Below are 54,637 nucleotides of genomic sequence, written 5' to 3'. Positions count from 1 at the left end.
CGCTTTAGAGCGCCGCGCGTCCTTTTTGACGCGTAAACGAAACCCTAACAGTTTGAAGCTATGCCGCGTCACTCACACGCATTTACATTCGCCGGCCGGCAGCCTATTTCGCAGATGAATAAAAAGCAGGCCCCAGCACCAGTGAACGCAAAGCTCCATACGCCACTTCTCGACAAGGTCCGCATCCCGGCCGACCTCAGGACGCTTGACGAACGTGCTCTGCCGCAATTGGCATCGGAGCTTCGCACCGAGTTGATCGACGCCGTGTCCCACACCGGCGGACATCTCGGTGCTGGCCTTGGCGTGGTCGAACTGACGGTGGCGTTGCACTATGTCTTCAACACGCCAGACGACCGGCTGATCTGGGATGTCGGTCACCAGGCCTATCCGCACAAGATCCTGACCGGCCGCCGCGACCGTATCCGCACGCTGCGGCAAGAGGGCGGCCTGTCCGGTTTCACCCAGCGCGCCGAGAGCGAATACGATCCGTTCGGCGCCGCCCACTCCTCGACCTCGATTTCCGCCGGCCTCGGCATGGCAATGGCACGCGATCTCTCCGGGGGCCGCAACAATGTCATTGCCGTCATCGGCGACGGCGCCATGTCGGCCGGCATGGCCTATGAGGCGATGAACAATGCCGGCGCGCTCGATGCCCGGCTGATCGTCATCCTCAACGACAACGACATGTCGATCGCTCCGCCGACCGGGGCGATGAGCGCCTATCTGGCCCGCCTGGCGTCGGGCAAGGCCTATCTGGGCTTGCGCGATTTCGGCAAGAAGCTGACCTCCTATCTCGGCGAGCGCGCCGATCGCGCCATCAAGCGGGCGGTCGAGCATGCGCGCGGTTACGTCACCGGCGGCACGCTGTTCGAGGAAATGGGTTTTTATCACATCGGCCCGATCGACGGTCACAATCTCGAGCACCTGATCCCGGTGCTGAAGAACGTCCGCGACAATGCCGACGGTCCGGTGCTGATCCACGTCGTGACCCAGAAGGGCAAGGGCTATGGACCGGCCGAGGCGGCCGCCGACAAATATCATGGCGTCAACAAATTCGACGTCATCACCGGCGCGCAGGCCAAGGCGCCGGCCAACGCGCCGAGCTACACGAAAGTCTTTGCCGAAAGCCTGATCCAGGAAGGCCGCGAAGATGATCGCATCGTCGCCATCACTGCCGCCATGCCGAACGGCACCGGCCTCGACCTCTTCGGCGAGGCGTTCCCGTCGAGGACCTTCGATGTCGGTATCGCCGAGCAGCACGCGGTGACTTTTGCCGCCGGCCTTGCCACCGAAGGCTTCAAACCTTTCGCGGCGATCTATTCGACCTTCCTGCAGCGTGCCTACGACCAGGTCGTCCACGACGTGGCGATCCAGAAACTGCCGGTGCGCTTCCCGATCGATCGCGCCGGCTTCGTCGGGGCCGACGGGGCGACCCATTGCGGCGCCTTCGACACGACTTTTTTGGCGACGCTGCCCGGTTTCGTCGTCATGGCCGCGGCGGATGAGGCGGAACTGCGACACATGGTGCGCACGGCGGCAAGCTACGATGAAGGCCCCATCGCCTTTCGTTACCCGCGCGGCAACGGCGTCGGCGTCGACCTGCCGGAGCGTGGCTCGGTTCTCGAAATCGGCAAGGGCCGTATCGTCAGGGAAGGCACCAAGGTTGCACTGCTTTCGTTCGGCACGCGGCTGCAGGATTGCCTGGCTGCGGCCGAGGAGCTCGGCGCGGCAGGGCTTTCCACCACGGTCGCCGATGCTCGTTTCGCCAAGCCGCTCGACGAGGATTTGATCCGGCGGCTGGCGCGCTCGCACGAAGTGCTGGTAACAGTCGAAGAGGGCGCGGTCGGTGGCTTCGCCAGCCATGTGCTGCAATTCCTCGCCCATGAAGGGCTGCTGGAAAACGGCCTGAAGGTACGCCCGCTTGTGTTGCCCGACACTTTTGTCGATCACGCCAAGCCCGAAAAGATGTATGCCGACGCCGGGCTTGATGCCGCCGGTATCGTGCGCACCGTCTTCGCGGCCCTGGGACACACCGCCAGCGCGCAAAGCGCCTGAATCAAAGTCTCAACGGCTTGCATCAGTTTGCCGACCGACGGTCGTAACTGACTGTTTGCGTTGTCATTTGGCATTCGCCTACGGTGGTCCTGTCCCCCAAACTTCCGGACATTGTCTACGAATATGATGGAGAGGCGGACTTTCCACGTCGATGCGCAGCGTGCCGCAATAACTTTCATCGCTCGTCGAAAGCTCGTGCCGCCGCATCAATGTTGGGCGTTCTCAGTATCTCCGAGGCATGCCTCGTTGTCCTGCCTCAAATTCCTCTCTCTAAGCGAGCGCAGCGACGATCAGGCCGACATAGGTGAGCTGGTGCAAGAACTGGTCAGCCCCATGCAGGGCCCAGTAAGTCCGCGTGTCGGGGCCAGCATGGCTGCGCCCGGACAGCCCGGCTTTGGTGTAGTCTGTCGCGTAGTGGACCGTGAATTCCGCGGCAGAAAGCAGGACGATTGCGGTGGGTTCGAGCCCGGCGATGAGAAGGGCCGGCAAGGAGCCTAGCGCATGCAAGCCCGCGTGGACATAGCCGCCGACGCGGCGCAGATCGCCCTTTCCGCCCAACATCCAGCCGGGCTGGAGCAGATAGTCGGCAATGAAGTGCTTTAGCTGGAGGCAGAAAAGCATTGCGAACGTCAAAGTCATCATTTCCATGACCATACTCCATGGCCGCAGCGGTTGTTCAAGTTGCGAGCGTGTGTATCAGGACCGGGACTGTCTTCCCGCGAACATTGGTGATGCCAAGTGGCTGCGCGGCGATCTGGCCGCTTGTCTGCGCAAGCGTCATGTCGCTGAGCACGATTTCGACGCCGTGTTCCTTGGCGACGCCAACGAGACGGCTTGCCAGATTGACCGTATCGCCGATGGCCGTATAGCTCAGCCGTTCGGCCGATCCGACATTGCCGACAATCGCGGTGCCGGTATTGATGCCAATTCGCACCCGTATGTCGCTGTGGTCCGGCGAAACGGCGGGCAGCGCATGCATCGCGGCCCGGATCGCGGCTGCAGCGCTGCATGCGCGGCGTGCGTGATCCGGCACGGCTGTCGGTGCGTTCCAGATGGCCATGACGGCGTCGCCAATGAACTTGTCGACGGTGCCTCCTTCGGAATGAATGGCTTCGACTGCAAGCGTGAGAAAGTTGGTGAGATGCGGCTGGACATCGGGGCCGAGCCGCTCGGTAAGTTCGGTGAAGCCCGGCAGATCGGCAAACATCACCGTCACTTCCACGAGCCTACCGCCGGGCGCAGGCTCAAGCCCGCCCGCGACGAGAGGCCGGACGACGTCGAGCGGCATGTATTTGGCGAAAGCCGACAACCCGACCGCCATGCGCTTCAGCGCCTCCGAGAAATCATTGAGTTCGGCCAGGAATGTCGGAACATGCCGCACCTGGTCGAGCGAGAACCGTTCGATCTCACGGAGCTGCGCGGCAAGCTGGCGGATTGGCCTGGCGAAAAGCAGGTTCGAAAAGAGCACGGCAGTGGCCGCTGCCAGCACGACCAGCCCGGCGACCACCAGCAGCACCCGACGCGTGTTACGGTCGATCTCTTCCGCGAAGGAGGAGCGCGGTATCGCGGTCAGGAGCCGCCATTGTTCGAATGGGAGCGCAAACGACGAGACGTAGACCGGGCCGATCTCGCCACCATCAACCAGCGTGCGAAATTCGTTCCCTTTCATCATCGAAATGGCGTCGCCCACCGCGGCGGCAAGCGCATCGCTCTTTGGAAAATCGCGAAGATGAGCAGGCATAGGACCGCCGGGCGCATCCGATGCAGCCAGTACTTTGTCGCTACCGCCCAGCACGAACGTCTTGCCGTGACCTGATACTTGCAGACCACTCAGCGCCTGCGACAAATTGGCGAAACTCACGGCCACCATGACCACGCCCTGGTACCTGCCATAGAGCTCGACCCGCTTTGAAACAACCACCGAGGGCTCGAAGCCATTGGGCAGGACGTCGATCACGCTCCAGACAGGTTCCGTCGAGTCCATCGCCCGGCGATACCAGGGCGCACCGAGCGCTAGGTAAGCGGTCTCGCCGTGGATGCGTTCTTCGAACATCACATCGCCGGGGATGGGATGATAGATATCACGGCGCAACGGGCGCGGCTTCCCCCGCATGCCCGGGCCGATTTCAACCATCTCGATCTTGCCGCCGGCCGCCGCGTGCGAGCCGAAAAACCGTCCGTCGGGGAAGCCAAATCCGATCCAGCCGATTGCGCGCTGTTCACGCAGCAGCGACAGGAACAGGAATTCGCGTCTGACCTCGTCACCGGCCTTGATCGTGCCTTGGAACAGGATCGAGCGGATAATCTCGGCCGTGCCTGCCACGACGGCCAGCGTTGATGTCAATTCGCCGCGGACAGAATCGGCGCTCTGGGCGCCAAGGCTGGCGACGATCTTCTCGACATTGCGGGTTGCCGTGCGCTCCCAGATGATATGCACCGATGCAGCCGTCGACATGACCGCCATGAGCAGCAGCGCCGTCATCGCCCGCCCAAGCGCTATGCGCGGCAGGCGGCACCTACCGGTCGCGGCGTTCGGTAATGAGTCGCGCGCTGCGGTCAAATGTTGCATAGGCCCAAGCCCAATCGAGGAAGACAACGGTGCGGTTGCGGAAACCGACAAGGAACCACAGATGCGCGAAGCTCCAGAGCAGCCAGGCTAGGAAACCGCTCAGTTGGATGGGTCCCAAATCCGCGACGGCGGCCTTGCGGCCGATTGTGGCGAGATTTCCGTAGTCGGCGTAGCGGAAGGGTTCTGCCGTCCGCCCCGCAAGTCGCGCCTTGATGAGGTCTGCCACATAGCGGCCCATTTGCTTCGCGGCAGGGGCGACGCCCGGAACCGGACGCCCGTCCTTGCCCTTTACCGAAGCGGTATCACCGATGACATAGACGCCTTCGCGGCCGGGCACATGCAGATGTTCGTCGACAACGACGCGGCTGGCGCGATCGGCTGCGACGTCCAGCCATTTCGCCGCCCCTCGAGGCCATGACGCCGGCAGCCCAGAGCACACAGGCTGAAGCGACGCGTTGCCCATCCGCGAGCGCGACGCCATTGTCGTCGCACTCCGTAACCGCGGCGCCGAGCTTGACCTCGACGCCAAGCTTTTCGAGCTGCGATTTGGCCGATTGCGAGAGCTTCTCCGGAAATGCGGTGAGCAGCCGTTCGTCGGCCTCGACAAGTACAACCCTTGCGGTCGAGGAATCGATGTTGCGGAAATCGCGAACGATCGCTTGGCGCGCGAGTTCGATGATAGCGCCCGCGAGTTCGACGCCGGTGGGTCCGCCGCCGACAACCACAAAGGTAAGGAGTTTTTCTCGAAGAGCCGGATCGTCGGTTACTTCTGCCTTTTCGAACGCGGTCAATATGCGGGCGCGAATTTCGGTGGCGTCGCCTATGGTCTTGATGCCGGGAGCATTTGCTTCCCAGGCGTCGTGACCGAAATAGGCGTGGCGGGCGCCCGTGGCGATGATCAGGTAATCGTAGGGAATTCGCCTGCTGCCGGTCAGCACAGTCCGCGCAGCGGTGTCGACGCCCTCCACCTTTTCCATCAGGACAGTTGCATTCTTCTGGCTGGCGAGGACGCGCCGGATCGGCGTGGCGATCTGCGCCGGAGACAGGCCGGCCGTCGCCACCTGATAAAGCAGCGGCTGGAACAGATGATAATTGCGGCGGTCAACGACAGTGATATCGACCGGCGCGTTGCGCAACCCGAGCGCTGCGTTGAGGCCGCCGAAGCCCGCGCCGAGAATGACAACCCGCGGCCGGCGCGGTGGAAGCGCATCTGTTTTGGCCGGCGTCGCTTCCAACTCTGCCAAGATCATCACTTCTTCGCTGGATTGCCGCAGCATTGTTCACGCTCCGCGACGGAAATAGCCGTCGACCAGATAGTCCAACGATACGACGCCTGCGCCGCGAGCCAAAGTGAGCAGCAGCAGCGAACTCCACATGAGGTGTTCGCCCCAGTGTCCCGGATAGACGAAGATCTGGATCACTGCGACCACCCCGAGCAGCATCAGCGCGCCGAGGCGCGAGAACAGGCCGAGGAAAAGCAATGCGGCGCCGATGATTTCGGCGGCTGTCGCGAGCGGGGCCGCCAGCGCCGGGTCGATCAGCGGCAGATTATATTCAAACGCGAAAAGCTGTAGCGTTACCGGCCAGGAAGCGAGCTTGGTCTGCGCCGATTGCCAGAACACGTGGGCGACCGCGACGCGACCAGCCAGCTGAACAAGAGAAAGGGGTATGCTGCCCGCCAGGTTCAGAGCCCTGCGGTAGGCGGCGGCTAGGCTGCGGCCACTGGTTGAAGGCATTTCGCGGGTCACGCTCATTGGTCTCTCCATTTTCGTTTACTGCGGGTGGTCGAAGCCGATGCCGGTCACCAAGCCTTCGCCGAACAGGCTGACGAGGGCGCCGAGGACATCGAACATCGGTTCGTGCGTGAGGGCGCGTGAAACGGCCCTCTCCAGGCCGAGGCCCTTTTTCAGGGAATGGCGGAACGAGAACTGGGCGCTCGTGAGGCGCGCGAAGCGTACATTGTCGCCGTGCCTCCAGAGCGCGATGCGCTCGGCTTTTCGCTTCCAGACATCAGCTTGATCCGGAACGCCTCCGTTCTGATGCGCCGACCAGATCGACAGTACCGGCCAATGCGACATAACGAGGCGCAAGGATGGCTGGAGCATCAGTTCGGGGGTCGAGCTTGAGGCTTCGCCATCCAGTGCCGCCAGGTTCAGGGCCGGCAGTGATGCCGCATCAAGCGCCTCGGCGATCGCCCATTCAAGCCGCGCCGTTTCCGCGACGAAGGGCATTTCAGCCAGACCTTCGAAGGTCCCGAGGAAGCCCGGGAAGTCGGAGCCGTAGCGCACCAGCCTTGGCTCGCCGGGCGGATGCTGACGAATGAACTCGCTTGCGGCATGGCGGAAGAACCGCTCGTCGACCATGCGAACGACGACTGGGAATACGGCCATCAGCGTCGCTGTCAGCGAGGCGCGGGTATTGTTCTCATAGATGCGCAGCCGTCGGCATGGATCGGCGCGGCCCGCTGAAACGAGCGACGAAAGGCCGAATTGCGGGTTGCCAAGCACGGACTGCGCGATGATGTTCTGCAGATGCTCAAGCGGCAGCATGGCGGATTCTCCTGACGTCACGGTCTGCAGCGAGGCGCGCGGGCTTGATCGCATCGAAAGCGGCAAGCACCGGCATCTGGCCGCGCGGCGCATCGCGTTCGAACGGAACGACGGTGCCTGGAGCGGACTGCTTCGGCGCGGAAACAGGAAGGGAATCCTGCCGCTTGCGGAAGGCGATCGAAGCGGCAAGCATATCCGCCCACATTGCTTCGCCCAGCAGCACGTCGAGCACGGGCACGTCGGTATCCCATTCGATCAGGGTGGGGCGTGGGCCGAATTTCTCGATCGCGCCGGCATAGAGTGACCACACGGCGGGCGGCACGCGCGAGCCGTGGTCGTCGATCAGGACCGTGTCATCGCCAACGTCGTTGACGGCATGGCCTGCCAGATGGATCTCGCCGATCGCCTCGGCAGGCAGCACTTCGATGAACGCAGCCGCGTCGAAGCCGAGATTGTGGGCGGAAACGTACACGTTGTTCACGTCGAGAAGCAGGCCGCATCCCGTGCGCTTCACAAGTTCGGCCAAGAACTCGGCCTCCGTCATCGTCGAACCGCTGAACTCGATATAGGCAGAGAGATTTTCAATCAGGATGCGGCGCTTCAGAGTGTCCTGAACGAGCTTGATATTGTTGGCGACGATCGCGAGCGCTGCTTCGTCGTAACGGAGCGGCAAAAGGTCGTTGAGGTAGGCGCCATCGGCGCCGCTCCAGGCGAGGTGTTCGGAAACAAGATCGGGTTCGAAGCGCACGCATACCTTGCGCATGCGTTCCAGATGGTCGCGGTCGACGCCGGAAGCGCTGCCGAGAGACAGCCCTACGCCGTGAACAGAAAGGGGGTAGGTCTCACGCAGGTTTTCGAGCGCGGCGACGGCAGCAGAACCGCCCATGTAGTTTTCGGCATGAACCTCCAGCCATCCCGCCGACGGGCGGCGGCTAAGCATTTCAGCAATGTGCGGGGAGCGAAGACCGATGCCCGCGGCTTGCGGAATTGGGAGGGTGGGAAGCTTATTGGGCATCAGTCGTCTCCATTGGGTTGCGTGGGAGTGGATCAGGCCTTGGGTTCGGTGCTGCCGCTGGCAAGCTTTCCGCAAGTGCCGGCCGGCACGTAGATCCATGCGTCGGACTGGTTGTCGGCCGTAGAGGTCCCGGCGCAAGAATGCGTGGCGGTCTGGCAATCGTTCTGGCCGGCCTTGACGACGCCGTAGCACTTTTCGAACGAGAACTCCGGCTGAGCGGCCGGACCGGCGAAGGCAGCGCTGGCGGCGAGCGTGGTAGCCGCGGCCAAAGCCGAGCCGATGAGCGATTTGGTATTGATCATGATTTTCCGTCTCCTGGGTTTGTGTTTAGTTCAGACCGGCGATCAGCCCGTCTGAAGCCACTCTCTTCGATCGCAGCCATCAACTGAAATGCTGTCCTGGCATGGTTTCGATAGACGCGCTGTATGCGCCGGCTGCATGAAAAGAGCCCTCCGGGAGGGTTGCCGGAGGGCTCAGCAAACCGGCATCCAGAGGGGGATAATGCCGGCCGGGAGTTGTTGTCAGAGATAGCGTTCGTGGATGTCCACCGTCGAACGCTGTCCGATGTGGTTATAGTTGGCTTCGAGCCATTCCTCGGCGCGTTCACGGCCGCGGTCGCGAAGATCCGTAAGCAGGCCCCAATCGGCATTGAGCTTGCTGGAGACGCCAAGCTTTTTCATGGTCTCGTCATCCGAAATGCCGTGGACGAAGATGCGCTTGAGGTCGAGCGTCTGGCCGGCCTCCGAGTCGATCAGTTGCGTGACGAAGGCGATCGCCCGCATTTCCCGCAAAAGCGAAGAGTTGAAGCTTATCTCGTTGATGCGATTAAGGATATCCGTCGCCGAGCGCGGCAGTTCGGCGCGCTCAATAGGATTGATGTGTACGATCAGCACGTCCGGCGTGTCGCAGGAATAGATCAGCGGGAAGATTGCCGGATTTCCCATATAACCGCCGTCCCAATAGGCCTCGCCGTCGATCTCGACGGCTTGGAACAGGAACGGCAGGCATGCCGACGCCATGATGGCGTCGATCGACAGCTCGTCATTGGAGAAAACCTTGACCTTCCCGGTCCGCACATTGGTCGCGCAGATGTTGAGTTTCAGAGGACAGCGCGACATGCGGACGGCATCGAGATCGATAGACTGCTCGAGAACGTTTTTCAGCGGATTGAAATTCAAGGGATTGAACTGATAGGGCGACATCAACCGCGTCACCATATCGAGCATCAGGAAGGCCGGGGAGTATTCGAGCGAACGCGACCCGGCCATCTTGTCAAGAAGGGTCGGCTGCAGGGGGCTGAAGACCGCCGCGTGGCTGACGCGGCGCCAGAAATTCGCAAGCGCCTTCTGCGCGCCGCGCCGTCCGCCTTCGGCGAGTCCGTAGGCAAGCACCGCCGCGTTCATGGCCCCGGCGCTGGTGGCGACTGCCCCTTCGAAGGACAAGCTCTCCTCGTCAAGGAGCCGATCGACGACACCCCATGTGAAGGCGCCGTGTGCGCCTCCGCCCTGAAGCGCGAGGTTGATCGTCCGCTTCCCGCGGACCACGCTGGGCGCGGCCGGTTCCGATTGGCTGGAGGCAAGCTTCACAACGTCGGCATGAGTGTTCATCGGGTACCCTCCTCGCGTAAAATTGCAGAAATTTTGACGATGACGGTGCGCTCAGTGCGCAGTCCAGCCGCCGTCGATCGGCAAGGCTGTGCCGGTGATCGAAGCTGCGCAGTCGCTGCAGAGAAACACCGCAAGCGCTCCCATCTCTTCCACAGTCGCAAAGCGCCTGGTCGGCTGGTTCTTCAGAAAGATGTCGCGGATAACGGCGTCGCGGGCGATGTTGTGCGACTTCGCCTGATCCTCGATTTGCTTCTCGATGAGCGGCGTCCAGACATAGCCTGGACAGATCGCGTTCGAAGTCACGCCGTACTCGGCGCCCTCGAGAGCGACCACCTTCGTCAACCCGACCATGCCGTGCTTGGCGGCGACATAGGCTGATTTGAAAGGCGAGGCGATCAGCCCATGGGCGGAAGCGATGTTGATGATGCGGCCATAGCCGCGACCCTTCATCGGCTCGAAGGTCGCCTGGATCAGATGGAAAGCCGAACTCAGGTTGATCGCCAGGATCGAGTCCCATTTAGCGACGGGAAATTCGCTGACTGGCGCAACATGCTGTATGCCCGCGTTGTTGATCACGATGTCGATCTGGCCGAAGCGTGCAACGGCCCGCTCCACCATCATGTGGATAGCGTCGCGGTTCGACATGTCGGCGTTGTCGTAAGCGACGTCGACGTCATTTTCCTCGGCCAAGGCGGCACGCTGCGTCTCGATTTCCACCGGATCCCCGAACCCGTTCAGCATGACGGCAGCACCGTTCTTCGCCAGGGCGCGGGCGATGCCGAGGCCGATGCCGCTGGTCGAGCCGGTCACGATCGCCGTCCGGCCTTCCAGGGGACGGCGCATCGCAAGCGTGTCGGTTTCAGGTTTGCTGACGTTGAGCATTTCGGTCTCCGTTGATGTGCCGCAACGCTGCGGCTGTTCTGCGGGACCTTGAGCGATGCGCGCTCAACAATAAAATGCCGCTGTGCTATCAAATCCATGCGTTCATTGCATTGGCTGGAGAAGGTCGGGCGCGCTAGGGGATTGGCATGGACATCCACCACATCCGATATTTCCTCGCCGTCTGCGATACGCGGAACTTCACGCGCGCCGCCGAGAAATGCAACGTCACCCAGCCGGCGCTCAGCCGCGCGATCCAGCAGCTCGAGGACGAGGTCGGTGGCCTTTTGTTCCGGCGCGAGCGCAATCTGACCCACATCACCGATCTTGGCGCGCTGCTTCGGCCGCGTTTCCAACAGATCCTCGATGAACTGAGCGGCGTGCGTCAGGAAGCCTCGCGCTTCCTTTGCCTCAAGGACGCGCATCTGAAGGTCGGCATCATGTGCACGATCGGCCCGCGCCGCTTCACCGGTTTGCTTACGGATTTCAACATGCGCCACAAGGGAATTCAGTTGCAGTTGGTTGAAGGGGTACCAAGCCGGCTCTCACAACTGCTCGAGGCGGGCGAGATCGACGTCGCAATCATGTCGTCGAGCGAAAAGTTCCCGGAACGCTTCGACGTGACGCCACTCTTTCGCGAACGCTTCATGCTGGCGTTCCCGACCGGCCATCGGCTGACGCAGCACGAGACCGTGCCAATCAGCGCGATCGACGGCGAGATTTATCTGAGACGCGTCAACTGCGAGTATTGGGACCATCTCTCTCATCTTTGCGTCGAGCGCGGAGTGAAGCTTCGCATCTCCTATTCCAGCGAGCGAGAGGACTGGATCCAGAACATGGTTGCCGGAGGGCTCGGCATCTGTTTCCTCCCCGAATACACCGCCGTGATTCCAGGGCTGCAGGTGCGGCCTGTGACAGAGCCGGAGGTGACCCGCGATGTGTGCCTCGTCACCGTCGCCGGCCGCCGCTTCTCGCCCGCGGTGTCGACATTTGTCGGTGCGGTCAAATCCTATGGCTGGGCAGAGGGCGCATCACCGGTTTCGATGCGCCGTTCCGCCGCGTAATCGAAACTCCGTCGACTACGCAGGATTACGCCTGCGGTTCGGGTGCGAGCCGGTACGACTGCGCCCAGGCTCACGCCATAGCTTCAGGCTATGGAATTCAGAAGTACCCGGCATTTCTCTTGGCAGCCGTGCTCGCCCAATCTCCTCATCACGCCCCGCATGAATTCCCATTGCCGGGCTCGATAAAAGGAGAACCGCAAAATGTTTTTGAAAGTCATAGCACCTCGCAACCCGATCAAACTTGTTCTTGCGTTCGGCCTGCTCGCTTCGGCCGCGGCTTTCGCTGCAGCACCTGCCCACGCCGGCGAATGCCCGGTCGACCAGGTCGCCACCAATGCCGTGCAGTCGATGCCGAGCGCGCCGGAAGGTGTCACCGACGAGGTCATCAGCACGATCGACCTCAGCACGAAGGGCGACGCCTGGAAGGGCAATAGGTTCCGTCTGCGCAAGCTCGTCGTGCAGCCCGGCGGCGTCGTGCCGTGGCACGACCACTCCACGCGTCCGGCAAATATCCTGGTCGTCGAGGGCGCGATCAGCGAATACAGCAACACCTGCAAGGTGGCGATCGAGCACAAGGCCGGCGAAGCCACCGCCGAGTTCGGCCAGCTCGCGCATTGGTGGAAGAACAACGGTTCGGTTCCTGCCGTGCTCTATTCGGCCGACATCCTGCCGCCGGACATGGACGCCCACGGCGCGATGTAACCGGACCGCAGCGTCCCGCTTATTGACCCTCAACCTCCATCGACGTTCCCGGTCCCCTTCGGGAGCGTCGAACCATGCACGGATAAATTCCGATGGCCAGCTATGACGAAGCCGTTGCCTCGAAGCTCCGCAGGGTGTCGACGGACAGCCTGCGCTTCGGCATCATTGCCTTGATCGCATTTCTGACGCTCGTCGACCTTTTCGCCGCGCAGGCGATCCTTCCCTCGCTCGTCGTCAAATTCAGCGTCAGCCGCGCGACGATGGGTTTCGCGGTGAACGCCAGCACCTTTGGAATGGCGATCGCCGGCGTCGCGGTGGCGCTACTTGGCCGCAACATCGACCGGCGCAACGGGATATGGTTCAGCCTTGTCGTGCTCGCCATACCGACCGCGCTACTTTCCATCACCGACAGCATCGCAATGTTTGCCTTCCTGCGCGTTCTGCAGGGCCTGTGCATGTCGGCGGCCTTCACGTTGACGATCGCCTACCTCGCCGAGCATTTCTCACCCGGCCAGGCGGCAGGCGCGCTCGCCGCCTACGTCACCGGAAACGTGGCCAGCAACTTCTTCGGCCGCATCCTTTCGGCGGCTGTTGCGGACGGCTTTGGCATCTCCATTAACTTCCTGACCTTCGCTGCCCTAAATATTGCCGGCGCGTTGCTGGTCTGGCTGACTCTGAAGAAGACCGACCGCATGATGCGAATCGACGCCGACCACCCTCCCGCAGGTCGCGCCTGGAAAGCCCACTTTAAGAACCGAGAACTGCGCGGCAGCTTCGCGATCGGCTTCCTGATCCTGTTCGTCTTCATCGGCACGTTTACCTATGTGAATTTCCAGCTGGCCGCAGCACCGCTGGCCCTGTCGCCGATGGCGCTCGGTCTCGTTTATTTCGTATTTCTGCCGTCGATGCTGACAACCCCGCTCGCCGGCCGCGTGGCAAGGCGGTTCGGCCCGGCCAGCGGCATCGTCCTGACGCTCGGGATTGCCATCGCCGGCCTTCTTGCGCTGCTCACTCCAAATCTGCCGATCGTTCTTGCGGGCATGGCGCTGATTGCCATCGGAACATTCTTGGCGCAGGCGATCACGACTGGCCATGTCAGCCGCGTCGCCGCCCGCGACAAGGCCGCTGCGAGCGGTATCTATCTTGCTTCATACTATTCCGGCGGGTTGGTCGGCAGCTTTGTCCTCGGCCAGGTCTATGACCGGCTCGGCTGGACCACTTGTGTTGTTGTTCTCGTCGCCGCCCTAATCGCGGCAACGATAATCGCCCGCCCGCTGACGGCGCCACGCGTCTGATCCCGCTTCACCTCGACGTTTTCCGCCGCTCATGAGCGGCGGCATTTCCATGGAACCTGCCAGCCATACGCCGCACTCATCAATTCAGGCAGCAAACGGCATTATCAATCCGCCGAGCCTTTCCGCATCCTTTCTTCCAGCCTGTCATCGGACCGGCTTCACTCACGGAGAAAGAAAAATGATCAATTCAGTCAAATCGACCCTCGCGTCGACGGCGCTTGTCCTGACGCTTGCCACCCCGGGGTTTCTGGCCCAGGCCAATGCTGAGACGGCGTCCGACGGCGTCGTTACAGTCAAGAGCGGCTATTCGGTTGCAGAGACCGTGTCGCGGATCAAGAAGGATGTCGCCGACAAGGGCATCACGTTGTTCGGTGTCATCGACCAAGCCAAGCTCGGCAACGCCGCCGGCAACGTCGTCAGGCCGTCGCGGCTCATCATGTTCGGCAACCCGGCACTCGGCACGACCTTCATCACCGCGAACCCGAAAGCCGGCCTCGACTGGCCGGTGCGCGTCGTCGTTTACCAGACGGCTGATGGCTCGGTCTACGCGGCCTACACCGACTTCGACTACATCGCCAGGCGCCACGGTATCGAAAGCCGCACCAGGGAATTCAAGATGGCGACCGAAGTGATCCAGTCCGTCACCTCCAGCATCGAGAAATGACCCTTGAAGCGGGGCCGGCTGCCGGCTAGACGTCCGGCCCCGAAAGTTTTGCGCCAGTTGTGTGTGTCAAGTTCTGCAAAACGGCGTGGCATTCAGCGGTGACGTTGGCGTGCCCGCGTCGTAGCCATCTCGCGGTTGGCGATGAGGGTCCATATTGCTGCGGTGAATTAATGGACGCCTGAATCTTGGACGAACCCATTCGTGTGCTTTGGGCTTTTCCCACCCCATGCAACGGATCCCGCGTCGGTGCGAGTTAAGGTTCACTCCTCGCCAGCGTGCCTTCGGGGAACGGCGTTCATGATGGCCTCCGCCAGTTCTTCGAGGACGGAAGTATCGCCTTTCGATGCGGCAAATAGCCTGAACTGCGCTTCTGGCAACTCTGGCAGGCCGTAGCTTTCGGGTACACTGACCAGGCCGTTTCTCAGCTGACTGACGGTCATCGGCGCTACAGCGAAGCCTGAGATGGCAGCCGCCCTCAGGCTGGCGTTGCTGGTGCAGATCATCACCATGCGCTGGCTGATCCCGGCCTTGGCAAGCCGTTCAAGAGCAACTTCCCTGTAGGGGCAAGGTTCCGGCAACACGGCCAATGGCAGCGGGTCCGGAAGTTTCACGCCGGTATGATCCGCCCATGCCCAGACAAGAGGCTCGCGCCACAGGAGGCGCCCCATCTCCTCACCCTCACACTGGGATCCGAGCACCAGTTCGATATTGCCCTCCTTCATCTTCGAGAGCAGCGCACCCGGAATCCCGACTTGCACCTCGATCTGCAATCCGCGGCGATCGGCGCCGAATGCCTGCAAGGCGCGAAGGATGGGGACCTGTGCGAAGTCTTCCGAGAGGCCGACGCGAACTCTGCCGTGAAAGGGTGCCTGCGCCAGATCGGCCAAAGCATCCCGGTTAAGGGCGAGCATCGCCCGGGCATAGGCGAGCAGGCGCTCGCCATCTTGTGTCATCTCCAGCGAGCGCGTCGTCCTTTTGAGTAACGGCTTTCCGACCTGCTCTTCGAGACGACGCAGGTGCCCACTGACGGCCGACTGCGTAAGGTTCAGTCGCGCCGCTGCCCGACTGAAGCCGCCTTCGTCGAACACGGCGACGAACGTCCTGAGCAGGACCAATTCCAGCATATATTCTGATCCATGATGAATATTGTCGATAATCTCAATTTTTATATCGAATTAAAATATGACGCAATACGGTTCACAATGAGCAAGGATGATCCATGACCAAGCTGCTGCATATCGTTTCCTCGCCCCGTAAAGAGCGTTCCGCCTCGCGTGAGGTCGCCGAGGCCTTTGTTCAAAGCTGTCGTGCTCGGCGACCCGACCTGGCCATTTCAACGCTCGATCTATGGGATGTCGACCTCCCCGAATTCGGTGAGGACGCGATGTTGGCCAAATATGCGGGGCTCAGCGGCACGCCGCTTACCCCTTCTCAACAGCAGGCATGGGCCACATTGCAAGAATTGGCGCAACAACTGCACTGGGCGGATATTGTCCTGCTGTCGACGCCCCTGTGGAATTTCAGCATTCCCTACAAACTCAAGCACTTCATCGACCTGGTATCGCAGAAGGACATCCTTTTCTCGTTCGACCCTGAACACGGGTTCGCAGGACTGCTCCGGGATAAGACCGCCGTGGTCGTCCATGCGCGAGGTCTCGACTATGCGGCGCAATCCATCACGCCGGCGCAGCGCTTCGACTTTCAAAAACCCTATGTAGAAGCGTGGTTGCGCTTCATCGGTATCGAAGATGTCCGCAGTCTAATCATCCAGAAAACCCTCTTTGGACCCGATATTGACCATGCGGCTCGCCAGGATGCACGGGAGGCCGCGTTACAGCTGGCGGAAGATCTGCTGTCGCAGACAACAGAGGCGATTGCATGATTACGAAGCGCCCGCTGCGGACAAGAAGGGCGGCTCTGGAGACTGGCCGGGAAGGTCGCCTTATGGTGCGACGGAGCACCCTCGGTTCAAGCCCGAGGGCATGTTTTTGCGCGACATGCATCAGAACCACATATCGCGCACGCAGCGACCATCGCGCGGCAGGTCCTCGAACGCGTGGAGACCATCGAAATGATCGATTGGCAAGTCGGCGACGGTGTCAGGCGGCGCAAGCCTCACATTGACGGCGATCCGAGTGCGACCGGCGGCACTGGCGCGCAAACCACGCCAGGCCAGCACACAGGCGCATGTCGGACAGAACAGAATCTCCAGCGACGGGGCATCCTTTCCGGCGCGCGTGTAAGCACTTGTCGGTCCGGCAAGACGGGTGCGTTCGTCAACATAATCGTAAGCCCACAGCGCGCCATAGCGGCGGCAAAGCGTGCAGTTGCAGGCTGTGATCGAGCCGGGATCGCCCTCCAAAGACCAGTGGGCCGCGCCGCAATGGCAGGTTCCGGTCAGCATTCGTCCTCCTCAGGTTCTGGCAGCAACACGAGCATTGTTCCCAACATTGTGCCGGACCCAGTGCGATATTCAACAGTTTGTGGTGCGGCCTGATGCGCTCGCCGCTTTCGCAAGATGTTCGTTGTCTTGCCCAATATCCTTGCCTTCGAGCCGGGCTTTCGCCATGAAGGCCGATGAACTCGCCTTTGCCAGCCAGCACACGCAAGCGGCTCGACGAACTCCTCGTCGCGCGCGGCCTGTTCCCCAGCCGCTCTCGCGCCCGCGACGCGATCGAGCGCGGCACCGTGACGGTTGACGGCGTCATCGCCCGCAAGCCCGGCCAGACCGTCCGGGCTGATTGCCTCATAGAAGTCGATGATCCGGCGCAGGGCTATTTGTCGCGTGCTGCGCTGAAGCTGATCGCCGGGCTCGACTATTTCGGCCTCGATCCAGCCGGCAGCGAAGCGCTCGACGTCGGCGCCTCGACCGGAGGCTTCACTCAAGTGCTGCTCGGACGCGGCGCGGCGCATGTCACGGCGATCGATGTCGGGCATGGCCAGATACATCCGGATATCGCCGGCGATCCGCGTGTGACGGTCATCGAGGGATTGAACGCCCGTGATCTTTCGACCGCCGATCTTGCCGATCGCATTCCAGATTTTATCGTCTCCGACGTCAGCTTCATCTCGTTGAAACTGGCGCTGCCGCCGGCGCTCGCCATTGCCAGGAGCGGCGCCAAAGCAATATTTCTGGTCAAGCCGCAATTCGAGGCGGGCCGCGAGGCGATCGGCAAGGGCGGCTTGCTGAAAGATCCATACGATGCCGCGCGGGTTGCCGGCCTGCTGCAGGATTGGTTGGACGGCGTCCCCGGCTGGCGCTCGCTCGGACTGCATCTGTCGCCGATCGAAGGCGGCGACGGCAACCGCGAGTTCCTGCTCGCCGGGATCAAGGACGCCGGTATCGAGAACAGGGGGATCGGAGGCCGATGAACGCGCGCTTCACGATCACACGGCTGGGCTCCCAGGGCGACGGCGTCGCCGAAACCGAAACCGGCGAGCTTTTCATTCCGTTCACGCTGCCCGGTGAAACCGTCACCGCCGCGCGCGAAAAGGACCGCGCCACGCTGATGTCGGTGCTGGCGGCTTCGCCGCTTCGCATCGACCCTGCCTGTCGGCATTTCACCGAATGCGGCGGCTGCGCCATCCAGCATCTCGAGGCCGAAGCCTATCATCGGTGGAAGCGTGACAAGGTTGCGCATGCGCTCAACGGCAAGGGCATCAGTTGCGACATTGACGCGCTGGTGCCGTGCGCGCCGCAGACGCGCCGGCGCGTCGTGTTCACCGCCCGGCGCAGCGAGGCTGGCATGCTGCTCGGCTTCGTTCGGGCGTTGTCGTCCGAGATCATTTCCATCGAGGAATGCCCGATCTCGCTGCCCGAGATCGTCGCAAAGCTCGCCCGCCTGAGAGCACTTGCCGAACTGGTTTGCGCCACGACGAAATCGTTCCGCATGACGGTCACGGCGACCGGCTCCGGCCTCGATGTCGCGGTTCACGAGTCCGGCAAGCTCGGCGAGAACCAGCGCCGCGTCGCCTCCAATTTCGCCATCGCTCAGGGATTGGCCAGGCTTTCGATCGATGGCGAGATCATCATCGAGCCCAAAAAGCCGGTTGTCATGTTCGGCGACATCGCCGTCGCGGTGCCGCCGGGCGCCTTCCTGCAGGCCACCGAAGCCGCCGAGCAGGCGATGGCCGACATCGTCGGTCGGCACCTCGCGCGTGCCAGGAAGATAGCCGATCTCTTCGCCGGCTGCGGCAGCTTTGCGCTGCGCCTGGCCGCCAGGTCGGAGGTCCATGCGGTGGAGGGGGATGCGGCAGCGCTTTCGGCGCTCGACCGGGCATTCCGTTTCGCCAGCGGTCTGAAGCGCGTGACCAGCGAACGCCGCGACCTGTTCCGGCGGCCGCTCACTTCGAGGGAACTGAATGCCTTCGACGGCGTCGTCTTCGATCCGCCCCGCGCCGGCGCCGAAGACCAGTCGAAGCAGATCGCCCGTTCCGACGTGCCGCTGGTCGCCGCGGTTTCCTGCAATCCGGTGACGCTGGCGCGCGACTTGCGCATCCTCGTCGATGGCGGCTACGCCCTGAAAAGCGTGACGCCGATCGACCAGTTCCTGTGGTCGCCGCATGTCGAGGCCGTCGCGCTTCTGGAGAAGCCGAAGCGAAGGCGGTAGCGGGTCCGCACTTGTTGAGCTTGAATTTCGCGCAAAATGAACATATTTTGAGCGTGACCTGTTCAAAATGTGCTAGGAACCTGTTATGAATACCGCAGCTCTCGATATCAGGGCATCGCGCTTTGGCGACGAGCGGACGCCATTTCTTTCGGCAAGACGGGTGGCTGAACTGCTGGGCGTCAATCTGACCGAACTGGCGGGCCTGATCGGCGTCGCGCGCAACACGCTTGCCGCCAAGACCGGCGCGCGCAAGGTCGACGCCGCATTGAGTCCGATTGTCCGTATCCTTGCGATGGCAGGCGAGATGGCCGGCGATGAACAGCGTGCGGCAATCTGGTTCAAGCATCAGCCGATCCCCGGCTGGGCGGGAAAGACCGCCTACGATCTCGTTCGAGAGGGCAAGACGGACAAGGTGCTTGCCTATCTGGAGGCAGTCCGCTCCGGCATCTATGCCTGAAAATAGACTGAGCCTATGGCGCGCCTTCGTGCCGCGTTGGGCGCATCTGCCGCTTTCCGGCGAAGGAGCAGCCCGCTTTGGCGGTCGCTGGAATCCAGTGGGCGCCACGACGATCTATGCCGCGGGCGAATTGTCCACTGCTTGGGCGGAGTACAATCAGGGCTTTGTCCAGCATCCGGCGCTGATTGCGCAACTCGCACTTTCAGGCGCGCGCCTGGCCGACCTTACGGACGCTGATGTGCTGACCAGGCTCGGCGTGACGGCGGACATTCACCGATGTGAATGGCGCGACATCATGGATCAAGGCCTTGTGCCTGAGACGCATACGCTGAGAGATCGCCTGATTGCCGATGGGCAGCATGGCGTGATCTACCCCTCCTTCATGTCGCCCGGCGGCAAATGCGTCGCGCTGTGGCGATGGAACGAGAGCAACACACCCCGTCTGAAGGTCATCGATCCCGACCATCGCTTGCCGAAAACGCCGGCTTCATGGCTTTAGGGCAGTTCGAGCCGGCCGCGCCGCCGCGCTTCGGCCAGCACACCCGCGTCCATTTCTTCCAACGTCTATGGGGCAGGGATCCAAACACGTCTTCTGGCCGTGTCTCGGCGAAGACTGGCGCAGGCTTCAGTAGCACGCCCTCCGGAGTATCTTCGACCAGAAGACGTGTGCCGGCGTCCCATTCCCTCCGCTTGCGGATCGCGCTGGGCAGGGTGACCTGCCCCTTGGTCGAGACAGTGGTTACGAGTCTTTCCGGGTTGGCCATCGCGGCGCATCCTCTGAATGTAAGACAAGAACCGCAGCTTCTATCAAACCCGCGTTCCGCCAACCGTCATCTGGTTCATCCTGAGGTGCGGCTGGCCAACGCCGACCGGCACGCCCTGGCCGGCCTTGCCGCACATGCCGATGCCGGTGTCGAGCTTCATGTCGTTGCCGATCATCGCAACCCGATGCATGGCATCCGGCCCATTGCCGATCAGCATGGCGCCCTTGACCGGCTGCGTCACCTTGCCGTCCTCGATCATGTAGGCCTCGGTGCAGCCAAACACGAATTTTCCCGAGGTGATGTCGACCTGGCCGCCGCCGAAGGAGACGGCATAGATGCCGTTCTTGACCGAGGCGATGATTTCGTCCGGCTCCATGTCGCCTGACGTCATACAGGTGTTGGTCATGCGCGGCATCGGCTGGTGCGCGTAGCCTTCGCGCCGTCCGTTGCCGGTGGCGTTCATGCCCATCAGCCGGGCGTTCTGGCGATCCTGCATATAGCCGACAAGCTTGCCGTCATCGATCAGCACGTTGCGGGCCGACGGCGTGCCTTCGTCATCGACGGTCAGCGAGCCGCGCCGCTCGGCCATGGTGCCGTCGTCGACGACTGTGACGCCCTTGGCGGCCACCTGCTGGCCCATCAGCCCGGCGAAGGCCGATGTCTTCTTGCGGTTGAAGTCGCCTTCCAGCCCGTGGCCGACGGCCTCGTGCAGCATGACGCCCGGCCAGCCGCTGGACAGCACGATGTCGAACGTCCCGGCCGGCGCCGGGATGGCCTCGAGGTTGACCAGCGCTTGCCGCAGCGCTTCCTTGGCGGCGTGCTTCCAGCTCTCCTCGACCAGGAATTCGCCAAACCCTTTGCGTCCGCCCATGCCGTAGGAGCCGCTCTCCTGGCGATCGCCGTCGCCGACCACCACCGACACATTGATCCTGACCAGCGGGCGGATGTCGCGCACCATCTGGCCGTCGGCACGCACGATCTCGACATGCTGCCAGGAGGCGGCGAGCGACGCCGTCACCTGCCGCACGCGCGGATCCTCGCCTCGCAGCCACGCATCGATTTCCTGAAGGAGCTTGGCCTTGGCCTCGAAGGAGGGCGAGGGGATCGGGTTCTCATCGCCATAGAGATGGCGGTTGGTACGGGTGGGAGCCGCAGCAAGCGTGCCGGAATAGCCGCTCTTGACGGTCGAGACAGCGTCGGCCGCGCGCAGCAGCGACGCTTCCGAAAGATCGCTGGAATGCGCGTAGCCGCTCGCTTCGCCGGCGACCGCGCGCAGGCCAAAGCCTTGGTCTGTGTTGAAATTGGCGGTCTTCAGCCGGCCATTGTCGAACATCAGCGCTTCGCTCTCGCTGTATTCGAGGAACAACTCGCCGTCGTCGGCGCCGTTGATGGTCTCGGCGACGATCTGCTTGATGCGATCGTCGGAAATGTCGAATTGGCCGATCAGGCTGTTCATGGCGCGGTCCATCCGTGGAAAGAGATTGTCCTCACGATGTAGGCGCGAAGGTGCGTCCAGACAATCGGCAATGACCATTGTCTGTGCATGACCCAAAAATCGGGATCGATTTTCGGAAAGGATTATGCGCAAAATCGAAGCGCTACAGCGTCCTTTGCGCGTCCTTGGACGCGCGGCGCTGTAGCCAAAGGCGGTCACAATCTCATTTTCGTCAGCAGGGTTTTGGGCCTCTCGCCCCGCCTCAAGGCAGGGCGGCGAAACCGTCGGCGAAACCCTTGAGCTCGACCGGAATGCCGATACCTTCCTCCGGCGTCTGGAAGACGATGAAGGTGGCCGACGTTCCGGTCTTCAGCGTATCGAGCAACGGCTTTTCGAGAATGACCTCGGCATAGCAGCCGTCCTGGAAGCAACGCACGAAATAGGCCCGGCCGATATCCTTGCCGTCGACATTGAGGCCGAGCCCGTTGGGCAGCAGCACGCCGAGCGGCGCCAGCACGCGCAGGATTTCGGCCTTGTTGTCGGCGGTGCGCAGCACGACGACGGAAAGCCCCATCTCGGGACGGTCTTCGGCGACGACGTTCTGCATCATCACGCATTGTTCCGATGTGGCGCCAGCCGGCGTGTCGCAGATGATCGACCATGCGCCATGCGTCGTCCGCACCTTGCCGCTTGGCTGCGCGGCATTGGCCTGGCTGAGGCCAAACGAGCCAACATAGGACAGGCCGATCCCAGCAAGGCCAACGCAAGACACGGCAGCGAGAAGGATGACGTTCGACAAGCTTCTCGAAAGCCCAAGTCTCGAAAGCCCAAGTCCCCAAAGCCAAGAGTTCATGACGGCTCCATTGCGAATCACGGCACTTTAAGCTGCGCCAAGGGCAAGTAAAGGATGAGACCACTGCCGGCCTGCCTCGACCAAGGCAATTGTGCGCTTTTCCGTGCCAAATTCGCCCGAATTGCGACGGCCCGGCGCATTTTGCCGAGACACTCCGCCGCTCGGGCGTTCGCGGGTCCGACACCGCCGCGGCCGCCGCCACAAGGCGCAGCCGCGCTTGCGCGCAAAAATGCCGCACGGTTTCCCCCGCTCCTTTCTTGCAGAGGCAAATAGAGTATGGTTTGAACCAGCCTCGGGACTATCCGGGATTCCCGTCCCGGCGTTGTTCGATATTCTTGCGGTCCGATCGCGAGGAACTGGGAGATAATGACGGCAATGAGAAAATTCCTAGCAGGCGCCAAACTCCTGGCAAGCGCTGCCGCCACACTGTTCACCGGTGCATCCGCCCATGCGGCCCAGCCTGCGCCGTGGGAGATGACCTTCCAGCCCGCAGCCACCGACATGATGCGGCAGATCGCCCGGTTCGAGCACTATACGCTGTGGTTCATCGTGCCGATCACCCTCTTTGTGCTCTTTCTCATCGCCTATTGCATCCTGAAGTTTCGCGCGAGCGTCAACCCGACCCCGTCGCGCACCAGCCACAACACGCTGATTGAGGTAATCTGGACGGTCGGGCCGGTCGTCGTCCTGCTCTTGCTCGCCATCCCCTCGTTCCAGCTCTTGACTGCGCAATACACGCCGCCGGAGGAAGCCAAGCTGACCGTCAAGGCGACGGGAAACCAGTGGAACTGGGATTACGAATACCAGACCGAAAACACGCTTTCCTTCAACTCGGCGATCCTGGCGGATTCTGACCGCGCCGCGGCCGGCAAGGAGGACCGCGGCGCTTATCCGCGCCTGCTCGCCGTCGACAACGAGATGGTGGTGCCGGTCAACACCATGACCCGGGTGCTGGTGACGGCGGCAGACGTGATCCACGCCTTTGCCATGCCGTCCTTCGGCATCAAGACCGACGCGGTTCCGGGTCGCATCAACGAGGTCTGGTTCAAGGCGGAAAAGGAAGGCCTCTATTACGGCCAGTGCTCGGAGCTCTGCGGTAAGGACCACGCCTTCATGCCGATCGCGATCCGCGTCGTCTCCGACGCCCAGTACAAGACCTGGCTGGCAGCAGCCGGCACCGACCTTCCCGGCGCCAACAAGGCGCTGATGGCCGAGGTCGACGGCAAAGACAAGGTAGCGGCCGCCGGCAACTGATGCCGCGACCAGAAAAGATCAGGGAACGGAGCCGAACATGGCAGACGCTGCAGCTCACGACCACGACCACAAGCCGTATCATGGCTGGGTGCGGTGGGTGTATTCGACCAACCACAAGGATATCGGCACACTCTACCTGATCTTCGCGATCATGGCCGGCTGCGTCGGCGGTGCCCTTTCGGTCGTCATGCGTATGGAACTGCAGGAGCCTGGGATCCAGATTTTCACCGGCCTGGCGCAGATGGTCTACGGCTTGAACGCCGACGCTGCGCTCGACGGCGGCAAGAACATGTACAATGCCTTCACCACCGCCCATGCGCTGATCATGATCTTCTTCATGGTCATGCCGGCGTTGATCGGCGGCTTCGCCAACTGGATGGTGCCGATCATGATCGGCGCGCCGGACATGGCATTCCCGCGCATGAATAACGTCTCGTTCTGGTTGCTGCCACCGGCTTTCATCCTTCTGATCATCTCGGCCTTCGTGCCGAGCGCGCCTGGCGCCTACGGCGTCGGCGGCGGCTGGACGATCTATCCGCCGCTATCGACCTCGGGCCAGCCCGGACCGGCGATGGATCTTGCGATCCTGTCGCTGCACATCGCCGGCGCCTCATCGATCCTCGGCGCCATCAATTTCATCACCACCATCTTCAACATGCGCGCGCCTGGCATGACGCTGCACAAGATGCCGCTGTTCGCCTGGTCGGTGCTGATCACCGCTTTCCTGCTGCTGCTGTCGCTTCCGGTTCTGGCCGGCGGCATCACCATGCTTTTGACCGATCGCAATTTTGGCACCACCTTCTTCGCGCCCGACGGCGGCGGCGACCCGATCCTGTTCCAGCACCTGTTCTGGTTTTTCGGGCACCCGGAAGTCTACATCCTGATCCTGCCGGGCTTCGGCATCGTCAGCCACATCGTCTCGACCTTCTCCAGGAAGCCTATCTTCGGCTATCTCGGCATGGCCTATGCCATGGTCGCGATCGGGGCGGTCGGCTTCATCGTCTGGGCGCACCACATGTACACGACCGGCCTGTCGCTCGACACGCAGCGCTATTTCGTCTTCGCCACGATGGTTATCGCGGTGCCGACGGGCGTGAAGATATTCTCGTGGATCGCCACCATGTGGGGCGGGTCGATTTCGCTCAAGACCCCGATGCTGTGGGCGATTGGCTTCATCTTCCTGTTCACCGTCGGCGGCGTTACCGGCGTCCAGCTTGCCAATGCCGGTCTCGACCGCCCGCTGCACGACACCTATTACGTGGTCGCGCATTTCCATTATGTGCTGTCGCTGGGCGCGGTCTTTGCCATCTTCGCCGGCTGGTACTACTGGTTCCCGAAGATGACCGGCTACATGTATTCGCCTGTCATCGCCAATACCCACTTCTGGGTTACCTTCGTCGGCGTCAACCTCGTCTTCTTCCCGCAGCATTTCCTCGGACTTTCAGGCATGCCGCGCCGCTACATCGACTATCCGGATGCGTTTGCCGGCTGGAACATGGTGTCGTCCTACGGCTCGTATATTTCGGCCGTCGGCGTGGTCATCTTCCTCTATGGCGTGTTCGAGGCCTTCCAGAAGAAGCGGGTGGCCGGCGCCAATCCATGGGGCGAGGGTGCGACGACGCTTGAATGGCAGCTGCCTTCGCCGCCGCCCTTCCACCAGTGGGAACAGCTGCCGAAGATCAAATAGGCTTCTGCCTGGGCGAATACTGAATCGCCGGTTCGCCCGGCGGTTTTGGCCAACGGAATGATGGACTTTAAGTACGCATGGCCCTTGTCGACGACACCTTGACTGACGAACCGGGCTTTCGCATGTCGGAAGCGACGGCGGGCGATTTCTTCGCACTGTTGAAGCCGCGCGTCATGTCGCTGGTGGTGTTCACCGCCTTTGTCGGCCTGGTCGCGGCACCTGTGGCCATCAATCCGCTTCTGGCGGTGATCGCGATCCTGGCTATTGCCATTGGTGCTGGCGCGTCCGGCGCGCTCAACATGTGGTATGACGCCGATATCGATGCGGTGATGACCAGGACCGCCAGCCGTCCGGTGCCGGCCGGCCGCATCCGGCCAGGCGAGGCGCTGAGTTTCGGCCTGGTGCTGTCGGTGCTGTCGGTGATGACGCTCGGCGTGCTGGTCAATTGGTTGTCGGCGACGCTCCTGGCCTTCACCATCTTCTTCTATGCCGTCGTCTACACGATGTGGCTGAAGCGCTGGACCCCGCAGAACATCGTCATCGGCGGTGCTGCCGGCGCCATTCCGCCGGTGATCGGCTGGGCCGCGGTGACCGGAACCGTCAGCCTGGAAAGCGTCGTCCTGTTCCTGATCATCTTCCTGTGGACGCCGCCGCATTTCTGGGCGCTCGCCCTCTTCAAGTCCGAGGACTATGCCAGGGCCGGCATCCCGATGATGCCGAATGTCGCCGGCCAGGCTTCGACCCGACGCCAGATCTTCGCCTATGCGCTGATCCTTGCGCCGGTTGGCGTGCTGCCATGGGCGCTCGGCTTCACCACACCCGTCTATGGCGTCCTTGCGGTGCTGCTTGGCGCCGGCTTCGTCTGGTATGCGTGGCAGGTGCTGCGGATGGCGGATGACGACCATGTGATGAAGCCAGCCAAGGCATTGTTCGGCTACTCGCTGCTCTACCTCTTCGCCATCTTCGCCATCTACCTTGCCGACTGCGTTGTCGGGCGCGCGCTCGCCACGGGCGGAGCATGACCATGGCCGACAAGAAGCTTGAACTCGTCACGCTGACGGAGCGCCAGCAGAAGGCCCGGCGCAACCGCTCGGTAGCCATCGGCCTGGCGCTGGCGGTGCTTGTCGTCATCTTCTACATCGCGACCGTCGTGAAATTCGGTCACAACCTCACCGGAACGATGTGAGGCTCAAGATGAACCGCCAAACAGTGACCAATCCTCAAAAGAAGAACACCAACCGCGTCGTCGCCGGCGTCTGCATCGCCTTTTTCGGCGGCATGATCGGGATGGCCTATGCCGCGGTGCCGCTCTACGCGATGTTCTGCCAGGCGACCGGTTACGGCGGCACTGTGAAACGCGCAACGCACCAATATGCCGACCGGGTGCTCGACCGCGATATCACCATCCGTTTCGACGCCAACACGGCCGGCGTGCCCTGGCAGTTCGAGCCGGTCGCCCGCTCCGTCACCATCAAGATAGGCGAGACGGCGCAGGCGCATTATAGCGCGACCAACAAGTTCGTCCGCGCCACGACGGCCCGCGCGACCTTTAATGTGCAGCCGGAATTTGCGGGGTCTTACTTCAACAAGGTTGAGTGTTTCTGCTTTACCGATACGACGCTGAAGCCTGGCGAGACGCTGGACATGCCGATCGTGTTCTATGTAGATCCCGACATCGTCAATGCGCCGGAATTGAAGGACCTGAAGACGATTACCCTGTCCTACACGATGTTCCCGGTCGAGAAGAACGAGAAGACCAAGCCGGTGGCGTCGACAGTGCCGGCCGAAGGCACAAGCAACAAAGTTTCACATACCGAACGAAGCCTCGGGGGTTGATATGGCAGACGCGCACGCAAAACCACAACATGACTACCACCTCGTCGACCCGAGCCCGTGGCCATTCCTCGGCTCGGTCGGCGCGTTGGTCACCGCGATCGGCGGCGTCTGTTACATGCAGTATCTCAAGGGCGGCGATTTCCCGATCTTCGGCTTCAACATCGCCAATCCGTGGCTGTTCTTCATCGGCCTCTTGATCGTCATCTACACCATGTACGCCTGGTGGTCGGATACCATCAGGGAAGCGCATGAAGGCCACCACACGCGTGTTGTGTCGCTGCATCTGCGCTACGGCATGATCATGTTCATCGCTTCCGAGGTGATGTTCTTCGTCGCCTGGTTCTGGGCTTTCTTCGACGCCAGCCTGTTTCCCGGCGAGGCACAGCAATATGCCCGCGCCACCTTCACCGGCGGTGTCTGGCCGCCGAAGGGCGTTGAGGTCCTCGACCCCTTCCACCTGCCGCTCTACAACACCGTCATCCTGCTTCTGTCGGGCACTACGGTGACCTGGGCGCACCACGCGCTGCTTCATGGCGACCGCAAGGGGCTGATCAACGGCCTGGTGCTGACCGTCGGTCTCGGCATCCTGTTCACCATGGTGCAGGCTTACGAATACATGCACGCGCCGTTCGGCTTCAGGGATTCGATCTACGGCGCCACTTTCTTCATGGCGACCGGCTTCCACGGCTTCCACGTCATCATCGGCACCATCTTCCTGCTGGTCTGCCTGGTCCGCGCGATGAAGGGCGACTTCACGCCCAAGCACCATTTCGGCTTCGAGGCCGCCGCCTGGTACTGGCACTTCGTCGACGTAGTCTGGCTGTTCCTGTTCGCGTCGATCTATGTCTGGGCCTCGAGCGGCGCGGTCATCGAAGGCCACTGAAATCTTCCTGAGGAAATCGATGAGGCGGCTGCGGCGACGTGGCCGCCTTACCTTTTGGGGTGAAGGGCACTAAAGTATCGCAATGAGCGACGACAAGGCGATCTGGCCAGCAATCGATCCGATTTCGGCTGGCCTGCACGGCCGCTGCCCGCGCTGCGGCGAGGGCCGGCTGTTTTCCGGCTTCCTCACCGTCGGCGAACGCTGCGCCAATTGCGGCCTCGACTATTCCTACGCCGATGCCGGCGACGGTCCGGCGGTGTTCGTCATCCTGATCATCGGCTTCATCGTAGTCGGGCTGGCGCTGTGGATGGAGGTGACGCTCAGCCCGCCGCTCTGGCTGCATTTCCTGCTGTGGATACCGCTGACGCTGGTGCTTTGCCTGGGCGCGCTCAGGCTGATCAAGGGCGTGCTCCTGACGCTGCAATACCGCAACAAGGCGGCAGAGGGCAGGCTGGACCTCGGCGAATGAGCACGACATCCGCTTCGATTGCGGGCCGTTCGCGGCCGAAGACGGCATTGCTGCTTGGCCTCGGCCTCGTGCTGTTCTTCATCCTGCTGGCGCTCGGCACCTGGCAGCTCCAGCGCCTGTACTGGAAAGAGGGTCTTCTCCAGACCATCGACCGGCGCACGCACTCAGCGCCCGTGCCGTTGGCCGAGGTCGAAAAGCGGTTTGCCGCCAGCGGCGATGTGGATTACACGCCGGTGACGGCATCAGGCACGTTCCTGCATCAAGGCGAGCGACATTTCTTCGCGACCTGGGAAGGCCAGTCCGGTTTCGATGTCTTCACGCCCTTGCATCTGGAGGACGGGCGCTTCGTTCTGATCAATCGCGGCTTCGTGCCGTACGATCTCAAGGACGCAGCCAAGCGTCCGCAAAGCCAGGGTGCGGGCCAAGTGACGGTGACGGGGCTCGCCCGCAATCCGCTGCCGGCAAAGCCCTCGATGATGCTTCCCGACAATGATCCGCAGAAAAACATCTTCTACTGGAAGGATCGCGACGCCATGGCGGCCAGCGCCGGTCTGCCGGCAGGTGCGGGGCTGGTGCCATTCTTTATCGACGCGGACGCCACGCCGAACCCGGGCGGGCTGCCGGTCGGCGGCGTTACAATCATCGAGCTGCCGAACAGCCATCTGCAATACGCCGTAACCTGGTACGGCCTTGCCGCTGCCCTTGCCGGCGTCCTCATCTTCAGGCTTCGCCGCCCGGCGAAAGAAGAATGATCAGCACTGGTGCCCTTGACAGGGCAGGGGTGCGCACCTCATTTCGCGCCTTGAGTTCAAGACTTGAGTTCACGCTACGACCAACCGGCCGGGAATCATGCTTCACACGACGACAAAGCCACCGCTGACGATAAGGCTCTGCCAGCCGCGCGGCTTCTGCGCCGGCGTCGACCGCGCCATCCAGATCGTCGTGCTGGCGCTGAAGAAATACGGCGCGCCGGTCTATGTTCGCCACGAGATCGTGCATAATCGCTACGTCGTCGAGGGGCTGCAAAGCCTCGGTGCGGTGTTCATCGAGGAGCTCTCCGAGATACCGGCTGAGCATCGCCAGAGCCCGGTCGTCTTTTCGGCGCATGGCGTGCCGAAGTCGGTGCCGGCGGACGCCCAGGCGCGCAACCTCTTCTATCTCGACGCCACCTGCCCGCTGGTGTCGAAGGTCCACAAGCAGGCAATGCGCCATCAGCGGCTCGGCCGTCATGTGCTTCTGATCGGCCATGCCGGCCACCCGGAAGTGATCGGCACGATGGGGCAGTTGCCGGACGGCGCCGTCACCTTGATCGAGACCGAAGCCGACGCCGCGAATTTGGTGCCCGCCGACCCGCAGGCGCTCGGGTTCGTCACCCAGACGACGCTGTCGGTCGAGGACACCGCCGGCATCATTCGGGTGCTTAAGGATCGTTTTCCCGATTTGCATGCGGCGGCAGCGGAATCGATCTGCTACGCCACCACCAATCGCCAGGAAGCGGTCAAGGAGACCGCCGCGGGTGCCGATCTCTTCCTGATCGTCGGCGCTCCCAACTCCTCAAATTCGCGGCGTCTCGTCGAAGTGGCCGAACGCGCCGGCGCCTCGATGTCGCTTCTGGTGCAGCGCGCCTCCGAAATTCCATGGACCGAGATCGCCGGCATCTCGACGCTCGGTCTTTCGGCAGGTGCCTCGGCACCGGAAATCATCGTCGACGAGATCATCGATGCGTTCCGGCAGCGCTTCGACGTAACTATCGAGCTGGCGGTGACGGCGACGGAAACCGAGGATTTTCCGGTGATGCGGGTGCTGCGCGACGTCGAGCTGACGGCCGCCGACATGGCTTTCGTCAACGGGGCCGCGTAAGGTTCATGGCGGTCTACACCGACGTCAACGAAGGCGAGCTCGGCGCGTTCCTCAAGGCCTATCCAGTCGGCGATCTCCTGTCCTACAAGGGCATAGCCGAAGGCACCGAGAACTCGAACTTCCTGCTGCACACGACCAGCGGCTCCTACATCCTGACGCTCTACGAAAAGCGCGTCGACAAGGCCGACCTGCCGTTCTTCCTCGGCCTCATGAGCCATCTCGCCAGGAAGGGCATTTCCTGCCCGCTTCCGGTGACCGCGCATGATGGCGACGTCATCGGAACGCTTGCCGGCCGGCCGGCGGTCATCATCACCTTCCTCGAAGGCGTTTCGCTGCGGCGGCCGACATCAGCGCACTGCGGCGAGGTCGGCAAGGCGCTGGCGGCGCTGCATCTGGCCGGCGCCGACTTTCCGATGACCCGTCCGAATGCCCTTGCCATCGATGGCTGGCGCAAGCTGTGGAGCGCCTCTCGCCCTCGCGCCGACGAGGTCGAGCAGGGACTGGCGGCCGAGGTCGATGCCGATTTCGCCGATTTCGAGAGGAACTGGCCGAACGGCCTGCCGGAAGGCATCATCCATGCCGATCTTTTCCCCGACAACGTCTTCTTCCTCGGCGAGAAACTGTCGGGGCTGATCGACTTCTATTTCGCCTGCAACGATCTCTACGCCTATGATGTCGCTACCTGCCTCAATGCCTGGTGCTTCGAGAAGGATTTTTCCTTCAACCTGACCAAGGGCACGGCGCTGCTTGCCGGCTACCAAAGCGTGCGGCCCTTGAGCGGCGAAGAGAAAGCTGCGCTGCCGATGCTGGCGCGCGGCTCGGCACTGCGCTTCATGCTGACCCGGCTTTACGACTGGCTGATCATTGCCAACGGCGGGCTGGTCGTGAAACGCGATCCGACCGAATATATCAGGCGTATGCGTTTCCACCGGGCGATCAAATCTCCTTCCGAATACGGACTGACATGACCAAGCGCGTCGAAATCTTTACCGATGGTGCCTGTTCGGGCAATCCGGGGCCTGGCGGCTGGGGGGCTGTACTGCGCTTCAAGGGCGTCACGAAGGAACTGTCGGGCGGCGAGGCTGCTACCACCAACAACCGCATGGAACTTTTGGCCGCCATCTCGGCGCTCAATGCGCTGAAAGAACCCTGTGCGGTCGATCTTTATACCGACAGCAACTATGTCAAGGACGGCATTTTCAGCTGGATCGACGGCTGGAAGCGCAACGGCTGGAAGACCGCTGCCAGGCAACCGGTGAAGAATGCCGAACTGTGGCAGGCGCTCGACGAGGCGCGCAACCGTCATCAGGTGATCTGGCATTGGGTCAAGGGCCATGCCGGCCATCCGGAGAACGAGCGTGCCGACGAATTGGCGCGGCTCGGCATGGCGCCGTTCAAGAACAAGACGGCCAGGCCCGCGCCCGTTTCGGCCGGGGAAAACACCCAAGCCAAACAGCCGGCAGCCAGGAAACTGCGCCGCTCGACCCAAAGCTACTGACCAGTCTGGGCTACTGACCAGTCTGGACTACTGACCAGTCTGGTCCGCCATATTCAGCGGATCAGCAGCGCTGTGCCGAAAAGTCCGAGCGCGAACACAGTATGCGATACGAGGTTGAGGGCGCGGATCTGCATCGGGTTGGGGCGCTTTGACGCGGCCCAGCCGGCGCCCATGCCGGGCGCCAGCAGGAACCAGCCGGCGCCTACGGTGACGATGCCGAGGATGAAGGCCGGCAGGAAGGTCGGCGCGGCCAGCCACGCCGCTCCCGCCAAAACGGCCAGAACGATGCCGTAGACGATGCCGACAAAATAGTGGAAGGCCCAGCCCAGCGCCGACTCATGCGCATAGGGTGCTGCCTCGCCGATATCGTCATGGAAGACCTTGCCGTCCCTCAGGTGCCAGACCCAGCGACCAACCAGTCCCCAGTTCGGCCGTGGCTGAGCAAACACCGTGTTCAGGAAAATCGCCCAGAGGTCCATGAGCGCCGTGGCGCCGATGCCGATCGCCACAGCGCGCCAGAAGTGGTCAAACATCATTGAGGTCCCCTAAAAGCAGGCAATTCCCGAACAGCGTTCTTTGCACGCCCAATTGGACGCGCGGCTGCCGAAACGAGCGCGATCGTCAGGCCAAAGGACCGCGGCAACCTCGGCCTATGCTGTCGCCAAAACGGAAAGCTGTCCGAGAATGTGAGCAGCACCGGATTCATCGACGCCAGGCTTTGTCTCGACATTGAGCGCGGCGACCTTGCCGTCGTCGACGATCATCGAAAACCGCTTCGAGCGCAGCCCCATGCCACCGCCGGAAAGGTCGGCGTCGAGACCGATCGACTTGACGAAATCGCCATTGCCGTCGGCAAGATAGAGGATCTTGCCTTCACCGCCGCTGAAGCGGGCCCAGGCACCCATTACGTGAACATCGTTGACGGCGACGACGGCGATGGTGTCGACGCCGCGCGCCAGGATGGCGTCGTAATTATCCAGAAAGCCGGGCAGATGGTTGTTGGAGCAGGTCGGCGTGAAAGCGCCGGGAACAGCGAACAGCACCACCTTCTTTCCCGAGAAAATCTCGGCCGTCGTGATCGCTTTTGCGCTGTCGGCAGTCATCGTCTTGAAGGTCGCTTGGGGCAGCTTGTCGCCAACGGCAATCATCATCGTGGTCCTCGTTTTGACAAATGGGAGGGAGTGTCCTTGCGATAGCGAATTCAGCCGTTTCCCGCAACTGTCGGGGTGGCCGGAGCAAGGGATGTTCGATCTGAACATCCTTTGCTGGGGATCAAGGGAACGGCAGCAGGCCTTCGACGGCGCCGGCCGCAGTTGTCAGCGTGTAGTAAAGTCCGCCATCCGTCGGCGTCGTCGTCGGTCTGTCGAGGATCGGCACGGTAAACACCAGCTTGCCGTCCTTTTCGCTGCGGGCCGGCACGCCGAACATGTAGTCCCGCTCGCCGGCGACGAAGAAATCCGCTGCTTTGGGATTGCCCGGAAAGCTCGCCTCGACAATCAGTGTCGCGCGGTCGCCCGGCAGGATATTGACGCCGAAATCGGGTCTTGCGGGAGCAGGCAGCGTTGCAAGCGCCGCCTTCACCAAAGCGGCGTCTTCGACATTGTCCGGATCGGAGCCCGGATCGATGGTCAGCTTTGTTTGCACCGGGATGCAGATGGTCTCACAAATTCCGAGAAAGATATCGGCAACGATGACGGCCGGCTCGTTCGGCGCCGACAGCGTGAACGTTACCGGCAGCGAAACCGGATGGTCGTAGCCGGCCCATTTGCCGGAGCCGTCGTCGTGGCGCTGGGGTGGTGGAAACGAAAACGTCGCGTTGGCAATGTTGGTGCTGGCCGAGATATCGATTTGCGGCGGCACGCCCGCGTCGCCCGGATCGCGCCAGTAGGTTTTCCAGCCAGGCTTGAGCGAAATATCGAGGACGCCATGGATGCGTCCGGCTGTGTCGGGCTTGCCGCTGGTCACAAGGCGTACTTTGCCGCCTTCGCTTTCGTACGAGATCGACGAGGAGGCTGCGGCGGGAAGACCGGTTCCACATCCGACAGCGGCGCTGAGCAGCAGGACTTTCAAGCTTTGCATGGCGGTGATTTGAGCGTCCGTTCATGGCTGCGCAATGACTTCATGGCGTCGCTGCTATCATATTTGCGTGACCTCGGGCACAGCTTTGTGTGACCTCGGGCACAGCTTTGCGTGGCTTGGATGCACATCTGCGTCCAAATCGCGCGCGGCGCATCTTTTCGGCGCTCCAGAAACGCGTTACGCTCCCCTCATGGACTTGTTGCGCCACAAGAAGATGGCTGCGGGACGCGGCTTTCTCGACGACCAGTTCCTGATTGCCATGCCCGGCATGAAGGACGACCGCTTCACGCGCTCCGTCATCTATATTTGCGCGCACAGCGACGAAGGCGCGATGGGCCTGGTCATCAACCAGACACAGCAGATGCTGTTTCCGGATCTGCTCGTGCAACTCGGCATCATGAACGAACAGGAGGCGATCCGCTTGCCCGCGCAGGCCCGCGACTTCGTCGTCCGCAACGGCGGACCGGTGGACCGCAGCCGCGGCTTCGTCCTGCATTCGGGCGACTACCGGGTGGAATCGTCGCTGGCCGTCTCCGACGACATTTGCCTGACCGCGACCGTCGACATATTGCGCGCCATTTCGTCGGGCCGCGGGCCTCGGCACGCGCTGATGGCGCTCGGCTATTCGGGCTGGGGCGCCGGTCAGCTGGAAAGCGAAATCGCCGAGAACGGTTGGCTGACCTGCCCGGCAAATGCGGAGCTTCTGTTCGATACCGACATCGAACGCAAATACGACCGGATACTCGCTTCGATCGGTATCGACCTCGCGCATCTCAGCCTGGCCGCCGGTCACGCCTAGAGGTTAAAACCCGATACCTGGCTGGTTACCGCCGCATTGCCATCGCCAGCCGTTTGCCCAGATCGTAGACGAGATTCTCGAAACCCGACGTCCAGGACAGGTCAGCCTGTTTCACGCGCGTTTCGACATCGCTGTATTTGCCGATGCGGGCTTCCAGGAAGGAGCGCAGGCGCTGGTGAAACTGGCCGACGGTGAGCTGTTTTCCCTCGGCCTTGAAGATCGCAATATTGAAGCGTGCCGCCTTGGGGAAGATTGTGCTGGCCGTGGCATTGGGCTTCTCATCGGCATTCGACAGGAGCGCTGCTGCCCCGTTGGTGCCAAGGAAATGGGGGAGGTAGAGATCCCTTTCATCCATGGCCTTCTCAAGACGAGCTTCGATGCGTTGCTTGGCCGCAAGAAGGTTCTTGGCCGCAAGTGCCGCCGACAGATAGGGATCGCGCCTGAATTCAAGGATGCGCTGTTCTTCGGCCTTGTCCTCGACGAAATGGTATTCGCGTTTGCCCTCAGGGCGGGTCCGTATCAGTTCCGCTTCGTCGCCCAGGCCGAATTCTGCACCGTGCTTCTTCACCGCCTCGAGCCATGTCTGGTCGAGGAATTGCATAAGACCAAGCGCCGACCCTTTAGACGGGCGATTGTTGATGTCGAAAGAGGATTCCTTTTCGGCGATCGCAAAAAGCGTATCGGCAGGAAATTGGGTGTCCTTGGCTGCACGAAGGATTTCGCTGGCGATGTGCTGCGACACCTTGTACTCGCCGAACTCGTGCATCGACATGCCGATGACGATCTGTTCCGCGCCTTCGGAAAGGATGGAGACGGTGCCCTTCAATGCCTCGGCCAGCGTGCGTTCTCCCTCGCGTCCAGAGGTCGATATGGTGTCTGGATCGATGATGTCGAACTCGGGCGCGGCCGAGGGGAAACTCAGAGCCGAGAACGGAACAGCAGTGGCAACCGCGGCTTCGGTCACGCCGTTGACCAGGACTCCCGAATAGACCGGCCATGGCATGGCTGCCACGGTCGCCGCCAGGCCAAGCCCCGCCATCCTTTTCGACAAAGGCCGTCCGCCCGAAAGGACGAAGGCTCCGCAAGCAAAGAATTCAAATGTTCTTTGGAGTGACGCCAGGTCCCCCTCCGTTCCTTGTCTAGCCGCCCAGATATTTTGGGGCAGGTCTATTTCCAACGTTGAGCCGTCAACGTCGAAAAAGACAAGAAGAACGGTCAGTGCTTCATTCAACTAGTCATGGATAATGGCGGCACAATGGCCACAGTGCGGCAAAATAATTCGAAATGTAATACAAGCTGGTTTTAATCGAGGACTGCGTAGCCGATGCGTTGCTTGTGAAGCCTCTCGATTGGCGAGCAGAAATTTCCCTGAGGTGGTCTGCCCTCGACTGCAGCCGGGCAATCCTTTCGGTTCTCGAACGGCAGATTGTGAATGAGCAGCCATTCTCGGCACAATACTCGATCGAACCAGTTCTCCGCTGGTGAGAGGTCATTTAGCCTTTGGCTGTCGCCAGATTGGTGCTGAGCTCGAAGGCCAGTCCCGACCCGATGGTGTATGGCTGCAGCACGGACGCACTCCCGCTCACGATCGCGTCCACGACGCGCTTGCGTTCCTGATCACCCAATTCCTTGGCTAAGGAACTCATCCCGACCAGCGCCATTGTATTCAAATGCAGGAAAGGTACGCCTTCCCCGAAATGGATGGTGCGCGAAACAATCCTCGATCGGACCTCGTGGAAGCCGGCGTCTCGCAGCAGCGCCTCAAGCGGAGCCGCTTCCCCGAAGCTGTACCGCTGATCGGCGATGGCGCCCAGATGGCGCTCTGCGACGCGGCGCAGGTCGCGAAAGAACGGGATTTCGTCGTCCGGGCGCCACGTGGCGATTGCCAGCCTGCCACCCTTCGTCAGCGCGCGACGCATCTGCGTCGCCGCCGCGGGTTTGTCAGGAAAGAACTGCAGTCCTTGCTGGCAGACGACCACGTCGAACGTCTCACCACTGCGCAGAGGCAACTCGCCGGCATTGCCCTGGCGCCAGTCGACGGCTGGCTCTACAGCCCGCGCCACGGCAAGCATGTCCGCGCTGACGTCGACACCGACGATAAATCCGGCTCCACCGAGCCGCTCTCTTGCAACGCGCGCCACTATTCCTGTTCCACAAGCGATATCGAGTACGCGATCGCCCGAAGACAATTCCAACTCGTCAAGAGCCATCTCGGCCCATGGACGGAAGAGAGGGCCGACGAGCCACCGCTCGTACACCTCCGGGAAATTTACCTGGTTCATTGCGTAGCTGGGCAAGGTCATGATCGTTCTCCCTCAAATTTCCATCCGACCATTGTGACCCTTCACCCGCGCTAGATCCAACGGGACCCATCGCACCTGAACAATCTATGCGGCTTTCGGGCAGTCAGGCTCGCATAGGCGAAGCGGCCGAAGAATGAGGGTCCGCGCCTGGCGTTTCGAGGATCCGCAAGGCGCGACCAGGGTCGGCAACGTGGCCCTGACTTCAGGCGTTGCTTTCAGCCGTTTTCAACCGTCTGTAGCGAGCAGGGCGCATGACTATGGCAGATCTACTCCACCGGCACCAGCAGGTGCTCGCAAGGCGCATCGGGCCACATTTGGCGCCATAAAATGACGTTTTGCATCGACGAGAAGCGAAAACCCTTCAGCGGGCTTTGGACCAACTGCCAGAGCGCTCCGCCGGGATGGCAACACTCTTCGCATCACGCGGCTTCGCCGCGAGCAAGGGCCGCCGCCTGCTCCAGGCGCACGCCCTTGACCAGGGGGTCAGCGTGCCGATGCACCAGGCGCCATTCCGCCTCTTCGCGGCGATAGACCAAGGTAACCCGCAGCGGCCAATCCTGGGCTGGCAGACCGCCGACCTCGACATGCGGGCGTTCAATGATCGCGAGGACCACCATGTCGGCGGAACCATAGGCTTGAAGAAGTTCGTGCTCGAAGGTCCCGTTCTTGAAAAAGCGGCCCATCGCTTCGATCCGCTCCGCAGTCAGTTCAGAAGCCCGCGTGGGCTTTCCGCCGAATGGAGACATCAGCAGGAAGTCCCCGGTATGTGGGATCACCTCGTAGTACTTCGTTATCTCCCCGCGCATCAGCGCCGAATTTGCTTCCGCAGAACGCTCGACCAGATCGGAAACCGTCTGGTCCATGGCAGGCTCCGCAAGAGCCTGTGCCGAGGCGTTCGTTAATCTTGCAGTTTCTGACAATGCCACGCCAGCGCTTGCTGCGGCGAGAAGGGAACGTCGTGATACTGGCATGCGGGTGGCTCCTGCATCTGTTTCCGATGCGAAGCGCGCCTAGCGCTGCTCCGCTTGCTCAGGAGATCGCACTTCGATGATGCTGAATCCAGTGATATGATTTCATCGACATGCTGAACAGAATTGATCTCAACCGCCTCGTTCTGTTTGAGATCGTGCACGACGAGTGCCACGTGGGCCGAGCGGCCGAAAGGTTGAATCTGACGCATCTCAAATCAGCAAAGCTCAAGCCTCAGCGCTAAACGCCTAGCCTGGCCAATCGAACGTCTGGGCAGCTCGGACCATTGCCGCCGTCGCCGGGCTATAGGGCCGGCCCGGAATGCTAGCCAGGGACACCGTGCGTGCCACCGCGGGTTCGATCAGCGGACGCTGCAAAAGTTCAGGCGATGTCACCGAATATTCAGGCATGAAGGCGAAGCCGATCCGCGCCAGCACCATTGATTGGATCCAATCCTCGCGCTCGGAACGAAAGCGGGCATAAAGGCTGACGTTTCTTTCCCGGCACACACCCATCACCAGGTCCCGCATTTCGCAGGACAGACGATCGACATAGGGTTCTTGAGAGAGATCGACCAACTTGATTGCATTGAGGCTCGCAAGCCGATGATCCGGCGCGAATACGACGACGTAACGCTCACTGTAGAGATCATGGACGCGGAACGCCGCTCCCAATCCCTCCAGCGGATTGAGAACGGCAACATCGAGATCGCCTTGCTCGAGCCTGTTTTTCAGTTCCTGGACGCTCGCCTCGCTAACTTCAAGCTCGACGCCATGATAGTCGCGCTGGAACTTTGCGAGGAACCGGGCGAGTTTCACATGGCCGATGGTCGACATGACGCCGAGGCGGATCGGCACCTGGTTGAGCAGCCTGAAATTGTCGGCAAGCGTTCTGGTTGCGTGGGCCTCCTGCATGATCTGCTGAAGATGCGGCAGAATGGAGCGCCCGAACTCACTCAGGAGGACGCGCTTTCCCTCGCGGTGGAACAAGGGCGCGCCAAGCTCATCCTCGAGCGTCTTGACCGCTTTGGTGAGCGCCGGCTGAGAGACATTGCAATCGGTGGCGGCCTTGGTGAAGTTCAGCATCTTCGCGGCGGCAAGCACGTAGCGGACCTGAAACATCTCCATGGCGAGCCCTCCCGAGGCGGTTCCACGAAACGACATTGTAGTCCTTTCATCGATAACTGTCGGCTATCGATCGATAGAAAAAATGTCGTTCTCTTTCGCCCGCAGCTGCGCTCAACTCCTGTGGTCACTGTTCACAGGAGGAGATCTGGAAATGACTGTCTACATGGTGGAACGCGACCTCAAGGGCATCAGCATGGAAGCTCTGGGAGATGCGCAGAAGGCGGCGATCAGCAAAGCCGCCGAGATGACCTCCAACGGCACCGACATCAGCTATCTGCGCTCGACCTTCGCACCGGAGGACGGGCGCTGCATGTGCCTGTTTGACGCTGCCTCCGATGTCGACGTGAAGCGTCTAAACGACGATGCGGGGCTGCCCTATCACAGAATCGTGCCGGCGCTCGATCTTACCCCATAGGGCCGGCGCGACCGGGCTCGTGATGGCTATCCGGGCCCGGTGTTCTTGCGGAGTTATGCAGCGCGCCAGTTTGAATCTTTGGAACGACGGAAGGGCCAAGACGTTCGTGCTGCATCCGCCAGCCACACGCGTTGCCAGGAGAGTCGGAGCATGTTTGGCAATTCGGGCACCCTTCCTCTGCCTCGCCTGCTTGAGCGTCGTGTGGACACCCTTGCGCTGTCGTTCATGCGCCAGCGGCTCGGATCTCAGATGGACTTCTCGACCCCGCGGGGCGAGCCGGCGCTGTTGCCGCCCAACTCGGTGTCGTGGCGTATTTTCAAGAACCCGGTTGCGCTATTCATCGGCGGGATTACCGCGGTGCTGCTCGAATTGGCAGAGCCGCGGGTTCGCGACGCCATTTGGCAGCACAGCACATTCCGCTCCGACGCGCTCCGACGATTACGGCGCACGGGCCTCGCCGCCTTGGTCACGGTCTACGGTCCCCGGACCAAGGCCAAGGCCATGATTGAAGTTGTGGTCAGGATGCATGGGCGCGTTTCAGGCCGAACCAGCGAAGGTGAGCCATACGACGCCACCGACCCGGAGTTGCTGGACTGGGTGCAAGCGACGGCCGGGTTTGGTTTCATGGAGGCCTATCACGTCTATGTGCATCGACTGCATTTTTTCGAACGGGATGCGATGTTCACCGAGGCTCGCCCCGTCGCGCTTCTCTATGGTGCGGTTGACGCGCCCACGTCGCAGGCCGAGCTTTACGCGCTGTTCGACGCGATGAGGCAAAGACTCGTCGCATCGCCGATCGTCCTGGAATTCCTGCAGATCATGGAAGACGTTCCCGTCTTGCCAGGAATGGCTCAACCGCTTCAGCGGCCATTTCTGAAGGCGGCTGTCGAGATCCTGCCCCGCTGGGTCCGCAAGCGGTTGGCACTCGGCGACCACTGGACGTTGAAGCCGTGGGAGCGTGCTTTTGTGAAGACGACGGCTGCAATCTGCGAGCGCATCGTGCTCCCTTCATCTCCGGCCGTCCAGTCGTGCCGTCGCCTCGGTCTTCCCGAGAACTATCTCTATCGCCGACAGAAGGCACCTAGACACGAGCAGCACGGTCGCGATCATGCGGGATTTGATGCCCGCATAAGGGAAAGCGACGGGTTAAAAGTGCGGCAATGGCCGCCCTAGGGGCGCGTATCTCGTGTTGGGGAATGTCCAGCGAAAAGCCCGAAAGCGACGATCAGCGGAGCCGGAACTTCCTATCATTTCGACCTGGCAGGCTGTCGGACATGCTCCGCTGGTAGCCGCCCAGCAAGTTCCCTCCGATCCTGTTCAGGGCGTCGCGAGGCCGGTCCCGCGACGGGCCGCATCGACGCTCCACGCGCCGCCTCCCGCGAAAAAGAAGTACAGGAAAATGAAGCAGTAGAGGATCGACGAGTCGCCCTCGTTGACAACCGGAAAGAAGTTTTGCGGCGCATGCGCCATAAAATAGGCGACCGCCATGTTGCCGGACAGAATGAACGCGACGGGCCGGGTGAAGAGTCCGAGGGCAAGCAGCGCGCCTCCGATCAGCTCGATCACTGCCTGGATCACAATAAGCCCCGACAGTTGCATCGGCTCGGGAGCGGGCGGAAAATTGAAGAGCTTTTGAGTTCCGTGCTCCAGAAACAGCAGCGCCGACATGATCCTCACGACGCTTAACCACACCGGAGCCCAGGCAGAAATCTTGTCGAAATTCATCAGTTGGCCTCCATCATGACCCGGTGATTCCGGGCAGCAGGCTGACTTATCAGCGGGTCTGCTCTTCGCACCGATTTCGCGAAGTGGGTATGATGCACAGCGCGAGCCGTAAACAAATACTCCCAGTTCACAGTCGCGTGACCGCCGGTCGTACTTTTGATGGAGTGCCGAGCCGCGGGAACTGAGACCTTGCCGATGGGCTCGAGCGGGTGCCAATCGCAGGCTCACGCCGCCCAAAAAGGGCAGCGGTTTTGGGACAACGACATGAACAAGATCAAGCCCGGGTCAGCGGATACTGTTCCTTCAGCGTCCTCAGCACCTGATCGCCGGGCATCGGCGCCCCGAACATGAAGCTCTGCACATATTCGCAGCCCATCTGGCGCAGCTCGAGCGCATCGCTTTCGTCCGAAATGCCCTCGGCCACGACCGAAAGGCCGAGTTCATGCGCCATGTTGACCATCGATTTGAGTAGCACCGCGCGCTTCGGTGTGGTGTCGTCGACAAAGCTCTTGTCGATCTTGATCGTGTCGAAGGGAAAGCGCGTCAGATAGGCCAGCGATGAGTAGCCGGTGCCGAAATCGTCCAGCGACAGGCCGATGCCAAGCTTCTTCAGCTTGTTCAGCACATGGGCTGTCTGCTCGGGATTGTCCATCACCAGCGATTCGGTGAGCTCGAGTCGGAAACAGCGCGGCTTCAGATTGGCCCGCGCGATCACCGAGCGAACGTCACTGACCAGATCGCGGCGGATGAGCTGTCGGCTGGACAGGTTGACCGAAACCGACAGCGGCGCGTCGCCGATCTGCTTTTGCCATCCCGCCAGATCTTCGGCGGCCTGTTGCATGGCGAACAAGCCAAGCTGCACGATCAGGCCGCAGCTCTCGGCGACCGGGATGAAATCGCCTGGCGGGATCATGCCGCGACGCGGATGGTCCCAGCGCAAAAGCGCCTCGAAGCCGGCAACACTGCCGTCTTCCAGCCGCACGATGGGCTGGTAGGCGAGTGTGAATTCGCGCCGTTCGATGGCGCGGCGCAGGTCGGACTCGAACTGCAGCCGGTCGGTGCCGACGGTGCGGAAGGCGGGTCGGAACGGTTCGATCCTGTCGCCGCCAAAACGCTTGGCCTGGTGCATGGCAAGCTCGGCGTCCTTGACCATGTCCTCGGCCGAGCTCTGCGCCGAGGTCCAGGTGACCAGACCGATCGAGGCGGTCAGCACGATCTCGCGCTTGGCAAAGGTAATCGGATTGTTGATCGCATGCTTGATGGCATCGGCAACGGCTGCGATGCGGGCCGGGTCCTGCTCGGAAAGCAGCATCAGCGCGAACTGGTCGCCGGCAAAGCGCGACAGCGAATCCTTCGGCTTGAGCAGCCGGTGCAGCCGGCGCGCAACAGTGAGCAGGATGGTATCTCCGGCCGAGATGCCGAGCCCGTCATTGACCTGCTTGAACCGGTCGATGTCGATGACGAAGACGGTGGGACGGACCTTCTCTTCCGTGCGCGCGATCGAGATGATCGCCTCCAGCCGGTTCATAAGCAATTCCCGGTTCGGCAGGCCGGTCAGATTGTCGTGCACGGCATCGTGCAACAGCCTCTCCTCGGACTTCTTCTGCTCCGTCACGTCGACCATGGTGCCGACGCAGCGGATGACCTCGCCGTCCGATCCGATCACCGGCCGGGCGCGCAGCGAAAACCAGTGATAGTGCCCGTCGGCACCGCGCAGGCGGAAATTCTGCGACACCCGGCCGCGCCGGTGTTCGAGCACCACGTCGAGCGTCGTACGGAAGGTGTCGCGGTCGTCGGCATGGAGTACCGGCAGCCAGTTGCGGGCAGCGCCGCCCAGGCTGTCGGGCGCAAGGCCAAGCTGGATGCTGACATCCGGCCTGGTGACGACGCGGTCGCGCATCACGTCCCAATCCCACACCGTGTCGCCCGATCCGGCCACGGCCAGCGCCTGCCGTTCGAGATCGGAGAACAGGCCCTGATGCAGCGCACCGCCGGCAAAGGCGTGCTGCATGACGGTGAAGCCAATAAGCAGGATGATGAGGATTAGCCCGCCGCCCAGTGCCGGCTGGGCGATGTCGTTGTCGAGCATGCCGGTGATCGCCATCCACGACCCGCATAGCCACAACAGGACCATGACCCAACTGGGCACCAGCATGATGGCACGGTCGTAGCCGCGTATGCCGAGGAAGATTATCAGGCCGAGGCCGGTCAGCGCGGTGGCGGCGAAGGACAGCCTGGCGATGCCGGCGGCGACCGCCGGATCGACGATTGCAACGCCGGCGATCAGCAGCAGCCCCAGAATCCAGACCAGCGCGCCGTAGCTGAAATGGCCGTGCCATCGGTTGAGGTTGAGATAGGCGAACAGGAACACCACGAACGTCGCTGCAAGCGCCACCTCCGTTCCGGCCCGCCACATCTGCTCGTTTCCGGGCGATATTTCCAGGACCTTGTTGAGAAAGCCGAAATCGATGCAGATATAGGCGAGCACCGCCCAGGCGAGTGCTGCGGTTGCCGGGAACATCGAGGTCCCCTTGACGACGAAAAGGATGGTCAGGAACAGCGCCAGGAGGCCGGCGATGCCGATGACGATGCCGCGAAACAGCGTGTAGGAATTGACCGAATCCTTGTAGGATTCCGGCTCCCAAAGATAGACTTGGGGCAGTTTGGGCGACGCCAGTTCGGCAATGAAGGTGATCACTGTTCCGGGGTTCAGCGTCACCCGAAACACATCAGCATCGGGGCTGCTCTGGCGGTCGAGCGCGAAGCCCTCGCTGGGCGTGATCGCGGCGATGCGGGTCGAGCCGAGATCCGGCCAGAAGATACCGGAATTCACCAGCCGGAAATGCGGTGCGACGATCAGCCTGTCGAGCTGCTGGTCGGTGGTGTTGGCAAGCGCGAACACCGCCCAGTCGCCGGTCGAGCGCGCATCATTGGCCTCGACCTCGATGCGCCGCACGATGCCGTCCGGTCCCGGAGCAGTCGACACCTGAAAATTCTCGCCCTGGTTGCGGTATATTTCGACGGCGCCCGAAAGGTCGAGCGCCACATCGTCGCGGGCAATCTTGATCGGTTCGACGGCGAAGGCCGAAGACGCCGCGCAGAGCACGACGATTGCCGTCAGCACGAAGGCGAACAACGACCCGATTCGCAGGAAATTCGTCAAAATCAGTCCTTCGTTTCCGCGCCCGGCGGATCGTCCTCGATCCGGGCGTAGAGGTAGTGGTCCTGCCAGATGCCGTTGATCCTGAGATAGGATCGGAGAAGTCCTTCGCGCCGGAATCCGGCTTTTTCAAGCACGCGGATCGACCGGGCGTTGTCGGGAATACAGGCAGCTTCGATCCGGTGCAACCTCAGCGTATCGAAGGCGAAGCGCGTTACCACCTTGACCGCGTCGGTCATCAGGCCACGGCCGCTGTAGCGCTCGCCGATCCAGTAGCCGATATGGCCGCTTTGCGCGACGCCGTGGCGGATATTGCCGAGGGTGATTCCACCGACAAGCTTGGCGTTGCTTTTGTCGAAGATGAAGAAGGCTATGGCCGTTCCCTGCGCATAGTCTTCGCGATAGCGGCTGAGGCGATGCCGCCAGGCCGTGCGGTCGAGCTCGTCGGGGTTCCAGCGCGGCTCCCACGGCTCCAGGAAGGCGCGGCTTTCCCCGCGCAGCACCGACCATTCACGATAGTCGTTGGTCAGCGGCACGCGCAGCGTGACCCGGTCACCCTTCAGTGCCGGCAGGTCACGGCGAAAGAAAGGGAGCGCGAACATGACGCTTTGATGGACTTAGCCGGCGAGCTTTCGGGCCGTGGTCTGCGTGCCCGAAAGCGACTCGAGGACCGCCTCATAGGGAGCGAGCGTGCCCACCGGTCCAACGGCAGTCAGCGTCGGCTTGGTCGAAAACAGCCGTGACGACAGGTCCGTCAACCGCTCGACCGTCAGCGCCGACAGCCGTTCCATCAGCTCTTCCTTGGCGATCGGCCGGCCGAACAGAAGCATTTGCCGGGCGATCTGCGAGGCGCGGCTGGCTGGGCTTTCGGCGGACATGATCAGGCCTGCACGGTACTGGGCGCGTGCCCGGTCGAGTTCCTCCTGCAGGATGTTCTCGCCGACCTTCTGCAACTCGCCGATGACCACCGGCACCAATTCGGCGATGTCGCTCTGCCCGGTCGCGGCATGGACGCCGAATATGCCGGTATCAGAAAAACCCCAGTGGAAGGCATAGACCGAATAGCACAGGCCGCGCTTTTCACGGACCTCCTGGAAAAGACGCGACGACATGCCGCCGCCTAGGATCATCGACAGGACCTGCGAGGCGTAGAAGTCGCGTACATGATAGGCGCGGCCCTCGAACCCCAGCACGATCTGCGCGTCCATCAGGTCGCGGTCCTCGCGGAAATCGCCGCCGACATATTGCGCATATTGCGGCATGGTGTTGTCGGACTTGCTGCGGAAACCGCCGAGATGCTTCTCGACCTCGCGCACGAAGTTGTCGTGCTTGATGTCGCCGGCGGCAACGATCACCATGCGCTCGGCGCCATATTGCCGTTCGATGAATTTGTGCAATTGCTTCGAGGTGAAGGATTTGACGGTTTCCGGCGTGCCGAGGATGGAGCGGCCGATCGTCTGGTGGCGGAAGGCCGTCTCGGTGAAGTGGTCGAAGACGACGTCGTCGGGTGTATCGTGTGCGGCGCCGATCTCCTGCAGGATCACATGCTGCTCGCGCTCCAGCTCCTGCGGGTCGAACTCGGATTCCTGCAGGATGTCGGACAGGATATCGACGGCCAGGGGCACGTCGTCGCTCAGCACCCTGGCATAATAGGAGGTGGTCTCGACACTGGTGGCGGCATTGATCTCGCCGCCGACATCCTCGATTTCGGAGGCGATCTCGAAGGCGCTGCGCCTTCTGGTTCCCTTGAACGCCATGTGTTCAAGCAGGTGGGCCATTCCGTGCTCTTCGCTACGCTCATTGCGGGCGCCTGATTTGATCCAGGCGCCAAGAGCGACGGATTCGAGGCTTGGAAGGGTTTCGGTGGCGACTGTCAGGCCGTTCGACAGACGGCTTACCTCAACACCCATATAGCTGATACTCCCTAACTTGCCGCCCGCGTGTGGCGGCTAACATAATCTTCCACCATTTTCAGGTCGGATGGAAGTACCGTGTATTTTTCCTCTGAAGTCATCAACCCGCCTAGCCATGCGGGCAGGGCAGGCGACACGCCGCTGGACGCTTCGACGGCGGCCGGGAACTTTGCCGGATGGGCGGTGCCCAGCACCACCATCGGCACGGCATTGGCGGCTTTTGCAACCGCAACGTGCATGGCCGCGGCCGTGTGCGGGTCGAGCAGATAGTTGCTGGCTGCGAGCGTCGAGCGGATCGTGGCGGCGACTTCGTCCATGGTCGAACGGCCGGCGTCGAATTCGGAGCGGATCCTGGCGATCTCGCCCGCTTCGATGGTGAAGGCGCCGGACTGCTTGAGGCCGCTCATGTAGCGCCGCACGGTAGAGGCGTCGCGGCCGGCCGCCTCGAACAGCAAGCGCTCGAAATTCGAAGAGACCTGGATGTCCATCGACGGCGACGTGGTCGAAAAGACGCCTTTCGTGCGGTACTCGCCGCTCGACAGCGTGCGCGCCAGAATGTCGTTGTCGTTGGTTGCAATGATCAGCCGCTCGATCGGCAGCCCCATCTTCTTGGCGGCGTAGCCGGCGAAGATGTCACCGAAATTGCCGGTCGGCGCCGTGAACGAAATCGGCCGGTCGGGCGCGCCGAGCGACAGCGCCGATGAGAAGTAGTAGACGATCTGGGCCATGATGCGGGCCCAGTTGATCGAATTGACGCCGGACAGCGATACTCGGTCGCGAAAACCGTGATCGTTGAACATGTCCTTCACCAGGCCCTGACAATCGTCGAAATTGCCGTCGACCGCCAGTGCATGGACATTTGCGGCGATGGACGTCGTCATCTGCCGCTGCTGCACCGGTGAGACCCGGCCGTGCGGGAAAAGAACAAAGATGTCGGTGCGGTTGCGCCCGGCGAAGGCATCGATGGCGGCCCCGCCGGTATCGCCGGAGGTGGCGCCGACAATGCTGGCGCGCTGGTTGCGTTCGGCAAGCACATGGTCCATCAGCCGGGCGAGAAGCTGCATGGCGACGTCCTTGAAGGCAAGCGTCGGGCCATGGAAGAGTTCCAGAACGAACATGTTCGAGCCGGTCTGCACCAGCGGACAGACCGCCTCGTGACGGAACGTCGCATAGGCTTCGCGCACCAGGCGTTCGAACACCGGCATCGCGATCTCGCCGCCGAGAAACGGCGACAGCACGCGGATGGCGAGGTCGGGATAGGCAAGGCCGCGCATGGCGCGGATCTCAGCTGCCGAAAACTGCGGCCAGGTTTCAGGGACATAAAGTCCGCCATCGCGCGCCAAACCCGCCAGCACAGCGTCGGAAAATCCAAGCACGGGCGCTTCCCCGCGGGTACTCACATAGCGCATCGTCATGTTCCATTGCTGCCGGGCGGTATTGTCCGCGGCAAAGTGGTTAATTTCCGTACTTGCTCAGTCGCATTTTTGCCGCGCGGTTGATATACGTCACCCGCTTTGCGAGAGGGAAGTGCAGTTCATGGCGTTACATACATTTAACGGTCGTTTTGTCGCGGGTCTGGCGCTCGCCGGCTTTATGCTTACCGCCGCCGGCTGCCAATCAGGCGGCAGCAGCATGCTGGGCTTCGGAAAGAAGGACACGACACCGCCACCACCGCCGGACCCCAAGGTTCTCGCCAGCCAATTGCTGGCCTATTGTCCGAAAGTGACGCTGCGCGACGGCACCGCCTTCTTCAACACCTATGCCAAGGGCAGTCAAAAGCCCAAGAAAAAAGCCGCCACCCTGGATGCAGAAGCTGCTGCGCTTGACGCGAGCAGCGGCCAGCAGGATGGTTCCGCCAAGATCGTCTATCAGGCTTCGATCACCGATGTGACCCGCGACTGCATCCGCGCCAACGGCTCGCTGACGATGAAGATCGCCGTCGCCGGCAAGGTCGTTCCGGGACCGATGTTCAGCCCTGGCACCATCACCATGCCGATCCGTATCGCTGTGATGCATGGCAAGGAGGTCCTTTACTCGCAGCTTCACCAACATCAGGTCCAGGTTACCAATCCCTCGAGTGCCACCCAGTTCGTCTTCACCGATTCGAACGTTGTCGTTCCCGAGCCCACCGCGCGGGACTATCAGGTGTTCGCCGGCTATGACGAAGGCCCGCCGAAGAAGACCGACAAGAAGGTTGCCGCGGCCGAATAGCCGCGGTTTTGGATCTGCGCGTCCATTTGGACGCCTGCTTCACGCATCCGCCGACCACTCCGACAGGGCGGAGATCACGCTTTTCAGTTCCGCCCAGCGGCGGATGACCGTTTCGGCGCCGGCCTCGGTGAGCGCGTCGGCATGCCCGGGATAGCTGTGCGCCGCTCCGGTGAAGCCGATCACACGCATGCCGGCTGTCCTGGCGCCGGTCACGCCATGCACGGAATCCTCGATGACGAAAGTGTTCGCGGGATCGGCCTGGAGCTTTGCCGCGGCAAAGAGAAACACGTCGGGCGCCGGCTTGGACTTCCCGCTTGGTGTTTCCAGCGAGGAAAAAATCCGGCCGCTGAAAAACGGCAGCAGATGCACCTTCTCCAGCATGAATTCGATCCGCTCGGTGCGCGAATTCGAGCAGATGCAGCGCGGCGCCGTCACCGCGGCGACCGCCTCGTGCACCCCGTCGACGGCGCGCACGTCGCTGCGCAGGCGGCGGTCGACCAGGTCTTCGGCGCGATCGATCAGCGAGGCCTGGAATGGGACGCGGGATTTTTCCTCGACCCGCATCATGATGTCCTTGAAGGTCAGCCCGGCATAGGTTTCGGAAATCTCCTCAGCCGAAATCTCGTAACCGGCCGACGTCAACAGCTCGGCTTCGATGCGCGCGGCGATGATCTCGGAATCGACGAGCACGCCGTCGCAATCGAAGATGACAAGGTCTGGCTGGGGCATAGCGATCCGAAAAGCGGGAGGGAGGAGGCTGGGACGGTTAAGGCGGCGCGGCATACACCAATAGGCCGATCTTCGCAAATTACCCGGGGTCCGCACCCCAGGCCTTCACCGAATATTTACGCTGATCGGTAACCATAACAGGGAGTAAACAGTAACGCGTGCTTTGGGTGTAACAATGTCTGCCGTGCGTCTTCTCGACGAGCTTTCCCATGCTCCCCAGCAATCCGAATGGCTCGATACGATCCTGAAGGGCGATTGCGTCGCCGCGCTCGACCGGCTGCCCGAAAAATCCATCGACGTGATCTTTGCCGATCCGCCCTACAATCTGCAGCTCGACGGCGATCTGCACCGGCCCGACCAGTCCAAGGTCGATGCCGTCGACGACGACTGGGACCAGTTCGCAAGTTTTGAGGTCTACGACGCCTTCACCCGGGCCTGGCTGCTGGCGGCGCGCCGCGTGTTGAAGCCCAACGGCACCATCTGGGTCATTGGCTCCTACCACAACATTTTCAGGGTCGGCGCCAAGATGCAGGATCTGGGGTACTGGATCCTCAACGATGTCGTCTGGCGCAAGACCAATCCGATGCCGAATTTCCGCGGCCGCCGCTTCCAGAACGCCCATGAGACGATGATCTGGGCCTCGCGCGATCAGAAGGGGAAGGGTTACACCTTCAACTACGAAGCGCTGAAGGCGTCGAACGACGACATCCAGATGCGGTCCGACTGGCTGTTTCCGATCTGCACCGGCGCTGAGCGCCTCAAGAACGAAAATGGCGACAAGCTGCACCCGACGCAGAAGCCCGAAGCGCTGCTCGCCCGCATCATGATGGCCTCGACGAAGCCCGGCGATATCGTGCTCGATCCCTTCTTCGGCTCCGGCACCACCGGCGCCGTGGCCAAGCGCCTCGGCCGCCATTTCGTCGGCATCGAGCGCGAGCAGGCCTATATCGACGCCGCCAACGAGCGCATCGATGCAGTCCGGCCGCTGGACGGCGCTGTTCTTACTGTGCTTACCGGCAAGCGCGCCGAGCCGCGCGTCGCTTTCGTCAGCCTCATCGACACCGGGCTGATGCTGCCGGGCGCCACGCTCTACGACGCCAAGAAGCGCTGGGCGGCCAAGGTGCGCGCCGACGGCACTGTGGCGGTCGGCGGCAGCGCCGGATCGATCCACAAGATCGGCGCGGAAGTGCAGGGGCTGGATGCCTGCAACGGCTGGACCTTCTGGCACTATGAGCGCAGCGGCGGCCTGACCCCGATCGACGAGCTTCGCCGCATCGCCCGCCTCGGCATGGAGCGGGCAGGGGCCTGACGATAACCGCTACAGAGGTCTTGTTGCACATCGTTCTCATGCGGCGCGCAGGCCGAGGTAACGAACCATCGGGTCGAAGTCTCGGTCATCATGCACCAGCGCGTGTGCGCCCAGGATGCAGAATGTGCCGATAATCATATCGACTGTCCTGCGGATGGTGATGCCCCGCGGAGCAACGCGACTTCGCGACGGAGTGGCGGAGCTAACCGAAGCGAATCGTGCCCGGAACGGGTCTTCGGCTTACGCGTTGCAACATGGAGGTGACGGCGCGCGTGCATCACGACGCGCGGTTGGGTTCCCATCCAATTGTTGCCGCGATCGGACATGCGAAGCGCGCCGCAGTCATCGAAGAAACGCCCATACATTCGTCATGTCCGCGGCGATGGGAGTGCTGGCACGACGTCGATCCAAAGGAAAGTAGATGAGTGCGGTCTCTCTTTCATCGGACGGGAAACTTGCGATGACGGCGAGCGAGACGTCGTCCAAAAATGATTTCGACTATTTGGTGGGCAACTGGAACATCAGGAATCGTACGTTGAAGGAACCACTGGCCGGCGGCGACGAGTGGGAAGAATTCGACGCGACCCAGGAGTTCCGCCAAATCCTAGTGGGTTTGGGCAACTTCGACATTTTTCATACGGAGTTGGGAGGAAAGCCGTTCGAGGGCCTCACCGTGCGATTGTTCGATCCAAAGACGCGTCTCTGGACGATCTACTGGGCCGACAGCAACGCGGGCAAACTCGACGACGGAAAGGTGGGCTCGTTCAATGGCGACGAAGGCGAATTCTTCGGCCGTGAGGTTGTGGCCGGCAAGGACGTTATCGTGAAATTCCACTGGGATAAGCGCAACCCGAAAACCCCGATTTACAGCCGTGCGTTCTCCGCTGATGCAGGCAGTACGTGGGAATGGAATTGGTACTCGAAGTTTTCACGACGGTGACTGACTGAATTGGCCCAAACTAAATGCCGCTCCTTCGCGTGCAGCCAAGAGGAATCCCGAGCCGGACTCTTATGTCAGGTGGGTACCACTGGCGCGGGTAGCCGGTTCGGGTTTTCGGCGCCGCCGGAGGATCACGGTGAACGATTCCCCAGGAAGAGTTATTGACCTTTGCCCACCGTTTCTCGAATGCTCGATTCTCTTATCCATCGGAGACCAGATCCATGAAAGCTCTTGCCTCGCCGTTTGTCGTCGCCCTCGTCATGGGTTTGTTGGCCTCTCCGGCGATTGCGCAGAACACCGGCGCAGAAAACCAGCTTGATGCGGTTATCAAGAACGGCAAGCTGCGCGTCTGTACGACCGGCGACTACAAGCCCTTCACCTTTCATGACAAGCCCGCGAACAACTACCAGGGCATCGATATCGATCTCGCAAAATCTCTGGCAAGCTCACTAGGGGTCGAGGCGGACTTCGTGGCGACTACCTGGAAAAAATTGCTTGCCGATTTTACGACCGGCAAGTGTGACATCGCGATGGGCGGTATTTCGGTGACCTTGGAACGCCAGAAGCAGGTGTTCTTCAGCGAGCCCTATCTCGTCAATGGCAAGGCACCGATTGCGCGCTGCGAGGACGAGGCGAAATTCCAATCGATTGCCGACGTCAACAAGCCGGATGTGACTGTGATTGTTAATCCCGGCGGGACCAATGAGAAATTCGTGCGTGAAAAACTCAGTGACGCTAAAATTGAGATCTACCCGGACAACGTCACGATCTTCCGCCAAATCCTTGACGGCAAAGCCGATATCATGATCGCCGAATCGGTCGAAACCGAGTTGCAGGAGAAACTTCACCCCGGCCTTTGCGCGATCAACCCCGAGAAGCCGCTCCAATATGGCGAAATGGGTTATATGCTTCCTGAGGGTGCCGTTGTCTTCAAGGCCTATGTCGACCAATGGTTGCATCTTGCCAAGGCGACGGGTGAGTTCGATCGCATCTACGCTTCTCACGTCAAGTAGCGCCCGAGACGGATCCAATGGCAGCGCCGTGGACCGCGCGTCTCAGCGACTGCGGTCAGGCCCGTCACAGTGATCACACTCTGACCCCCAGGCGATCGAGGTCCGCCTCGAGTGTCTTTGCGTCGGTGAACAGCACCGACTGCCAGCCGGCCGCCTTGGCGCCGTCGACATTCTTTTGGCTGTCGTCGATAAACAGCGTGGCCGCGGGCTCGAGGCCGAACGCGGCGACGTGATGGTCGTAAATGCCGCGATCCGGCTTGATCATGCCGATCTCGCCCGAAATGGTCACACCGCGCGGGCGGTTGAGGAAGTCGAAACGCTGCCGGGCTTCGGCAAGCGTGTCGGACGCAAAATTGGTCAGCATGGTGACGTCGTGGCCGCTCTCGATCAGCTTGTCCATGAGTTGGACGCTGTCATCGTAAGCGTGCGGAACCATCTCGTGCCAGAGGCGGCGGAAGTTGCGGATGTTTTCGGCGTGGTCCGGGTATTCGGCGATCAGCAACGCCTCGGCCTCTTCCCAGGTGCGGCCGCGGTCCTGCTCGATGTTCCAGTCATGCGTGCAGACATTGTCGAAAAACCACTTTCTCTCCTCGGCATTCGGAATGATACGGCTGAACGGCAGGTTCGGATCGTAGTGGATCAGCACTCTGCCGATGTCGAAAACGATGTGGCGGATTTCGGTCATTCTTGTCCTCGTTCAACGCAGTTCAAATGGGGCGACGTGGGCGATTCAATGTGCGCGCTGCTTCTTCGTCGCGCCCGGTATCGCTGCTTCGATTACCTTTTTCATGACGGTGGGCAGTGCTTCGCCGGAAATTTCGTCGGCCAGCGACCAGAAATGACCCGCTGGGGCGGCGACATCGGCCATCGCTTTGAAGATTTCGAGTTCGAGCGCGAAATGGGTGAAGACATGGCCAATCCGGCCGGCTGGCCTCCAGTTGCCGGGGAATGGCGCCGCCGCGTCCGTGGTGGCGCCGTCGATCCGCGCGGTCCAGCCGGTCGTCGGCACTTCGGTCATGCCGCCGAGCAGGCCCTTATCCCCACGTTTGCGCAAAAGGACGGCGCCATCGCCGCGTACGGCAACGAAAGCAGCCCCGCGCCGCAATGGTTTCTCGCCCTTCGGCAGGCGGACAGGGAAGCGTTCGGCATCGCCGGAAATAATGGCGCTGCAATCCTCGCGCAGCGGGCACAGCATGCAGCGCGGCCGGCGCGGCGTGCAGATCGTCGCGCCAAGATCCATCATCGCCTGGGCGAAATCGCCCGGCCTGGTCGCTGGAACCATGCGCTCGACATAGGTGCGTATGTCGCCCTTGGCCTCGCTCAGCGGCGTGACGATCGAAAACAGCCGGGAAACCACCCGCTCGACATTGCCGTCGACGACCGCGGCGGGCTGGTCGAAGGCGATCGCGGCGATCGCCGCCGCTGTGTAGGCGCCGATGCCGGGCAGCTCTCTCAAGCCAGCTTGCGTATCCGGAAACCTGCCGCCTTGCCGCGCGACGAGATTGGCGCAGGCCTTGAGATTGCGCGCGCGGGAATAATAGCCGAGTCCAGCCCAGGCCTTCATGACATCTTCGGTCGCTGAAGCGGCCAACGCCTCGATATCGGGCCATTTCTCGACAAAGGCCCGGAAATAGGATTTTACCGCTTCGACCGTGGTCTGCTGCAGCATGACTTCGGAAAGCCAGACCCGGTAGGGATCGGGCCGCATGCCGCGTGCCAACTCGCGCGGCGCAATGCGCCACGGCAAGTCGCGATGATGCGCGTCGTACCAGGCGAGCAGGCGGGACGCGATCTCGCCACTTTCTCCGGATGCGGCTTTGCCGCTGTCTCCGGATGCGGTCTTGCGGGTCTGGTCGTGCAGTGCCATTGATCGAGGACTGGCCTAACCGATGCATGGTGAAGGTCGTGACTGGAGAACGCACATGGCAGGGAAAAGGCCC

The 54,637-nt window shown here is 61.9% G+C and carries 56 protein-coding genes and 3 pseudogenes (1 of these 59 running past the window's edge); 30 read left to right on the top strand and 29 right to left on the bottom strand.

The annotated features are described in order from the left end of the window. The first annotated feature begins 114 nt into the window (after nucleotides 1-114). The gene (gene dxs, locus AC0L3O_RS03290) at nucleotides 115-2,055 is read left to right on the top strand and encodes a 1-deoxy-D-xylulose-5-phosphate synthase (protein WP_288141970.1); all 1,941 of its coding nucleotides are present in this window, start codon (nucleotides 115-117) and stop codon (nucleotides 2,053-2,055) included. Nucleotides 2,056-2,325: 270 nt separating this feature from the next. Here dxs and AC0L3O_RS03285 read toward each other — a convergent pair whose 3' ends face one another. From AC0L3O_RS03285 to AC0L3O_RS03245, 9 genes and pseudogenes are all read right to left on the bottom strand, one after another. Next, a complete protein-coding gene (locus tag AC0L3O_RS03285) occupies nucleotides 2,326-2,703 on the bottom strand; it encodes a DUF3307 domain-containing protein (protein ID WP_128172038.1) in 378 nt (125 codons plus the stop codon). Between the two features lie 28 nt (nucleotides 2,704-2,731). Continuing rightward, nucleotides 2,732-4,537 carry an adenylate/guanylate cyclase domain-containing protein gene (locus AC0L3O_RS03280; RefSeq protein WP_473614797.1) on the bottom strand — a complete coding sequence of 602 codons (1,806 nt, stop codon included), beginning with the start codon at nucleotides 4,535-4,537 and terminating at the stop codon, nucleotides 2,732-2,734. Nucleotides 4,538-4,571: 34 nt separating this feature from the next. Next, nucleotides 4,572-5,874, bottom strand: a pseudogene (locus AC0L3O_RS03275) (NAD(P)/FAD-dependent oxidoreductase). Nucleotides 5,875-5,904: 30 nt separating this feature from the next. After that, on the bottom strand, nucleotides 5,905-6,360 hold the full coding sequence (locus tag AC0L3O_RS03270) for a DoxX family protein (RefSeq protein WP_473615005.1): 456 nt from the start codon (nucleotides 6,358-6,360) through the stop codon (nucleotides 5,905-5,907). Between the two features lie 36 nt (nucleotides 6,361-6,396). Continuing rightward, nucleotides 6,397-7,173 (bottom strand): HvfC/BufC family peptide modification chaperone, encoded by a 777-nt coding sequence (locus tag AC0L3O_RS03265; RefSeq protein ID WP_128245623.1) that lies wholly within the window; start codon nucleotides 7,171-7,173, stop codon nucleotides 6,397-6,399. Beyond that, nucleotides 7,160-8,188, bottom strand: coding sequence for an MNIO family bufferin maturase (gene bufB, locus AC0L3O_RS03260; RefSeq protein ID WP_128245624.1), 1,029 nt, complete (start codon nucleotides 8,186-8,188; stop codon nucleotides 7,160-7,162). Before bufB ends, AC0L3O_RS03265 begins: the two co-directional genes overlap by 14 nt. A gap of 32 nt (nucleotides 8,189-8,220) precedes the next feature. Next, nucleotides 8,221-8,490, bottom strand: coding sequence for a BufA1 family periplasmic bufferin-type metallophore (locus AC0L3O_RS03255; RefSeq protein ID WP_091595987.1), 270 nt, complete (start codon nucleotides 8,488-8,490; stop codon nucleotides 8,221-8,223). A 219-nt stretch (nucleotides 8,491-8,709) separates the two neighbouring features. After that, nucleotides 8,710-9,795 carry a patatin-like phospholipase family protein gene (locus AC0L3O_RS03250; RefSeq protein WP_128245625.1) on the bottom strand — a complete coding sequence of 362 codons (1,086 nt, stop codon included), beginning with the start codon at nucleotides 9,793-9,795 and terminating at the stop codon, nucleotides 8,710-8,712. A gap of 51 nt (nucleotides 9,796-9,846) precedes the next feature. Beyond that, nucleotides 9,847-10,677, bottom strand: a complete 831-nt coding sequence (locus AC0L3O_RS03245) for a 3-hydroxybutyrate dehydrogenase (protein WP_128245626.1) — start codon at nucleotides 10,675-10,677, stop codon at nucleotides 9,847-9,849. A 146-nt stretch (nucleotides 10,678-10,823) separates the two neighbouring features. Between AC0L3O_RS03245 and AC0L3O_RS03240 the strand changes: the two genes are divergently transcribed. The 4 genes from AC0L3O_RS03240 (at nucleotide 10,824) to AC0L3O_RS03225 (ending at nucleotide 14,399) form a co-directional block, all read left to right on the top strand. Next, nucleotides 10,824-11,738, top strand: coding sequence for a LysR family transcriptional regulator (locus AC0L3O_RS03240; RefSeq protein ID WP_128245627.1), 915 nt, complete (start codon nucleotides 10,824-10,826; stop codon nucleotides 11,736-11,738). A 201-nt stretch (nucleotides 11,739-11,939) separates the two neighbouring features. Further along, a complete protein-coding gene (locus tag AC0L3O_RS03235) occupies nucleotides 11,940-12,440 on the top strand; it encodes a cupin domain-containing protein (RefSeq protein ID WP_128183692.1) in 501 nt (166 codons plus the stop codon). Between the two features lie 92 nt (nucleotides 12,441-12,532). After that, nucleotides 12,533-13,735 (top strand): MFS transporter, encoded by a 1,203-nt coding sequence (locus AC0L3O_RS03230; RefSeq protein WP_128245628.1) that lies wholly within the window; start codon nucleotides 12,533-12,535, stop codon nucleotides 13,733-13,735. Between the two features lie 178 nt (nucleotides 13,736-13,913). Next, a complete protein-coding gene (locus AC0L3O_RS03225; RefSeq protein ID WP_128245629.1) occupies nucleotides 13,914-14,399 on the top strand; it encodes a DUF302 domain-containing protein in 486 nt (161 codons plus the stop codon). Nucleotides 14,400-14,659: 260 nt separating this feature from the next. On the opposite strand, the gene AC0L3O_RS03220 is transcribed toward AC0L3O_RS03225, so the two are convergent. Further along, on the bottom strand, nucleotides 14,660-15,523 hold the full coding sequence (locus tag AC0L3O_RS03220; protein WP_473614795.1) for a LysR family transcriptional regulator: 864 nt from the start codon (nucleotides 15,521-15,523) through the stop codon (nucleotides 14,660-14,662). 95 nt (nucleotides 15,524-15,618) lie between these two features. Here AC0L3O_RS03220 and AC0L3O_RS03215 point away from each other — a divergent pair, with 95 nt between their 5' ends. Further along, a complete protein-coding gene (locus tag AC0L3O_RS03215; protein ID WP_027152350.1) occupies nucleotides 15,619-16,281 on the top strand; it encodes an FMN-dependent NADH-azoreductase in 663 nt (220 codons plus the stop codon). 120 nt (nucleotides 16,282-16,401) lie between these two features. Here the strand turns inward: AC0L3O_RS03215 and AC0L3O_RS03210 are convergent, their stop codons facing one another. Next, nucleotides 16,402-16,803 (bottom strand): GFA family protein, encoded by a 402-nt coding sequence (locus tag AC0L3O_RS03210; protein WP_473614794.1) that lies wholly within the window; start codon nucleotides 16,801-16,803, stop codon nucleotides 16,402-16,404. Between the two features lie 173 nt (nucleotides 16,804-16,976). On the opposite strand from AC0L3O_RS03210, the gene AC0L3O_RS03205 reads away from it, so the two are divergent. From AC0L3O_RS03205 to AC0L3O_RS03190, 4 genes are all read left to right on the top strand, one after another. After that, a complete protein-coding gene (locus AC0L3O_RS03205) occupies nucleotides 16,977-17,771 on the top strand; it encodes a TlyA family RNA methyltransferase (protein ID WP_473614793.1) in 795 nt (264 codons plus the stop codon). Next, nucleotides 17,768-19,009, top strand: coding sequence for a class I SAM-dependent RNA methyltransferase (locus AC0L3O_RS03200; protein ID WP_473614791.1), 1,242 nt, complete (start codon nucleotides 17,768-17,770; stop codon nucleotides 19,007-19,009). Before AC0L3O_RS03205 ends, AC0L3O_RS03200 begins: the two co-directional genes overlap by 4 nt. A gap of 85 nt (nucleotides 19,010-19,094) precedes the next feature. Continuing rightward, a complete protein-coding gene (locus tag AC0L3O_RS03195; RefSeq protein WP_027152353.1) occupies nucleotides 19,095-19,466 on the top strand; it encodes an antitoxin Xre/MbcA/ParS toxin-binding domain-containing protein in 372 nt (123 codons plus the stop codon). After that, entirely contained in the window at nucleotides 19,432-19,965 is a 534-nt protein-coding gene (locus AC0L3O_RS03190) for an RES family NAD+ phosphorylase (protein ID WP_473615004.1), read from the top strand. Before AC0L3O_RS03195 ends, AC0L3O_RS03190 begins: the two co-directional genes overlap by 35 nt. Here the strand turns inward: AC0L3O_RS03190 and AC0L3O_RS03185 are convergent. The 3 genes and pseudogenes from AC0L3O_RS03185 to AC0L3O_RS03175 form a co-directional block, all read right to left on the bottom strand. Further along, nucleotides 19,962-20,230: pseudogene (locus AC0L3O_RS03185) on the bottom strand (AbrB/MazE/SpoVT family DNA-binding domain-containing protein). The gene AC0L3O_RS03190 and the pseudogene AC0L3O_RS03185 overlap by 4 nt on opposite strands. Nucleotides 20,231-20,273: 43 nt before the next feature. Continuing rightward, nucleotides 20,274-21,686, bottom strand: a complete 1,413-nt coding sequence (tldD, locus tag AC0L3O_RS03180; RefSeq protein ID WP_473614790.1) for a metalloprotease TldD — start codon at nucleotides 21,684-21,686, stop codon at nucleotides 20,274-20,276. 241 nt (nucleotides 21,687-21,927) lie between these two features. Next, a complete protein-coding gene (locus AC0L3O_RS03175) occupies nucleotides 21,928-22,518 on the bottom strand; it encodes an invasion associated locus B family protein (protein WP_473533882.1) in 591 nt (196 codons plus the stop codon). A 375-nt stretch (nucleotides 22,519-22,893) separates the two neighbouring features. On the opposite strand from AC0L3O_RS03175, the gene coxB reads away from it, so the two are divergent. From coxB to rnhA, 11 genes are all read left to right on the top strand, one after another. Beyond that, nucleotides 22,894-23,772 (top strand): cytochrome c oxidase subunit II, encoded by an 879-nt coding sequence (coxB, locus tag AC0L3O_RS03170; RefSeq protein WP_236387989.1) that lies wholly within the window; start codon nucleotides 22,894-22,896, stop codon nucleotides 23,770-23,772. A gap of 37 nt (nucleotides 23,773-23,809) precedes the next feature. Further along, complete coding sequence (ctaD, locus tag AC0L3O_RS03165; RefSeq protein WP_023799325.1) at nucleotides 23,810-25,459, top strand: cytochrome c oxidase subunit I; 1,650 nt, start codon at nucleotides 23,810-23,812, stop codon at nucleotides 25,457-25,459. Nucleotides 25,460-25,536: 77 nt separating this feature from the next. Next, nucleotides 25,537-26,481 carry a heme o synthase gene (locus tag AC0L3O_RS03160; protein ID WP_023799324.1) on the top strand — a complete coding sequence of 315 codons (945 nt, stop codon included), beginning with the start codon at nucleotides 25,537-25,539 and terminating at the stop codon, nucleotides 26,479-26,481. A 2-nt stretch (nucleotides 26,482-26,483) separates the two neighbouring features. Continuing rightward, nucleotides 26,484-26,645, top strand: a complete 162-nt coding sequence (locus AC0L3O_RS03155; protein WP_077381685.1) for a hypothetical protein — start codon at nucleotides 26,484-26,486, stop codon at nucleotides 26,643-26,645. An 8-nt stretch (nucleotides 26,646-26,653) separates the two neighbouring features. After that, a complete protein-coding gene (locus AC0L3O_RS03150; RefSeq protein WP_473614788.1) occupies nucleotides 26,654-27,295 on the top strand; it encodes a cytochrome c oxidase assembly protein in 642 nt (213 codons plus the stop codon). A 1-nt stretch (nucleotide 27,296) separates the two neighbouring features. Further along, nucleotides 27,297-28,178, top strand: coding sequence for a cytochrome c oxidase subunit 3 (locus tag AC0L3O_RS03145; RefSeq protein ID WP_027152361.1), 882 nt, complete (start codon nucleotides 27,297-27,299; stop codon nucleotides 28,176-28,178). 82 nt (nucleotides 28,179-28,260) lie between these two features. Further along, on the top strand, nucleotides 28,261-28,647 hold the full coding sequence (locus tag AC0L3O_RS03140; RefSeq protein WP_023799320.1) for a DUF983 domain-containing protein: 387 nt from the start codon (nucleotides 28,261-28,263) through the stop codon (nucleotides 28,645-28,647). After that, nucleotides 28,644-29,399, top strand: a complete 756-nt coding sequence (locus AC0L3O_RS03135; RefSeq protein ID WP_473614787.1) for an SURF1 family protein — start codon at nucleotides 28,644-28,646, stop codon at nucleotides 29,397-29,399. The genes AC0L3O_RS03140 and AC0L3O_RS03135 overlap by 4 nt, the downstream gene beginning before the upstream one ends. Before the next feature lie 97 nt (nucleotides 29,400-29,496). Next, entirely contained in the window at nucleotides 29,497-30,507 is a 1,011-nt protein-coding gene (gene ispH, locus AC0L3O_RS03130) for a 4-hydroxy-3-methylbut-2-enyl diphosphate reductase (protein WP_027152363.1), read from the top strand. A 5-nt stretch (nucleotides 30,508-30,512) separates the two neighbouring features. Next, entirely contained in the window at nucleotides 30,513-31,475 is a 963-nt protein-coding gene (locus AC0L3O_RS03125) for a homoserine kinase (protein WP_473614786.1), read from the top strand. Beyond that, nucleotides 31,472-32,005 (top strand): ribonuclease HI, encoded by a 534-nt coding sequence (gene rnhA, locus AC0L3O_RS03120; RefSeq protein ID WP_023799316.1) that lies wholly within the window; start codon nucleotides 31,472-31,474, stop codon nucleotides 32,003-32,005. The genes AC0L3O_RS03125 and rnhA overlap by 4 nt, the downstream gene beginning before the upstream one ends. A gap of 53 nt (nucleotides 32,006-32,058) precedes the next feature. Here the strand turns inward: rnhA and AC0L3O_RS03115 are convergent, their stop codons facing one another. The 3 genes from AC0L3O_RS03115 to AC0L3O_RS03105 all read right to left on the bottom strand — a co-directional run bounded on the left by AC0L3O_RS03115 (nucleotide 32,059) and on the right by AC0L3O_RS03105 (nucleotide 34,084). Beyond that, on the bottom strand, nucleotides 32,059-32,538 hold the full coding sequence (locus tag AC0L3O_RS03115; protein WP_091596173.1) for a DUF2938 domain-containing protein: 480 nt from the start codon (nucleotides 32,536-32,538) through the stop codon (nucleotides 32,059-32,061). Between the two features lie 117 nt (nucleotides 32,539-32,655). Continuing rightward, a complete protein-coding gene (locus AC0L3O_RS03110; protein WP_027152367.1) occupies nucleotides 32,656-33,156 on the bottom strand; it encodes a peroxiredoxin in 501 nt (166 codons plus the stop codon). 121 nt (nucleotides 33,157-33,277) lie between these two features. Further along, entirely contained in the window at nucleotides 33,278-34,084 is an 807-nt protein-coding gene (locus AC0L3O_RS03105; protein ID WP_473614784.1) for a protein-disulfide reductase DsbD domain-containing protein, read from the bottom strand. Between the two features lie 190 nt (nucleotides 34,085-34,274). Here AC0L3O_RS03105 and AC0L3O_RS03100 point away from each other — a divergent pair, with 190 nt between their 5' ends. Then, a complete protein-coding gene (locus tag AC0L3O_RS03100) occupies nucleotides 34,275-34,883 on the top strand; it encodes a YqgE/AlgH family protein (protein ID WP_023799312.1) in 609 nt (202 codons plus the stop codon). Nucleotides 34,884-34,908: 25 nt separating this feature from the next. Here the strand turns inward: AC0L3O_RS03100 and AC0L3O_RS03095 are convergent, their stop codons facing one another. From AC0L3O_RS03095 to AC0L3O_RS03085, 3 genes are all read right to left on the bottom strand, one after another. Then, nucleotides 34,909-35,934: a transglycosylase SLT domain-containing protein gene (locus tag AC0L3O_RS03095; RefSeq protein ID WP_287209644.1), complete on the bottom strand. Its 1,026-nt coding sequence runs from the start codon at nucleotides 35,932-35,934 to the stop codon at nucleotides 34,909-34,911. Nucleotides 35,935-36,376: 442 nt separating this feature from the next. After that, a complete protein-coding gene (locus tag AC0L3O_RS03090) occupies nucleotides 36,377-37,186 on the bottom strand; it encodes a class I SAM-dependent methyltransferase (protein ID WP_473614783.1) in 810 nt (269 codons plus the stop codon). Between the two features lie 419 nt (nucleotides 37,187-37,605). Beyond that, the gene (locus tag AC0L3O_RS03085) at nucleotides 37,606-38,049 is read right to left on the bottom strand and encodes a nuclear transport factor 2 family protein (RefSeq protein ID WP_473614781.1); all 444 of its coding nucleotides are present in this window, start codon (nucleotides 38,047-38,049) and stop codon (nucleotides 37,606-37,608) included. A gap of 218 nt (nucleotides 38,050-38,267) precedes the next feature. On the opposite strand from AC0L3O_RS03085, the pseudogene AC0L3O_RS03080 reads away from it, so the two are divergent. Further along, a pseudogene (locus tag AC0L3O_RS03080) lies at nucleotides 38,268-38,363 on the top strand (LysR family transcriptional regulator); the annotation flags it as partial. 40 nt (nucleotides 38,364-38,403) lie between these two features. Here the strand turns inward: AC0L3O_RS03080 and AC0L3O_RS03075 are convergent. After that, on the bottom strand, nucleotides 38,404-39,282 hold the full coding sequence (locus AC0L3O_RS03075) for a LysR family transcriptional regulator (RefSeq protein ID WP_473614780.1): 879 nt from the start codon (nucleotides 39,280-39,282) through the stop codon (nucleotides 38,404-38,406). Nucleotides 39,283-39,433: 151 nt separating this feature from the next. Here AC0L3O_RS03075 and AC0L3O_RS03070 point away from each other — a divergent pair, with 151 nt between their 5' ends. Continuing rightward, nucleotides 39,434-39,697 carry a DUF4242 domain-containing protein gene (locus AC0L3O_RS03070; protein WP_023799307.1) on the top strand — a complete coding sequence of 88 codons (264 nt, stop codon included), beginning with the start codon at nucleotides 39,434-39,436 and terminating at the stop codon, nucleotides 39,695-39,697. Between the two features lie 150 nt (nucleotides 39,698-39,847). Further along, nucleotides 39,848-40,870, top strand: coding sequence for an oxygenase MpaB family protein (locus AC0L3O_RS03065; RefSeq protein ID WP_473614779.1), 1,023 nt, complete (start codon nucleotides 39,848-39,850; stop codon nucleotides 40,868-40,870). Nucleotides 40,871-41,014: 144 nt separating this feature from the next. Here the strand turns inward: AC0L3O_RS03065 and AC0L3O_RS03060 are convergent, their stop codons facing one another. The 5 genes from AC0L3O_RS03060 to thrC all read right to left on the bottom strand — a co-directional run bounded on the left by AC0L3O_RS03060 (nucleotide 41,015) and on the right by thrC (nucleotide 47,904). Beyond that, a complete protein-coding gene (locus AC0L3O_RS03060; RefSeq protein WP_473614777.1) occupies nucleotides 41,015-41,422 on the bottom strand; it encodes a DoxX family protein in 408 nt (135 codons plus the stop codon). A 274-nt stretch (nucleotides 41,423-41,696) separates the two neighbouring features. Continuing rightward, nucleotides 41,697-44,585 (bottom strand): EAL domain-containing protein, encoded by a 2,889-nt coding sequence (locus AC0L3O_RS03055; protein WP_027152376.1) that lies wholly within the window; start codon nucleotides 44,583-44,585, stop codon nucleotides 41,697-41,699. Nucleotides 44,586-44,587: 2 nt separating this feature from the next. Further along, entirely contained in the window at nucleotides 44,588-45,184 is a 597-nt protein-coding gene (locus tag AC0L3O_RS03050) for a GNAT family N-acetyltransferase (protein WP_027152377.1), read from the bottom strand. A gap of 15 nt (nucleotides 45,185-45,199) precedes the next feature. After that, on the bottom strand, nucleotides 45,200-46,492 hold the full coding sequence (locus AC0L3O_RS03045; RefSeq protein WP_077381322.1) for a M16 family metallopeptidase: 1,293 nt from the start codon (nucleotides 46,490-46,492) through the stop codon (nucleotides 45,200-45,202). Between the two features lie 14 nt (nucleotides 46,493-46,506). Beyond that, the gene (gene thrC, locus AC0L3O_RS03040; RefSeq protein WP_473614776.1) at nucleotides 46,507-47,904 is read right to left on the bottom strand and encodes a threonine synthase; all 1,398 of its coding nucleotides are present in this window, start codon (nucleotides 47,902-47,904) and stop codon (nucleotides 46,507-46,509) included. A gap of 127 nt (nucleotides 47,905-48,031) precedes the next feature. On the opposite strand from thrC, the gene AC0L3O_RS03035 reads away from it, so the two are divergent. Next, a complete protein-coding gene (locus tag AC0L3O_RS03035) occupies nucleotides 48,032-48,706 on the top strand; it encodes a hypothetical protein (RefSeq protein WP_091595951.1) in 675 nt (224 codons plus the stop codon). A 39-nt stretch (nucleotides 48,707-48,745) separates the two neighbouring features. Here the strand turns inward: AC0L3O_RS03035 and AC0L3O_RS03030 are convergent, their stop codons facing one another. After that, the gene (locus tag AC0L3O_RS03030) at nucleotides 48,746-49,435 is read right to left on the bottom strand and encodes an HAD family hydrolase (protein WP_027152381.1); all 690 of its coding nucleotides are present in this window, start codon (nucleotides 49,433-49,435) and stop codon (nucleotides 48,746-48,748) included. Nucleotides 49,436-49,610: 175 nt separating this feature from the next. Here AC0L3O_RS03030 and AC0L3O_RS03025 point away from each other — a divergent pair, with 175 nt between their 5' ends. The 3 genes from AC0L3O_RS03025 (at nucleotide 49,611) to AC0L3O_RS03015 (ending at nucleotide 52,697) form a co-directional block, all read left to right on the top strand. Continuing rightward, the gene (locus tag AC0L3O_RS03025; protein WP_473614775.1) at nucleotides 49,611-50,744 is read left to right on the top strand and encodes a DNA methyltransferase; all 1,134 of its coding nucleotides are present in this window, start codon (nucleotides 49,611-49,613) and stop codon (nucleotides 50,742-50,744) included. Nucleotides 50,745-51,165: 421 nt separating this feature from the next. Next, nucleotides 51,166-51,684 carry a hypothetical protein gene (locus AC0L3O_RS03020; RefSeq protein ID WP_287172121.1) on the top strand — a complete coding sequence of 173 codons (519 nt, stop codon included), beginning with the start codon at nucleotides 51,166-51,168 and terminating at the stop codon, nucleotides 51,682-51,684. A gap of 221 nt (nucleotides 51,685-51,905) precedes the next feature. Beyond that, nucleotides 51,906-52,697, top strand: coding sequence for a transporter substrate-binding domain-containing protein (locus AC0L3O_RS03015; RefSeq protein WP_473533868.1), 792 nt, complete (start codon nucleotides 51,906-51,908; stop codon nucleotides 52,695-52,697). Between the two features lie 73 nt (nucleotides 52,698-52,770). Here the strand turns inward: AC0L3O_RS03015 and AC0L3O_RS03010 are convergent, their stop codons facing one another. Both AC0L3O_RS03010 and mutY read right to left on the bottom strand, forming a co-directional pair. After that, the gene (locus AC0L3O_RS03010) at nucleotides 52,771-53,382 is read right to left on the bottom strand and encodes an HAD family hydrolase (RefSeq protein WP_473533867.1); all 612 of its coding nucleotides are present in this window, start codon (nucleotides 53,380-53,382) and stop codon (nucleotides 52,771-52,773) included. A gap of 45 nt (nucleotides 53,383-53,427) precedes the next feature. Then, the gene (mutY, locus tag AC0L3O_RS03005) at nucleotides 53,428-54,564 is read right to left on the bottom strand and encodes an A/G-specific adenine glycosylase (RefSeq protein ID WP_287245003.1); all 1,137 of its coding nucleotides are present in this window, start codon (nucleotides 54,562-54,564) and stop codon (nucleotides 53,428-53,430) included. 55 nt (nucleotides 54,565-54,619) lie between these two features. Between mutY and AC0L3O_RS03000 the strand changes: the two genes are divergently transcribed. Continuing rightward, a protein-coding gene (locus AC0L3O_RS03000) for a DUF721 domain-containing protein (protein ID WP_023802726.1) crosses the window boundary here: on the top strand, nucleotides 54,620-54,637 show its 5' end (the start). It continues 483 nt past the right edge of the window; only the first 18 of its 501 coding nucleotides appear in the window; it begins with the start codon at nucleotides 54,620-54,622; the stop codon falls past the right edge of the window.

It is taken from the genome of Mesorhizobium sp. WSM4810 (assembly GCF_055811235.1).
Note: the sequence above shows the minus strand (reverse complement) of the source record. Positions and strands in the feature narration are given on the sequence as shown.

Excerpts from the sequence above, each read along its gene's own strand:
- ispH (WP_027152363.1), top strand. The coding sequence starts at position 29,497 with ATGCTTCACACGACGACAAAGCCACCGCTGACGATAAGGCTCTGCCAG.
- mutY (WP_287245003.1), bottom strand. The coding sequence starts at position 54,564 with ATGGCACTGCACGACCAGACCCGCAAGACCGCATCCGGAGACAGCGGC.
- AC0L3O_RS03065 (WP_473614779.1), top strand. The coding sequence starts at position 39,848 with ATGTTTGGCAATTCGGGCACCCTTCCTCTGCCTCGCCTGCTTGAGCGT.
- AC0L3O_RS03010 (WP_473533867.1), bottom strand. The coding sequence starts at position 53,382 with ATGACCGAAATCCGCCACATCGTTTTCGACATCGGCAGAGTGCTGATC.
- AC0L3O_RS03105 (WP_473614784.1), bottom strand. The coding sequence starts at position 34,084 with ATGCAAAGCTTGAAAGTCCTGCTGCTCAGCGCCGCTGTCGGATGTGGA.
- dxs (WP_288141970.1), top strand. The coding sequence starts at position 115 with ATGAATAAAAAGCAGGCCCCAGCACCAGTGAACGCAAAGCTCCATACG.
- thrC (WP_473614776.1), bottom strand. The coding sequence starts at position 47,904 with ATGCGCTATGTGAGTACCCGCGGGGAAGCGCCCGTGCTTGGATTTTCC.
- AC0L3O_RS03085 (WP_473614781.1), bottom strand. The coding sequence starts at position 38,049 with ATGGACCAGACGGTTTCCGATCTGGTCGAGCGTTCTGCGGAAGCAAAT.
- AC0L3O_RS03070 (WP_023799307.1), top strand. The coding sequence starts at position 39,434 with ATGACTGTCTACATGGTGGAACGCGACCTCAAGGGCATCAGCATGGAA.
- AC0L3O_RS03280 (WP_473614797.1), bottom strand. The coding sequence starts at position 4,537 with ATGACGGCGCTGCTGCTCATGGCGGTCATGTCGACGGCTGCATCGGTG.
- AC0L3O_RS03225 (WP_128245629.1), top strand. The coding sequence starts at position 13,914 with ATGATCAATTCAGTCAAATCGACCCTCGCGTCGACGGCGCTTGTCCTG.
- AC0L3O_RS03250 (WP_128245625.1), bottom strand. The coding sequence starts at position 9,795 with ATGAACACTCATGCCGACGTTGTGAAGCTTGCCTCCAGCCAATCGGAA.
- AC0L3O_RS03100 (WP_023799312.1), top strand. The coding sequence starts at position 34,275 with ATGGACTTGTTGCGCCACAAGAAGATGGCTGCGGGACGCGGCTTTCTC.
- AC0L3O_RS03135 (WP_473614787.1), top strand. The coding sequence starts at position 28,644 with ATGAGCACGACATCCGCTTCGATTGCGGGCCGTTCGCGGCCGAAGACG.
- AC0L3O_RS03090 (WP_473614783.1), bottom strand. The coding sequence starts at position 37,186 with ATGACCTTGCCCAGCTACGCAATGAACCAGGTAAATTTCCCGGAGGTG.
- AC0L3O_RS03075 (WP_473614780.1), bottom strand. The coding sequence starts at position 39,282 with ATGGAGATGTTTCAGGTCCGCTACGTGCTTGCCGCCGCGAAGATGCTG.
- AC0L3O_RS03265 (WP_128245623.1), bottom strand. The coding sequence starts at position 7,173 with ATGCTGCCGCTTGAGCATCTGCAGAACATCATCGCGCAGTCCGTGCTT.
- AC0L3O_RS03215 (WP_027152350.1), top strand. The coding sequence starts at position 15,619 with ATGACCAAGCTGCTGCATATCGTTTCCTCGCCCCGTAAAGAGCGTTCC.
- AC0L3O_RS03060 (WP_473614777.1), bottom strand. The coding sequence starts at position 41,422 with ATGAATTTCGACAAGATTTCTGCCTGGGCTCCGGTGTGGTTAAGCGTC.
- AC0L3O_RS03235 (WP_128183692.1), top strand. The coding sequence starts at position 11,940 with ATGTTTTTGAAAGTCATAGCACCTCGCAACCCGATCAAACTTGTTCTT.
- bufB (WP_128245624.1), bottom strand. The coding sequence starts at position 8,188 with ATGCCCAATAAGCTTCCCACCCTCCCAATTCCGCAAGCCGCGGGCATC.
- AC0L3O_RS03125 (WP_473614786.1), top strand. The coding sequence starts at position 30,513 with ATGGCGGTCTACACCGACGTCAACGAAGGCGAGCTCGGCGCGTTCCTC.
- AC0L3O_RS03285 (WP_128172038.1), bottom strand. The coding sequence starts at position 2,703 with ATGGAAATGATGACTTTGACGTTCGCAATGCTTTTCTGCCTCCAGCTA.
- AC0L3O_RS03195 (WP_027152353.1), top strand. The coding sequence starts at position 19,095 with ATGAATACCGCAGCTCTCGATATCAGGGCATCGCGCTTTGGCGACGAG.
- AC0L3O_RS03150 (WP_473614788.1), top strand. The coding sequence starts at position 26,654 with ATGAACCGCCAAACAGTGACCAATCCTCAAAAGAAGAACACCAACCGC.
- AC0L3O_RS03240 (WP_128245627.1), top strand. The coding sequence starts at position 10,824 with ATGGACATCCACCACATCCGATATTTCCTCGCCGTCTGCGATACGCGG.
- AC0L3O_RS03020 (WP_287172121.1), top strand. The coding sequence starts at position 51,166 with ATGAGTGCGGTCTCTCTTTCATCGGACGGGAAACTTGCGATGACGGCG.
- AC0L3O_RS03050 (WP_027152377.1), bottom strand. The coding sequence starts at position 45,184 with ATGTTCGCGCTCCCTTTCTTTCGCCGTGACCTGCCGGCACTGAAGGGT.
- AC0L3O_RS03045 (WP_077381322.1), bottom strand. The coding sequence starts at position 46,492 with ATGGGTGTTGAGGTAAGCCGTCTGTCGAACGGCCTGACAGTCGCCACC.
- AC0L3O_RS03270 (WP_473615005.1), bottom strand. The coding sequence starts at position 6,360 with ATGCCTTCAACCAGTGGCCGCAGCCTAGCCGCCGCCTACCGCAGGGCT.
- AC0L3O_RS03145 (WP_027152361.1), top strand. The coding sequence starts at position 27,297 with ATGGCAGACGCGCACGCAAAACCACAACATGACTACCACCTCGTCGAC.
- AC0L3O_RS03230 (WP_128245628.1), top strand. The coding sequence starts at position 12,533 with ATGGCCAGCTATGACGAAGCCGTTGCCTCGAAGCTCCGCAGGGTGTCG.
- AC0L3O_RS03155 (WP_077381685.1), top strand. The coding sequence starts at position 26,484 with ATGGCCGACAAGAAGCTTGAACTCGTCACGCTGACGGAGCGCCAGCAG.
- coxB (WP_236387989.1), top strand. The coding sequence starts at position 22,894 with ATGAGAAAATTCCTAGCAGGCGCCAAACTCCTGGCAAGCGCTGCCGCC.
- rnhA (WP_023799316.1), top strand. The coding sequence starts at position 31,472 with ATGACCAAGCGCGTCGAAATCTTTACCGATGGTGCCTGTTCGGGCAAT.
- AC0L3O_RS03140 (WP_023799320.1), top strand. The coding sequence starts at position 28,261 with ATGAGCGACGACAAGGCGATCTGGCCAGCAATCGATCCGATTTCGGCT.
- AC0L3O_RS03210 (WP_473614794.1), bottom strand. The coding sequence starts at position 16,803 with ATGCTGACCGGAACCTGCCATTGCGGCGCGGCCCACTGGTCTTTGGAG.
- AC0L3O_RS03115 (WP_091596173.1), bottom strand. The coding sequence starts at position 32,538 with ATGTTTGACCACTTCTGGCGCGCTGTGGCGATCGGCATCGGCGCCACG.
- AC0L3O_RS03035 (WP_091595951.1), top strand. The coding sequence starts at position 48,032 with ATGGCGTTACATACATTTAACGGTCGTTTTGTCGCGGGTCTGGCGCTC.
- AC0L3O_RS03015 (WP_473533868.1), top strand. The coding sequence starts at position 51,906 with ATGAAAGCTCTTGCCTCGCCGTTTGTCGTCGCCCTCGTCATGGGTTTG.
- AC0L3O_RS03255 (WP_091595987.1), bottom strand. The coding sequence starts at position 8,490 with ATGATCAATACCAAATCGCTCATCGGCTCGGCTTTGGCCGCGGCTACC.
- AC0L3O_RS03110 (WP_027152367.1), bottom strand. The coding sequence starts at position 33,156 with ATGATGATTGCCGTTGGCGACAAGCTGCCCCAAGCGACCTTCAAGACG.
- AC0L3O_RS03025 (WP_473614775.1), top strand. The coding sequence starts at position 49,611 with ATGTCTGCCGTGCGTCTTCTCGACGAGCTTTCCCATGCTCCCCAGCAA.
- AC0L3O_RS03175 (WP_473533882.1), bottom strand. The coding sequence starts at position 22,518 with ATGAACTCTTGGCTTTGGGGACTTGGGCTTTCGAGACTTGGGCTTTCG.
- AC0L3O_RS03030 (WP_027152381.1), bottom strand. The coding sequence starts at position 49,435 with ATGCCCCAGCCAGACCTTGTCATCTTCGATTGCGACGGCGTGCTCGTC.
- tldD (WP_473614790.1), bottom strand. The coding sequence starts at position 21,686 with ATGAACAGCCTGATCGGCCAATTCGACATTTCCGACGATCGCATCAAG.
- AC0L3O_RS03200 (WP_473614791.1), top strand. The coding sequence starts at position 17,768 with ATGAACGCGCGCTTCACGATCACACGGCTGGGCTCCCAGGGCGACGGC.
- AC0L3O_RS03245 (WP_128245626.1), bottom strand. The coding sequence starts at position 10,677 with ATGCTCAACGTCAGCAAACCTGAAACCGACACGCTTGCGATGCGCCGT.
- AC0L3O_RS03205 (WP_473614793.1), top strand. The coding sequence starts at position 16,977 with ATGAACTCGCCTTTGCCAGCCAGCACACGCAAGCGGCTCGACGAACTC.
- AC0L3O_RS03160 (WP_023799324.1), top strand. The coding sequence starts at position 25,537 with ATGGCCCTTGTCGACGACACCTTGACTGACGAACCGGGCTTTCGCATG.
- AC0L3O_RS03220 (WP_473614795.1), bottom strand. The coding sequence starts at position 15,523 with ATGCTGGAATTGGTCCTGCTCAGGACGTTCGTCGCCGTGTTCGACGAA.
- ctaD (WP_023799325.1), top strand. The coding sequence starts at position 23,810 with ATGGCAGACGCTGCAGCTCACGACCACGACCACAAGCCGTATCATGGC.